The organism is Nocardia asiatica NBRC 100129, from assembly GCF_000308415.1.
GTDB lineage: Bacteria > Actinomycetota > Actinomycetes > Mycobacteriales > Mycobacteriaceae > Nocardia > Nocardia asiatica.
The window spans coordinates 1-55116 of the sequence record NZ_BAFS01000271.1; the positions used below are offsets into that span (position 1 = coordinate 1).

61 protein-coding genes, 4 tRNA genes and 1 pseudogene (1 of these 66 only partly in view) are annotated in these 55116 nt (G+C 68.7%); 22 read left to right on the top strand and 44 right to left on the bottom strand.

What is annotated here, in order from left to right:
• From ON27_RS25500 to ON27_RS25570, 15 genes are all read right to left on the bottom strand, one after another.
• The coding region (locus tag ON27_RS25500; RefSeq protein WP_174377880.1) for an ABC transporter ATP-binding protein at positions 1 to 712 on the bottom strand (712 nt) is incomplete at its 3' end.
• A 241-nt stretch (positions 713 to 953) separates the two neighbouring features.
• Complete coding sequence (gene rplL / locus ON27_RS25505; RefSeq protein ID WP_043733084.1) at positions 954 to 1334, bottom strand: 50S ribosomal protein L7/L12; 381 nt, start codon at positions 1332 to 1334, stop codon at positions 954 to 956.
• A 54-nt stretch (positions 1335 to 1388) separates the two neighbouring features.
• A complete protein-coding gene (gene rplJ / locus ON27_RS25510; RefSeq protein WP_043733088.1) occupies positions 1389 to 1928 on the bottom strand; it encodes a 50S ribosomal protein L10 in 540 nt (179 codons plus the stop codon).
• 462 nt (positions 1929 to 2390) lie between these two features.
• Positions 2391 to 2789, bottom strand: a complete 399-nt coding sequence (locus ON27_RS25515; RefSeq protein WP_043733092.1) for a type II toxin-antitoxin system VapC family toxin — start codon at positions 2787 to 2789, stop codon at positions 2391 to 2393.
• Positions 2786 to 3037: an AbrB/MazE/SpoVT family DNA-binding domain-containing protein gene (locus ON27_RS40070; protein WP_051046991.1), complete on the bottom strand. Its 252-nt coding sequence runs from the start codon at positions 3035 to 3037 to the stop codon at positions 2786 to 2788. The genes ON27_RS25515 and ON27_RS40070 overlap by 4 nt, the downstream gene beginning before the upstream one ends.
• A 122-nt stretch (positions 3038 to 3159) precedes the next feature.
• Positions 3160 to 3873, bottom strand: a complete 714-nt coding sequence (rplA, locus tag ON27_RS25525) for a 50S ribosomal protein L1 (protein WP_043733095.1) — start codon at positions 3871 to 3873, stop codon at positions 3160 to 3162.
• 75 nt (positions 3874 to 3948) lie between these two features.
• On the bottom strand, positions 3949 to 4383 hold the full coding sequence (rplK, locus tag ON27_RS25530) for a 50S ribosomal protein L11 (RefSeq protein ID WP_043733097.1): 435 nt from the start codon (positions 4381 to 4383) through the stop codon (positions 3949 to 3951).
• A 95-nt stretch (positions 4384 to 4478) separates the two neighbouring features.
• Entirely contained in the window at positions 4479 to 5267 is a 789-nt protein-coding gene (nusG, locus tag ON27_RS25535; protein ID WP_043733217.1) for a transcription termination/antitermination protein NusG, read from the bottom strand.
• 119 nt (positions 5268 to 5386) lie between these two features.
• Positions 5387 to 5782, bottom strand: coding sequence for a preprotein translocase subunit SecE (gene secE, locus ON27_RS25540; protein ID WP_043733099.1), 396 nt, complete (start codon positions 5780 to 5782; stop codon positions 5387 to 5389).
• Between the two features lie 108 nt (positions 5783 to 5890).
• Positions 5891 to 5963, bottom strand: a tRNA-Trp gene (locus ON27_RS25545).
• A 221-nt stretch (positions 5964 to 6184) separates the two neighbouring features.
• Positions 6185 to 7252, bottom strand: a complete 1068-nt coding sequence (locus tag ON27_RS25550) for a fused (3R)-hydroxyacyl-ACP dehydratase subunits HadA/HadB (RefSeq protein ID WP_043733219.1) — start codon at positions 7250 to 7252, stop codon at positions 6185 to 6187.
• A gap of 183 nt (positions 7253 to 7435) precedes the next feature.
• The gene (gene rpmG / locus ON27_RS25555; RefSeq protein ID WP_011211653.1) at positions 7436 to 7606 is read right to left on the bottom strand and encodes a 50S ribosomal protein L33; all 171 of its coding nucleotides are present in this window, start codon (positions 7604 to 7606) and stop codon (positions 7436 to 7438) included.
• Between the two features lie 42 nt (positions 7607 to 7648).
• Positions 7649 to 7724 (bottom strand) — tRNA-Met (locus ON27_RS25560).
• A gap of 76 nt (positions 7725 to 7800) precedes the next feature.
• Positions 7801 to 7873, bottom strand: a tRNA-Thr gene (locus ON27_RS25565).
• Between the two features lie 591 nt (positions 7874 to 8464).
• Positions 8465 to 8547 (bottom strand) — tRNA-Tyr (locus tag ON27_RS25570).
• 174 nt (positions 8548 to 8721) lie between these two features.
• Here ON27_RS25570 and ON27_RS25575 point away from each other — a divergent pair.
• Positions 8722 to 9213: a YajQ family cyclic di-GMP-binding protein gene (locus tag ON27_RS25575; RefSeq protein ID WP_039802015.1), complete on the top strand. Its 492-nt coding sequence runs from the start codon at positions 8722 to 8724 to the stop codon at positions 9211 to 9213.
• Positions 9214 to 9450: 237 nt separating this feature from the next.
• On the opposite strand, the gene htpX is transcribed toward ON27_RS25575, so the two are convergent.
• Positions 9451 to 10332, bottom strand: a complete 882-nt coding sequence (gene htpX / locus ON27_RS25585) for a zinc metalloprotease HtpX (RefSeq protein WP_043733101.1) — start codon at positions 10330 to 10332, stop codon at positions 9451 to 9453.
• A gap of 342 nt (positions 10333 to 10674) precedes the next feature.
• Positions 10675 to 11706: a polyprenyl synthetase family protein gene (locus tag ON27_RS25590; RefSeq protein ID WP_043733225.1), complete on the bottom strand. Its 1032-nt coding sequence runs from the start codon at positions 11704 to 11706 to the stop codon at positions 10675 to 10677.
• Positions 11707 to 11929: 223 nt separating this feature from the next.
• Here ON27_RS25590 and ON27_RS25595 point away from each other — a divergent pair, with 223 nt between their 5' ends.
• Genes ON27_RS25595 through ON27_RS25605 form a run of 3 tightly spaced genes read left to right on the top strand, consistent with a single transcriptional unit; the run spans position 11930 to position 14138 of the window.
• Complete coding sequence (locus ON27_RS25595) at positions 11930 to 13198, top strand: geranylgeranyl reductase family protein (RefSeq protein WP_043733228.1); 1269 nt, start codon at positions 11930 to 11932, stop codon at positions 13196 to 13198.
• 16 nt (positions 13199 to 13214) lie between these two features.
• Positions 13215 to 13643: a helix-turn-helix transcriptional regulator gene (locus ON27_RS25600; RefSeq protein ID WP_043733104.1), complete on the top strand. Its 429-nt coding sequence runs from the start codon at positions 13215 to 13217 to the stop codon at positions 13641 to 13643.
• 57 nt (positions 13644 to 13700) lie between these two features.
• Positions 13701 to 14138, top strand: coding sequence for a VOC family protein (locus tag ON27_RS25605; protein WP_043733107.1), 438 nt, complete (start codon positions 13701 to 13703; stop codon positions 14136 to 14138).
• A gap of 43 nt (positions 14139 to 14181) precedes the next feature.
• Here the strand turns inward: ON27_RS25605 and ON27_RS25610 are convergent, their stop codons facing one another.
• Complete coding sequence (locus tag ON27_RS25610) at positions 14182 to 14688, bottom strand: DUF2505 domain-containing protein (RefSeq protein ID WP_043733231.1); 507 nt, start codon at positions 14686 to 14688, stop codon at positions 14182 to 14184.
• Positions 14689 to 14727: 39 nt separating this feature from the next.
• On the opposite strand from ON27_RS25610, the gene ON27_RS25615 reads away from it, so the two are divergent.
• The 4 genes from ON27_RS25615 to ON27_RS25630 all read left to right on the top strand — a co-directional run bounded on the left by ON27_RS25615 (position 14728) and on the right by ON27_RS25630 (position 21558).
• Entirely contained in the window at positions 14728 to 15201 is a 474-nt protein-coding gene (locus ON27_RS25615; RefSeq protein ID WP_083887812.1) for a DUF3592 domain-containing protein, read from the top strand.
• Positions 15202 to 15330: 129 nt separating this feature from the next.
• Positions 15331 to 16473: a glycosyltransferase family 4 protein gene (locus tag ON27_RS25620; RefSeq protein ID WP_083887809.1), complete on the top strand. Its 1143-nt coding sequence runs from the start codon at positions 15331 to 15333 to the stop codon at positions 16471 to 16473.
• Positions 16474 to 16547: 74 nt separating this feature from the next.
• Positions 16548 to 17252: a demethylmenaquinone methyltransferase gene (locus ON27_RS25625; RefSeq protein ID WP_043733114.1), complete on the top strand. Its 705-nt coding sequence runs from the start codon at positions 16548 to 16550 to the stop codon at positions 17250 to 17252.
• A 100-nt stretch (positions 17253 to 17352) separates the two neighbouring features.
• Positions 17353 to 21558 (top strand): bifunctional nitrate reductase/sulfite reductase flavoprotein subunit alpha, encoded by a 4206-nt coding sequence (locus ON27_RS25630; protein WP_083887810.1) that lies wholly within the window; start codon positions 17353 to 17355, stop codon positions 21556 to 21558.
• A 79-nt stretch (positions 21559 to 21637) separates the two neighbouring features.
• Here the strand turns inward: ON27_RS25630 and ON27_RS25635 are convergent, their stop codons facing one another.
• The gene (locus ON27_RS25635) at positions 21638 to 22672 is read right to left on the bottom strand and encodes an aldo/keto reductase (RefSeq protein WP_043733116.1); all 1035 of its coding nucleotides are present in this window, start codon (positions 22670 to 22672) and stop codon (positions 21638 to 21640) included.
• Positions 22673 to 22767: 95 nt separating this feature from the next.
• Between ON27_RS25635 and ON27_RS25640 the strand changes: the two genes are divergently transcribed.
• Positions 22768 to 23388: a TetR/AcrR family transcriptional regulator gene (locus ON27_RS25640; protein ID WP_043733118.1), complete on the top strand. Its 621-nt coding sequence runs from the start codon at positions 22768 to 22770 to the stop codon at positions 23386 to 23388.
• An 11-nt stretch (positions 23389 to 23399) separates the two neighbouring features.
• Here the strand turns inward: ON27_RS25640 and ON27_RS25645 are convergent, their stop codons facing one another.
• Positions 23400 to 24002 carry a TIGR03086 family metal-binding protein gene (locus ON27_RS25645; protein WP_043733120.1) on the bottom strand — a complete coding sequence of 201 codons (603 nt, stop codon included), beginning with the start codon at positions 24000 to 24002 and terminating at the stop codon, positions 23400 to 23402.
• 271 nt (positions 24003 to 24273) lie between these two features.
• Between ON27_RS25645 and ON27_RS25650 the strand changes: the two genes are divergently transcribed.
• Both ON27_RS25650 and ON27_RS25655 read left to right on the top strand, forming a co-directional pair.
• Positions 24274 to 24522 carry a DUF8836 family protein gene (locus tag ON27_RS25650; RefSeq protein ID WP_043733123.1) on the top strand — a complete coding sequence of 83 codons (249 nt, stop codon included), beginning with the start codon at positions 24274 to 24276 and terminating at the stop codon, positions 24520 to 24522.
• A 121-nt stretch (positions 24523 to 24643) separates the two neighbouring features.
• Positions 24644 to 24871, top strand: coding sequence for an Rv3202a family protein (locus ON27_RS25655; RefSeq protein WP_043733126.1), 228 nt, complete (start codon positions 24644 to 24646; stop codon positions 24869 to 24871).
• Between the two features lie 14 nt (positions 24872 to 24885).
• On the opposite strand, the gene menD is transcribed toward ON27_RS25655, so the two are convergent.
• From menD to ON27_RS25670, 3 genes are all read right to left on the bottom strand, one after another.
• Positions 24886 to 26529: a 2-succinyl-5-enolpyruvyl-6-hydroxy-3-cyclohexene-1-carboxylic-acid synthase gene (menD, locus tag ON27_RS25660; protein ID WP_043733128.1), complete on the bottom strand. Its 1644-nt coding sequence runs from the start codon at positions 26527 to 26529 to the stop codon at positions 24886 to 24888.
• A gap of 253 nt (positions 26530 to 26782) precedes the next feature.
• On the bottom strand, positions 26783 to 27229 hold the full coding sequence (locus ON27_RS25665; protein ID WP_043733130.1) for a DUF6918 family protein: 447 nt from the start codon (positions 27227 to 27229) through the stop codon (positions 26783 to 26785).
• Between the two features lie 75 nt (positions 27230 to 27304).
• A complete protein-coding gene (locus tag ON27_RS25670) occupies positions 27305 to 27961 on the bottom strand; it encodes a PaaI family thioesterase (protein ID WP_051046993.1) in 657 nt (218 codons plus the stop codon).
• Between the two features lie 566 nt (positions 27962 to 28527).
• Here ON27_RS25670 and ON27_RS25675 point away from each other — a divergent pair.
• The 5 genes from ON27_RS25675 (at position 28528) to ON27_RS25695 (ending at position 33539) form a co-directional block, all read left to right on the top strand.
• Positions 28528 to 29421: a 1,4-dihydroxy-2-naphthoyl-CoA synthase gene (locus ON27_RS25675; RefSeq protein WP_043733134.1), complete on the top strand. Its 894-nt coding sequence runs from the start codon at positions 28528 to 28530 to the stop codon at positions 29419 to 29421.
• Between the two features lies 1 nt (position 29422).
• On the top strand, positions 29423 to 29818 hold the full coding sequence (locus ON27_RS25680; protein WP_043733136.1) for a VOC family protein: 396 nt from the start codon (positions 29423 to 29425) through the stop codon (positions 29816 to 29818).
• Positions 29819 to 30152: 334 nt separating this feature from the next.
• A complete protein-coding gene (menE, locus tag ON27_RS25685; protein ID WP_043733140.1) occupies positions 30153 to 31313 on the top strand; it encodes an o-succinylbenzoate--CoA ligase in 1161 nt (386 codons plus the stop codon).
• 334 nt (positions 31314 to 31647) lie between these two features.
• Complete coding sequence (locus tag ON27_RS25690; RefSeq protein WP_043733143.1) at positions 31648 to 32640, top strand: daunorubicin resistance protein DrrA family ABC transporter ATP-binding protein; 993 nt, start codon at positions 31648 to 31650, stop codon at positions 32638 to 32640.
• A gap of 65 nt (positions 32641 to 32705) precedes the next feature.
• On the top strand, positions 32706 to 33539 hold the full coding sequence (locus ON27_RS25695) for an ABC transporter permease (protein ID WP_043733146.1): 834 nt from the start codon (positions 32706 to 32708) through the stop codon (positions 33537 to 33539).
• Between the two features lie 65 nt (positions 33540 to 33604).
• On the opposite strand, the gene ON27_RS25700 is transcribed toward ON27_RS25695, so the two are convergent.
• Positions 33605 to 36901, bottom strand: a complete 3297-nt coding sequence (locus ON27_RS25700; protein ID WP_245560119.1) for an AfsR/SARP family transcriptional regulator — start codon at positions 36899 to 36901, stop codon at positions 33605 to 33607.
• 131 nt (positions 36902 to 37032) lie between these two features.
• Here ON27_RS25700 and ON27_RS25705 point away from each other — a divergent pair, with 131 nt between their 5' ends.
• On the top strand, positions 37033 to 37497 hold the full coding sequence (locus ON27_RS25705; RefSeq protein ID WP_043733149.1) for an SRPBCC family protein: 465 nt from the start codon (positions 37033 to 37035) through the stop codon (positions 37495 to 37497).
• Between the two features lie 96 nt (positions 37498 to 37593).
• Positions 37594 to 38463: a 1,4-dihydroxy-2-naphthoate polyprenyltransferase gene (locus tag ON27_RS25710; protein ID WP_043733152.1), complete on the top strand. Its 870-nt coding sequence runs from the start codon at positions 37594 to 37596 to the stop codon at positions 38461 to 38463.
• A 101-nt stretch (positions 38464 to 38564) separates the two neighbouring features.
• Here the strand turns inward: ON27_RS25710 and ON27_RS25715 are convergent, their stop codons facing one another.
• The 5 genes from ON27_RS25715 to ON27_RS25735 form a co-directional block, all read right to left on the bottom strand.
• Entirely contained in the window at positions 38565 to 38948 is a 384-nt protein-coding gene (locus ON27_RS25715; protein WP_043733154.1) for a phage holin family protein, read from the bottom strand.
• Positions 38949 to 39023: 75 nt separating this feature from the next.
• A complete protein-coding gene (locus ON27_RS25720; RefSeq protein WP_043733158.1) occupies positions 39024 to 39605 on the bottom strand; it encodes a Clp protease N-terminal domain-containing protein in 582 nt (193 codons plus the stop codon).
• Positions 39605 to 39826 carry a hypothetical protein gene (locus tag ON27_RS25725; RefSeq protein ID WP_043733161.1) on the bottom strand — a complete coding sequence of 74 codons (222 nt, stop codon included), beginning with the start codon at positions 39824 to 39826 and terminating at the stop codon, positions 39605 to 39607. The genes ON27_RS25720 and ON27_RS25725 overlap by 1 nt, the downstream gene beginning before the upstream one ends.
• Positions 39827 to 39939: 113 nt before the next feature.
• Entirely contained in the window at positions 39940 to 41025 is a 1086-nt protein-coding gene (gene cds1, locus ON27_RS25730) for an L-cysteine desulfhydrase Cds1 (RefSeq protein ID WP_043733165.1), read from the bottom strand.
• On the bottom strand, positions 41022 to 41390 hold the full coding sequence (locus ON27_RS25735; protein ID WP_051046994.1) for a DUF4229 domain-containing protein: 369 nt from the start codon (positions 41388 to 41390) through the stop codon (positions 41022 to 41024). The genes cds1 and ON27_RS25735 overlap by 4 nt, the downstream gene beginning before the upstream one ends.
• A gap of 178 nt (positions 41391 to 41568) precedes the next feature.
• On the opposite strand from ON27_RS25735, the gene ON27_RS25740 reads away from it, so the two are divergent.
• A complete protein-coding gene (locus tag ON27_RS25740) occupies positions 41569 to 41778 on the top strand; it encodes a BldC family transcriptional regulator (protein WP_040783886.1) in 210 nt (69 codons plus the stop codon).
• A gap of 123 nt (positions 41779 to 41901) precedes the next feature.
• Positions 41902 to 42108: a hypothetical protein gene (locus ON27_RS25745; protein WP_043733248.1), complete on the top strand. Its 207-nt coding sequence runs from the start codon at positions 41902 to 41904 to the stop codon at positions 42106 to 42108.
• 176 nt (positions 42109 to 42284) lie between these two features.
• Here ON27_RS25745 and ON27_RS25750 read toward each other — a convergent pair whose 3' ends face one another.
• Positions 42285 to 42893, bottom strand: a complete 609-nt coding sequence (locus ON27_RS25750) for a DUF8020 domain-containing protein (protein WP_043733168.1) — start codon at positions 42891 to 42893, stop codon at positions 42285 to 42287.
• Between the two features lie 313 nt (positions 42894 to 43206).
• Between ON27_RS25750 and lppU the strand changes: the two genes are divergently transcribed.
• On the top strand, positions 43207 to 43851 hold the full coding sequence (gene lppU, locus ON27_RS25755; RefSeq protein WP_051046995.1) for an LppU family putative lipoprotein: 645 nt from the start codon (positions 43207 to 43209) through the stop codon (positions 43849 to 43851).
• A gap of 674 nt (positions 43852 to 44525) precedes the next feature.
• On the opposite strand, the gene ON27_RS25760 is transcribed toward lppU, so the two are convergent.
• The 8 genes and pseudogenes from ON27_RS25760 to hemL form a co-directional block, all read right to left on the bottom strand.
• Positions 44526 to 45179 (bottom strand): Uma2 family endonuclease, encoded by a 654-nt coding sequence (locus ON27_RS25760; RefSeq protein WP_043733171.1) that lies wholly within the window; start codon positions 45177 to 45179, stop codon positions 44526 to 44528.
• 118 nt (positions 45180 to 45297) lie between these two features.
• Positions 45298 to 46264: pseudogene (gene ccsB / locus ON27_RS25765) on the bottom strand (c-type cytochrome biogenesis protein CcsB).
• Between the two features lie 2 nt (positions 46265 to 46266).
• Entirely contained in the window at positions 46267 to 47937 is a 1671-nt protein-coding gene (gene resB, locus ON27_RS25770) for a cytochrome c biogenesis protein ResB (protein ID WP_043733177.1), read from the bottom strand.
• The gene (locus tag ON27_RS25775) at positions 47934 to 48770 is read right to left on the bottom strand and encodes a cytochrome c biogenesis CcdA family protein (RefSeq protein ID WP_043733179.1); all 837 of its coding nucleotides are present in this window, start codon (positions 48768 to 48770) and stop codon (positions 47934 to 47936) included. Before ON27_RS25775 ends, resB begins: the two co-directional genes overlap by 4 nt.
• A gap of 40 nt (positions 48771 to 48810) precedes the next feature.
• The gene (locus ON27_RS25780; protein WP_043733182.1) at positions 48811 to 49065 is read right to left on the bottom strand and encodes a hypothetical protein; all 255 of its coding nucleotides are present in this window, start codon (positions 49063 to 49065) and stop codon (positions 48811 to 48813) included.
• Positions 49062 to 49694 carry a TlpA disulfide reductase family protein gene (locus ON27_RS25785; protein ID WP_051046996.1) on the bottom strand — a complete coding sequence of 211 codons (633 nt, stop codon included), beginning with the start codon at positions 49692 to 49694 and terminating at the stop codon, positions 49062 to 49064. The genes ON27_RS25780 and ON27_RS25785 overlap by 4 nt, the downstream gene beginning before the upstream one ends.
• The gene (locus ON27_RS25790; protein WP_043733253.1) at positions 49691 to 50341 is read right to left on the bottom strand and encodes a histidine phosphatase family protein; all 651 of its coding nucleotides are present in this window, start codon (positions 50339 to 50341) and stop codon (positions 49691 to 49693) included. The genes ON27_RS25785 and ON27_RS25790 overlap by 4 nt, the downstream gene beginning before the upstream one ends.
• Before the next feature lie 380 nt (positions 50342 to 50721).
• Entirely contained in the window at positions 50722 to 52041 is a 1320-nt protein-coding gene (gene hemL / locus ON27_RS25795) for a glutamate-1-semialdehyde 2,1-aminomutase (protein ID WP_043733255.1), read from the bottom strand.
• Between the two features lie 192 nt (positions 52042 to 52233).
• Here hemL and ON27_RS25800 point away from each other — a divergent pair, with 192 nt between their 5' ends.
• On the top strand, positions 52234 to 52620 hold the full coding sequence (locus tag ON27_RS25800) for a hypothetical protein (RefSeq protein ID WP_043733189.1): 387 nt from the start codon (positions 52234 to 52236) through the stop codon (positions 52618 to 52620).
• A gap of 21 nt (positions 52621 to 52641) precedes the next feature.
• On the opposite strand, the gene ON27_RS25805 is transcribed toward ON27_RS25800, so the two are convergent.
• From ON27_RS25805 to hemB, 6 genes are all read right to left on the bottom strand, one after another.
• Positions 52642 to 52863, bottom strand: a complete 222-nt coding sequence (locus tag ON27_RS25805) for a hypothetical protein (protein ID WP_043733192.1) — start codon at positions 52861 to 52863, stop codon at positions 52642 to 52644.
• Between the two features lie 169 nt (positions 52864 to 53032).
• Complete coding sequence (locus ON27_RS25810) at positions 53033 to 53263, bottom strand: hypothetical protein (protein ID WP_157227342.1); 231 nt, start codon at positions 53261 to 53263, stop codon at positions 53033 to 53035.
• Between the two features lie 57 nt (positions 53264 to 53320).
• Positions 53321 to 53581, bottom strand: coding sequence for a hypothetical protein (locus tag ON27_RS25815; protein WP_157227343.1), 261 nt, complete (start codon positions 53579 to 53581; stop codon positions 53321 to 53323).
• Positions 53578 to 54051, bottom strand: coding sequence for a transport-regulating membrane protein Mce1N (gene mce1N, locus ON27_RS25820; protein ID WP_043733198.1), 474 nt, complete (start codon positions 54049 to 54051; stop codon positions 53578 to 53580). The genes ON27_RS25815 and mce1N overlap by 4 nt, the downstream gene beginning before the upstream one ends.
• Positions 54052 to 54373: 322 nt before the next feature.
• On the bottom strand, positions 54374 to 54889 hold the full coding sequence (locus tag ON27_RS25825) for a hypothetical protein (RefSeq protein WP_043733258.1): 516 nt from the start codon (positions 54887 to 54889) through the stop codon (positions 54374 to 54376).
• Between the two features lie 5 nt (positions 54890 to 54894).
• A protein-coding gene (hemB, locus tag ON27_RS25830) for a porphobilinogen synthase (protein ID WP_063711378.1) crosses the window boundary here: on the bottom strand, positions 54895 to 55116 show its 3' portion. It continues 756 nt past the right edge of the window; only the last 222 of its 978 coding nucleotides appear in the window; the start codon falls outside the window, past its right edge — the gene reads right to left on this strand; it ends in the stop codon at positions 54895 to 54897.

The window sequence follows — 55116 nt, forward strand, 5'->3', positions numbered from 1 at the left end:
GCTTGACCACCGGCTCGTCGGAGGTGAGCAGCACCTCGCGAGGGCCGAACATGACCAGCTGACGACGGAACAGCATGCCGATGTTGTCCGGCACCGTACGCGCGAGGTTGATGTTGTGCGTGACGATGAGGATGGTGGCGTCGATCTGGGCGTTGATGTCGATCAGCAGCTGCGACAGGTACGAGGTGCGCACCGGGTCCAGACCCGAGTCGGGCTCGTCGACGAGGATGATCTGCGGATCCAGCACGAGGGCGCGGGCCAGCCCGGCGCGTTTGCGCATACCGCCGGAGATCTCGCCCGGCAGCTTGCCCTCGGCCCCGAGCAGACCGGTGAGCTCCAGCTTCTCCATGACGATCTTCTTGATCTCGGATTCGCTCTTCTTGGTGTGCTCGCGCAACGGGAACGCCACGTTGTCGAACAGGTTCATCGACCCGAACAGCGCGCCGTCCTGGAACAGCACGCCGAACAGCTTGCGGATCTCGTAGAGCTCCTTGTTGGAGCAGGTGGTGATATCGGTGCCGTCGATGTAGATGGAGCCGCGTTCGGGGCGCAGAAGTCCGATCAACGACTTCAGGAACACCGACTTACCGGTGCCCGACGGGCCCAGCAGCGCGCTGACCTCGCCCGAGGGCAACGTCAGAGATACGTCCTGCCAAATTCGCTGTGAACCGAAAGACTTGGTTACACTCTCGGTCCTGACCTCGACGCCCACGCCAACCTCCACAATTCTCAGCGAGCTGCCCACCGGCGAACCGCGCGCTCGGGCATCGCGGTGCGTCACGTCACAGTGGGTTCGGTCACTGTAACCCATGAGAGAGACGGGGCACACCCCGACCTGACCGCAGAGTAACTCCGCAATCCTCTTGGTATTGGCAATTGCGGTGAGATTGCCGGAGAACGCAAACGGGCGATCCCCAAAAGGGGACCGCCCGTTCGGCGTGTTCCGGTCGGAATTACTTGACCGAGACCTTCGCGCCGGCCTCTTCCAGCTTCGCCTTGGCGGCCTCGGCGGCCTCCTTGGCGACCTTCTCCAGGATCGGCTTCGGAGCGCTCTCGACGAGGTCCTTGGCTTCCTTCAGGCCCAGGCCGGAGACGATCTCGCGGACCACCTTGATGACCTGGATCTTCTTGTCGCCGGCGCCCTCGAGGACGACGTCGAACTCGTCCTGCTCCTCGGCGGCCTCGGCCGGAGCGGCGGCACCGCCGACGGCGGCGACGGCGACCGGAGCAGCCGCGGTGACCTCGAACTTCTCCTCGAACTTCTTCACGAAGTCCGACAGCTCGAGCAGGGTCATGTTGCCGAAGGTCTCGAGCAGTTCGTCAACGTTGGCCATTGTTGTTTCCTTTCGGTAGTTGCTGTCTGTGCGGGCGAGTCGTGCCGCCCGGTCTTACTCGGCGGCAGTTCCGCCTTCTTCGGCCTGCTTCTTCTCCTGCAGCGCGGCGGCCAGGCGGGCCACCTGCGAGGCGGGAGCGTTGAACAGACCGGCGGCCTTGGCCAGGTTGCCCTTCAGCGCGCCGGCCAGCTTGGCCAGCAGCACCTCGCGGGTCTCCAGGTCGGCGATCCGCTCGACCTCGGACACGGACAGCGGAGCGCCGTCCATGTAGCCGCCCTTGATGATGAGCGCCTTGTTGTCCTTCGCGAAGGTCTTCAGGGCCTTGGCCGCGTTGACCGGCTCACCGGTGATGAAGGTGATCGCGGTCGGTCCGACGAACAGGTCGTCGAGGCCTTCCACGCCCGCCTCGGCGGCGGCCCGCTTGACCAGGGTGTTCTTGGCGACGGAGTACGTGGCGTCGGCGCCGAGCGCGCGCCGCAGCTCGGTGAGCTTGCCGACCGACAGGCCACGGTATTCCGTGACGACGGTGGCCGTCGAGCTCTTGAACTGCTCCGCGATCTCCTCGACCGCAGTGACCTTCTCGGGTTTTGCCATACTTCGCCTCCTCTCTGATTGGTCGGTTCGTATACGCGAACTACCGATCAGGGGCCGGCGACAAAACAAACGCCCCGAACGCAGAGCGTTCCGGGGCGCAACAGAAAACCGATCAGGGACAGACCCGAATCAATTCCCAGCCTCGGCTCTCCCTGCGTGGGCCGCCGGCAATGTCGCCGGACCTTCGACCGAACCCATACGGGATCGGCGACCAACGGTCTTCGGTAGAACGGATTGGGTAGCGATCGAACTCGTCGATAACTGACGTCCAATGTACCTGCACAGGTTCCCATCTGCCAAAACGCCCCGAACAGGACGCCCGACCCCAGCTGTTCAGCGCCCGTTCCGTCGCACTGCGCAACCTCGCGCCCCAGCCACGCCGCCACCCTCGGCCAACACCGAAACCTCCTGAGCAGGCATTTTGCCCGCGCGCCGGTCAGCCGACGCCGCGCGTCTCCGACATCAGTCGGCCGGTTCGACTCTGCTGATGGTTTTCACCTTGTCGATGCCTTTGTCGAAGGAGGCGACGCTGGAGCCGGGGTCGGCCTCGGCCAACGCGACCAAATAGGCGTCGGCGAAGGACAGTCGATGATGCTCGTAGACATCGATCGTCCGAATAAGCAGTGCGGGATCGTCTGTCACCACGTTCCGAGATCCGATCAAGGCTCGGGACAATGCCGCGACCTGTGGACGAGCCACTCGGTAGACGCTCTGCAGGACGTAGACCATCTCGGCCAGAATCAGATCCGGCAGATGTAGCGTCTCCGATTCCGCGAGGAAGGCGGTAGCCCGCTTCCCCATCTCCGGCGGATCCTGCGTGAAGTGGCGGACCAGGATGTTCGTGTCCAGGAAGACCGTCACACTTCGCCTTCCTGCCATTGCGCGGCCCAGGCGGCTTCCCGAACTTCGTCCCACGACTTCTCGCGAACTTCGGGCGGCACCGGCACGCTACCCGCCAGCTCGAGCAGATCGGGCGTCCGTGCGAGCACGACGACTTGCCCTTCCACGCGGAACAGCACGTTGTCCCCCACCTGTAGGTCCAGCGCTTCTCGAACCGCCTTGGGCACAGTGAGCTGGCCTTTCGACGTCAACCGAGCCTGGGCGTCCATGACCCACTCCTTACGTTGGCTGCAAAGTAAGGATACGCGGAATCGTCCACGACTCGCGCCGAGTGAACGCGAAGGGCGGGAACGCTGTGCGTTCCCGCCCTTCAGCGGTGTTCGGTGTCGCGCTACGCGTCCTCTTCGAGGAGGTTGCGGGTGCGGTTCGGGTCCACCGGGATGCCCGGTCCGGTGTTCGTCGAGACCGTCACCTTCTTGACGTAGCGGCCCTTGGCGGTCGACGGCTTGGCCCGCAGGATCTCGTCCAGCGCGGCGCCGTAGTTCTCCACCAGCTTGGCGTCGTCGAAGGACGCCTTGCCGATGACGAAGTGCAGGTTGGCCTGCTTGTCGACCCGGAAGTTGATCTTGCCGCCCTTGATGTCGTTGACGGCCTTGGTCACGTCGGTGGTGACCGTGCCCGTCTTCGGGTTCGGCATCAGGCCACGCGGGCCGAGAACGCGCGCGATCCGGCCGACCTTGGCCATCTGGTCCGGGGTGGCGATCGCGGCGTCGAAGTCCAGCCAGCCGCCCTGGATCCGCTCGATCAGGTCCTCCGCGCCGACGGCGTCGGCGCCTGCGGCCTCGGCCTCGGCGGCCTTCTCGCCCGCCGCGAACACGATGACGCGGGCGGTCTTACCGGTGCCGTGCGGCAGGTTGACCGTGCCGCGGACCATCTGATCCGCCTTGCGGGGATCCACGCCCAGACGTACGGCGACCTCGACGGTCGCGTCGGTCTTGGTGCTGGAGGTCTCCTTGGCCAGGCGCGCGGCGGCCAGCGGGGAGTAGAGCTTGGTGCGATCGACCTTCTCGGCCGCGGCGAGGTACGCCTTGCTTCTTTTTGCCATGATTCTCTGTCCTTGTTCGTGGTTCAGACGTGGTTATCGGGCCTGGCCGGCCCTCCCACCAGGGAGCGGTCGCGCTCAGCCTTCGACGGTGATGCCCATCGAACGCGCGGTACCCGCGATGATCTTGGCCGCCTGCTCGAGGTCGTTGGCGTTCAGATCTTCCTGCTTGGTCTTGGCGATCTCGCGCACCTGGTCCATGGTCACCTTGGCGACCTTGTTGCGGTGCGGCTCGGCCGAGCCCTTCTGCACGCCCGCGGCCTTCAGCAGCAGCTTGGCGGCCGGTGGGGTCTTCAGCTTGAAGTCGAACGACCGGTCCTCGTACACCGAGATCTCGACCGGGATGACGTTGCCACGCTGCGACTCGGTCGCGGCGTTGTACGCCTTGCAGAACTCCATGATGTTGACGCCGTGCTGACCGAGCGCGGGGCCGACCGGAGGGGCCGGGTTCGCCTGGCCGGCCTGGATCTGAAGCTTGATGATCCCGGCGAGCTTCTTCTTCTTGGGGGGCATCTTTCTTTCCTAGGTGTTTGTTGTCCTTGCTCTTTGCAAGTCTGGTGGACCAACCCGCGGCGCGGGCCGATTCTCCCGTCGCTGACGGAACGGATCTAGATCTTCGCGACCTGGGTGAACGCCAGCTCGACCGGGGTCTCGCGGCCGAAGATGGACACGAGCACCTTGAGCTTCTGCTGTTCGGCGTTGACCTCGGAGATGCTGGCGGGCAGGGTCGCGAACGGGCCGTCCATGACGGTCACCGACTCGCCGACCTCGAAGTCGACCTCGATGACCGGCTTCGGCGCGACTTCGCCGCCCGCCGTCTCGGTGGTCGCGGAAGCGGCCGCCGCGGCGGGCTTCTTCTGCTGCTGCGCGGCCGGGACGAGGAACTTCACCACGTCATCGATGGACAGCGGCGAGGGCCGCGAGGTGGCGCCGACGAATCCGGTCACGCCGGGAGTGTTGCGCACCGCGCCCCACGACTCGTCGTTGAGTTCCATCCGGACCAGGATGTAACCGGGCAGCACCTTGCGGTTGACGTGCTTGCGCTGACCGTTCTTGATCTCGGTGACCTCTTCGGTGGGCACCTCGACCTGGAAGATGTAGTCCTCCAGGTCCAGGTTCTGCACGCGGGTCTCGAGGTTGGCCTTCACCTTGTTCTCGTAGCCGGCGTAGGAGTGGATGACGTACCACTCGCCGGGGGCGCGCCGCAGCGCGGCCTTCATCTCGGCGACGGGATCGGCGGGCTCGGCGTCGACGGCCGGGGCAGGGGCGGACTCAGCGGGCTCCGATTCCTCGACCGCGGGCTCGTCGGTCGCGAACTCCTCGACGGAGTCGGTGGGCTCGGCCACCGCGTCGTCGGCCGGGAACTTGTCGTGTGTGTCGTTCTCCGGGGTGCTCACTGGGGCACTCGCTTCCTGTGTCGTCACGTACATCCTCTGCGTGCCGGGCCGGGCGCGCGGCGAAACAACTTCCACCCGTGTCCGCCCCGGGATCGGCTACCGGCGTCGGCGTCGTTCAGCTAGCCGAACAGCCAGTTGACACCCTTGATGAACGCCAGATCCAACCCGCTGATGAACGCGACCATGAAAATCACGAACACCAGAACAACGCTCGTATAGGTGACCATCTGCTTCCGGTTGGGCCAGATCACCTTGCGCAGTTCCGCGATGACCTCACGCAGGAACTTGATCAAACGCTTGAACGGATTACCCGACTTCTTGCGTTCGGCCCGATCGGTCTTGGTTGCCTTCCGCGACGGACGGTCGAGCGTGGCGACCGTGCCCGTGTCGACCTGAGAGGACGCAGTACGAGTCCGCCGAGCAGACCGCTTTCCGCTCGGCCGTGCCGCCGCGGCGGTGTCATCGCCGTCGTCGGCGGCATGTGCGCCGCGGCGAATATCCCGCTCGTCGCTCACGCCTTCTCCTCGCTGCGCTCGGTGCCGTCGTGCGCGATGCGCGCTGTGCCAATGGCTCGCTCGCCACGCTCGCTCACGTCGATCCTCTCTCGTCGCTGGCAATCAGGGCAGGGGCGACAGGACTTGAACCTGCAACCTGCGGTTTTGGAGACCGCTGCTCTGCCAGTTGAGCTACGCCCCTTCGGTTGGACATCGCTGTCCGTCCAACCACTGTCCGATATTCAGTTGTGTCCTGGTGTCACACGACACGCGCGCCACTCCGGCAGTTGCCGGCCCCGTCGGCGATCCTCGCGGATCACCTGGAACCAGCCCCACAGAGCAGCGCGCAGCGGCTGGCGACCCCAGAAACCTGAGTGTACGTTACCGTCCGCGCCATTAGCCAATCCGGGTCGCTGTAGCTGGTCAGGCCAGCTGCACCGTCGCCGTGGCACGGCCGAAGATCTTCTTTCCAGCCGACTTCGCCACGATGGCCACGACCGCCGTCCTCGACTCCGGATCGACCGATTTCACCTTACCGGTGTACTCGATCTCGGCGGCTTCGTCGGTGCCCACGTAGACCGGGCTGGTGAAGCGGACGTTGTACTCCTTGATCGCGCCGGGATCGCCGAGCCAGGAGGTGACAAATCCGCCGCCGAGGCCCATGGTGAGCATGCCGTGCGCGACGACGTTGTCCAGGCCGACCAGCTTCACGACTTCGTCGCTCCAGTGGATCGGATTGGCGTCGCCGGAGACGCCCGCGTAGTTGACCAGATCGCCGCGGGTGAGCCGGACGATACGGGTCGGCAGCTCGTCGCCGACCGAGACGTCCTCGAAGCGGATGGCGTGCTTGGTGCGTACCGCCTCCGGCACCTGCGCGACCGGTGCGGGCGCCTGCGTCGCGGGAGGCGTGCTGCGCGGGCTGTGGCCCGGCGCTTCCTCGCCGATGCCGTGCATGAGCACGTTGCGGACGGCGGCGTTGAGGTTCGGGTCGATGTCGGCGCCGCTGCGGCCGACCAGCGTGGTGTAGGTGGTGAGTACCAGCTCGTCGTTCTGCGCGGTGACGATGTTCTTGGTGACCATGATGTCGCCGCCGAAGGCCTGGCGGAACGAATGCAGGTAGACGTCGCAGGTGAGCTGGTCGCCGACCTTGATCGGGCGATGGAACTCCAGGATCTGGTCGGTCTGCATGATCTGGCTGAGGTCGTAACCGGTGACGACCTGCTCGAACAGTTTGCGCTGGGCCAGGATGCCGACCAGGGAGATGAAGGTCACCGGCGCGAGCAGGTTGTCGTACCCGTACTCCTGCGCCACGTCCTCGTCCCAGTGCACCGGGTGGTAGTCCTGCACGGCGCGGGCGTACTCCCGCACCTTCTCGCGGCCGACCTCGTAGTAGTCGTCGACGCGGTAGTGGTGACCGACCATCGCCGCGGCATTCGCCGCGGGGTCGAGTTCCTCGCCCGTCTGGACCGCTTCGTCTGTACCGGTGTTGATTGTCACGGGAGGACTGTACCTATCTGACCCCGTCACCCGGAGTCTGCGGAGCGCTCACCACCGCACCCGCACCGTGAAAATGCGTCAGGGCCGGACAGCTGTCCGGCCCTCGCGGTGCCACGGCCCGAGATACCGGGATGCGACTCCCGGCGCTACACCACGCGGTAGTTCACGCGCGGAGGACTAGCGGGATTCGCGGTGCGCCCGGTGCGTGCCGCAGTTCGGGCAGAACTTCTTCAGCTCCAGCCGGTCCGGGTCGTTACGCCGGTTCTTCTTGGTGATGTAGTTGCGGTGCTTGCACTGCTCGCAGGCCAAGGTGATCTTTGGCCGGACATCGGTGGACTTCGCGGCCACGATATGCCTTCTTTCCGGTACCTGATGGGCTTGTATCGGTTGTGGTAGCGATGGCCGGACTTGAACCGGCGACACAACGATTATGAGTCGTTTGCTCTACCGACTGAGCTACACCGCCACGGCGTCGCATTGCCATGGTGCCGAGCCCGCACTACGGGAGCGATGCCGAGTCGGTCACCACCGGCAATCCGGCGAGCCCCCTAACGGAATCGAACCGTTGACCTTTTCCTTACCATGGAAACGCTCTGCCGACTGAGCTAAGGGGGCATGACTACTTCCGCACCGAGCTCCGAACGCTCGACCTCAGCGCGGTGAAGTCTTGAACGAGGTTACACACTCACCGGTCTCAGCGCCAAACCGCGTGGTCACAGAGGTATTTTCGGCACCCCCAACCCCGGCGTTTCACGACCATTCACCACTTGGCGCGGCAGCGTCCGCCGCTCAAACCGCGTCACACGCAACGGCCGGTCCGCACAAGCCGGGCCACGAACACGCTTGCAAGCCTCACAACCTACGCGAACACGACAGAACCATGCGCTCTCGCTCGAACCATTGTCCGATCAACCACCGACCGGAACATTGATCGGCGAGGGCACGCACACAAATGTGTGAACGTATGCGAGCGGTCCCCGTCAAAGGACGAGTAGGTGTGCACAGTCACGATCGCCCGGGCACCGAAAGGTCAGGCAACCGCGCACAGCGAACCAGCGAAACGCATGTGACCAACGCAACCACGGGAAGGGGGTCCGGGGGGCGAAGCCCCGCCGGGCGGGGCGTGGGGGGTTGCACCCACACAAGACATACAAAGTGAGCCCTGTACGCGCTTTTTGCGTACAGGGCTCACTCAGCGAACGACGGTGGCAGGTGTAGGATTCGAACCTACGTAGGCTTTCACCGACAGATTTACAGTCTGCTCCCATTGGCCGCTCGGGCAACCTGCCGTTCGCGCATTGTTTCGCGCGCTGAGCAGAATACATCGAACCCGCACCCTGAATGCAAACCGGCTGGCTATCGGCCATGCGACGCGACTACCCTCGGGTCTCCGGGTAGAACTGACGATGGCTGGAAGCATCCCGCTCAGCTCGCCCGTCGGACCGTCAGAACAGGAGCGCAGCGTGGCTGATTCGTCTTTCGATGTTGTGAGCAAGGTCGACCGGCAGGAGGTCGACAACGCCCTGCATCAGGCGGAGAAGGAGCTCAACACCCGCTACGACTTCCGCGGCACCGGCGCGTCGATCGAATGGTCCGGCGAGGACAAGATCGTGCTCACCGCGGAGGCGGAGGAGCGGGTCAAGGCCGCGCTGGAGGTGTTCAAGGAGAAGTTGATCCGCCGCGACATCTCGCTCAAGGCGTTCGACGCGGGCGAACCGGTGTCCTCCGGCAAGGTGTACAAGATCACGGGTTCGCTGGTGCAGGGCATCGACTCCGAGCACGCGAAGAAGATCTCCAAGAAGATCCGCGACGAGGGCCCCAAGGGCGTCAAGGCGCAGATCCAGGGCGACGAGCTGCGGGTGAGCAGCAAGAAGCGCGACGATCTGCAGGCCGTCATCGCCCTGCTGAAGGGCGAGGATTTCGGGATCGCGCTGCAGTTCGTCAACTACCGCTGAGCCCCGTTACGCAGCGCGGCCGGGTCGGTCGCGTCGAGTTTCCACGAGAGTGCTCTCCTCGTAGGTGAAGTGGGTTTCCAGCTCCCTCGCGAGGCGCTCGAATTCGTCGCGGCCGCGCCGCGTGGCCCGATTCCGGCGCGTCGAGCAGCGTTCGTAGCTCGGACAGCACGCAGTGGCGACCACCCCGTGTTCGCGGTCGAGCCGTTCGATCACCGGCGCGAGGCCGGGCCGCCGGGGTCAGTATCCGCGCGGACCGCCCGCCATCTCCTCGAGCCGGGCGATGCGTTCGTTCATCGACGGGTGGGTGGAGAACCAGCGGGCGACCTTCTCGCCCGGACGGAACGGATTGGCGATCATCAGATGCGATTGCGCCGCCAGGCGAGGCTCCGGCGGCAGCGGGGCGCCCTGCACGCCGCGCTCGATCTTGCGCAGCGCGGACGCGAGCGCCAGCGGGTCGCCGGTGAGCTCGGCGCCGGACTGGTCGGCCTGGAATTCGCGCGAGCGCGAGACGGCCAGTTTGATCAGCGTCGCCGCGATCGGGCCCAGCAGCGACACCAGCAGCACGGCCAGCACGTTCGGGCCTCCGCCGTTGCGGTTGCCGCCGAACATGGACAGGTACAGGGCCAGGTTGGCCACGCCGGAGATGACCGCCGCGAGCGCGCCCGCTATCGAGGAGATGAGGATGTCGCGGTTGTAGACGTGGGAGAGTTCGTGCCCGAGCACGGCCCGCAATTCCCGCTCGTCGAGGAGCTGCAGGATGCCGCTGGTGCAACAGACCGCGGCATGGCGGGGGCTGCGTCCGGTGGCGAAGGCGTTGGGCGCGTTCGTGGGGCTGATGTACAGGCGCGGCATCGGCTGGCGAGCGATCGTGGCCAGCTCACGCACGATCCGGTACATGACAGGGGCCTCCAGCTCGCTGACCGGCTGCGCGTGCATCGCCCGCAACGCGATCTTGTCGCTGTTGAAGTACGCGTACGCGTTCATGCCCACCGCGAGCACGATCGCGACCACCAGGATCGTCGGGTTGCGGAACAGCGCGCCGATGACCACGATCAGGGCGGATAGGCCCACCATCAGCCCGAAGGTCTTCAGCCCGTTCGCAAACCCGTGCCCGTGCATACGTCTCCCTTGCCGCTCCCCCGTTCACCGAGTCGCCTTACAGCAGCTCAACGATAGAAGCTTCAGGCAAAGTTCCGGTGAATCCCGCGCCGCGCCGAACACAGGGCCACGCACACCCCACTCCCACACGGCCGAGCACCGAACAAACCCCACTGAACAAGCCCTACCAGCCACCCACAGCGCGAGTCTTACGAGCGCGTTCGCGGCCCGGCTTGCCCCCGAGTGGCCGTCGCGTCCGCGACGCAGTCGCCAGCGACGGCCACTCGGGGGCAAGCCATCAAGGGGCCGTGAACCCGCCGCGCCCGCGCGGCCGACAACACGGCCGACAACACAGCCGAAAACTCAACCCACTCGTTCGATCGTGTATCGCACCAGCCGCTCCAGCGCGTCGTTGGCAGGACCGTCGGGCAGGGCGGCCAGTTCGGTGTAGGCGAGGTCGGCGTAGCCCTGCAGCTTCTCCTTGGCCAATGCCATGCCGCGCGAGTCGGCCAGCAGATCGATCGCCTCTTCGACTTCGTCGTCGGTTTCCAGCGGTCGGGCCAGCAGCTTGCGCAGGCGGTCGCCCTCGGCGCCCTCCTCGCGCAGCGCGTACAGCACCGGCAGGGTGTGCACGCCTTCGCGCAGGTCGGTGCCGGGGGTTTTACCGGACTGTTCGGAGGCGGAGGAGATGTCGATGATGTCGTCGGAGATCTGGAACGCGGTGCCCACCGCGTCGCCGAGGCGGGCCAGCCGCTCGACGTGCTCGGGGTCGGCGCCGGAGAAGGTGCCGCCGAAACGACCCGAGGCGGCGATGAGCGAACCGGTCTTCTCCCACACCACGCGCAGGTAGTGCTCGACCGGGTCCTGGGATTCACGGGCGCCCATGGTCTCGCGCATCTGGCCGGTGACGAGTTCGGCGAAGGTCTCGGCGATGATGCGCACCGCGTCGGGACCAAGGGTGGAGGTGAGCCGGGACGCGTGCGCGAACAGGTAGTCGCCAGCGAGGATGGCGATGTTGTTGCCCCATCGCGAGTTCACGCTCGGGGCGCCGCGCCGCATCGGGGCCTCGTCCATCACGTCGTCGTGGTACAGCGTGGCCAGGTGCACGAGTTCGACCACGGTGCCCGCGGTGACCAGGGCGGGATCGGTGGGGCGCGGGCCGAGCTGGCCGGTGAGGATGGTGAAGAGCGGACGGAATCGCTTGCCGCCGGCCTTGGCCAGGTGCAGCGCGGCTTCCTGGAGGAATTCCGCACCGTCGGACAGCTCCCGCACCAAGAGCTTCTCCACCTCGGCCAAGCCGGCGCGCACCGTGTCGGCGAGCCCAATGTCACCGAGGTCGACCCCGGCCACGACCGTGCTCACGTCGCCTCCGGCCGCGCCGTGCGCGGTGTCCATGATTCGCTCGCTGCGCTCGCTCATGGCCGATGTGCTCATTTCTTCTCCCAGCGATGCGTCCGACCCCACGGTAGAGAACCTAGCGTGTCCCCGTCGGATGGCCCATGAACACCGTCACTCTGTGGATATTCGGCCACTGTCGCGCCCTCTCGTTCGTGATCGTTCGGGACGCGAGTGTGACCGCCGTCGACATGGCCGAGACAGCCCTGCGAGTATGGAGCGCATGGGTTCACCGGAAGCGAGTCCCGCGAGCGACGAGGACGCGTTGCCCAGCCGGGCCGAGGTGCTGGTCGTCGGCGCGGGCCCGGCCGGTTCGGCGTCGGCGGCCTGGGCGGCGCGGGCGGGACGGGACGTGGTGCTCATCGATTCCGCCGTTTTCCCCAGGGACAAGACCTGCGGTGACGGGCTGACCCCGCGCGCGACGGCCGAACTCGAGCTGCTCGGCCTCGGGGAGTGGGTGCGCGCGCACGTCGTCAACCACGGCCTCCGGATGACCGGCTTCGGCCGCGAGGCGCTGCTGAGCTGGCCGGGCGGTTCCTTCCCTACCTACGGGAGCGCCGTGCCCCGCACCGAGCTCGATGACAAACTGCGCGAGACGGCGGTGAAGTCCGGCGCGCGCATGGTGGACGGGACGAAGGTGGTGGATGTCACCCGCGAGGGTGATCGGGTCACCGGTGTGACGGTGCGGACGGCCGAGGGCACGCGCACCATCGACTGCCGCACGCTGGTGGTCGCCGACGGCGTGCGTTCGCCGGTCGGGCGGCTGCTCGGCCGCACTTGGCATCGGCAGTACGCGTACGGCACCGCGGCGCGCGCCTATATCAATTCCGGCCGCAGCGACGACCAGTGGATCACCTCGCATCTGGAACTGCGGGATGCCTCCGGCGAGCTGGTCCCCGGTTACGGCTGGGTGTTCCCGCTCGGCAACGGTGAGGTCAACATCGGCGTCGGGTCGCTGGCCACGGAGCGGCGGCCCTCGCACATCGCGCTGAAGCCACTGCTGGCGCACTACACCGCCCTGCGCAGGGAGGAGTGGCAATTCGAAGGCTCGCTGCGCGCGGTGGCCTCGGCGCTGCTGCCCATGGGCGGGGCGGTGTCGAACATCGCGGGGCGCAATTGGGTGCTGATCGGCGATGCCGCGGGCTGTGTGAACCCGCTCAACGGCGAAGGCATCGATTACGGCTTGGAGGGCGGTCACCTGCTGGCCGATCTGCTGGACGAGCCCGACCTCACCGCGGTCTGGCCGCAGGTGCTGCGCGCTCGCTACGGGCGCACGTTCTCCGTCGCCCGGCGGATCGCGGGCCTGGCCACCCATCCGCGCATGGTGCCGCTGGGCGGCCCCCCGGTCATGCGTTCGAAGTATCTGCAGCGTACGGCCGTTCGGGTGATGGGCAACCTGGTGACCGACGAGGACGTCGATCTGACCGCGCGGGCCTGGCGGCTCGCGGGGCGGGCATCGATGCGGCTGGACGAACGTCCGCCGTTCGCCTAGGGACGGTGGCGGCGCGATGGGCGAACACCGAACGCGCGGCTTGCCCGCGTTGTATCTGCTCCCGCATCTGCGCCGAGCCAAAGACCTGGCCGACCGGGAGTACGCCGACCCGTTGAATCTCGATGAGCTGGCGGCGGCCGCAGGGGTGTCCAAATACCACTTCTTGCGCGCGTTCGCCGCGGTCTATGGCCTGACCCCCGCCGCGTATCTGGCCGAGCGGCGCATCGAACGCGCCCAGGATCTGCTGCGGGCGACCAACCTGACGGTCACCGAGGTGTGCATGCTGGTCGGCTACAGCAGCCTCGGCTCCTTCAGCAGCAAGTTCCGCCAGCTGGTCGGGGTCACGCCGTCGCAGTACCAGGCGAAGTTCGCCGACGGCGCTCCGCGCGTCCCCGGGTGTTTCGTCTTCATGCACGGGCTCTCCGATCGCAAGCCGCCCGGCTGAGCGAACAGCGCAATTTCGGAGAAGCCCGCGGCCCGGCGCCCGCCATAGCCTGGCCGCATGACGACGATTACGAACGTTTCCCTGGTCACGGTGTACGTCACGGACCAAGACGCGGCCAAGCAGTGGTACCTCGACAAACTCGGGTTCGTCGAGACCGCCGATGTCACGATGGGCGACAACGGTTTCCGCTGGGTCACCATCGCGCATCCCGCGCATCCGGAGCTGGAGATCACGCTGATGATCCCGGGGCCGCCGCTGGACGAGTACTACGCCGACGCGGTGCGGCGCGCGCTGGCCAACGGCACGCACGGCTCACTCGGTCTGCGGACCGAGAACTGCCAGAAGACCTTCGAGGAACTCACCGCCAAGGGGGTGGAGTTCGTGCAACCGCCCGCCGAACGGCCCTACGGGACCGAAGCGGTCATCCGGGACAACTCCGGGAACTGGCTGGTGCTGGTGGAGCGCAAGGAGTACTCGCCGCAGGACTTCGCCTAGGACGTGGTGGTTGCCCCGGCGCGAACCGGGGCAACGCTTCCGCTCAGGCGGTCGGCTTCGCCGACAGCCACTCTTCGATGAACTTGCGCTCGCTGTTGAGCACCCGATGGTGCAGCTGCTCCGCGAGCGGCTCGATCGCGCCGCCGACCACGGGCACCTTCACCTGCACGGTGCCGACCACCTCGAGTTCCGAACCCTCAGCGGTGGAACGGATCTCGTAGGTCCCCGACATCGCGGTATTGATGCCGCCGGTGGTGGCTTCGAAAACGCCCTTGGCGACCTCGCCGACCAGCGGCTGCCAGTTGTCGGTGCGAGAGAAGGTGAGTTCGCTCTTGAGCACCTTGCGGACCAGCGTGGGTACTTTGTCGGCCGCGGCTTTCTCGGTCATGTGGATGCGGATGGTGCCCGCGCCGTCGGGATGCGACACCTCCAGCGTCGCGGTCGGGGCGTCGGCGAAACGGGCCCGCCAGAGTTCGTCGGTGGTGAGTGCCCGGTGGAGATCTTCGACCGGGACGGTGTAAGGCACGGTGAAGCTGAATTTTCGGGACATGGCCGCCACCGTATCCGAGCCGCTGGGTAGCCTGTGGCGGTGTCGGAAACCAGTCGGTCCAGCGGGCGGCCGATCCGCCTGCCGCGAGCGGGGATCGGGGTGCTGATCGCCGCGACGGCGGTGAGCGTGCTCGTCGGTCTGCTGGTGCTGGCCGCGTGGCGCAACGACTATCTGATCAGTTCCGACAAGGGCAGCACCACGGCCGAGGTGCTCTCGGCGGGGCGGCTGCGCTCGGCGGTCATGTACGTCACACCGGACGGCGAGACGCACAACCCGAAGGTCGGCGTCCTGTATCCGACCAACCTGACCGCTGGTGAGCGGATTCGCGTGGAATACAGCCGCAGCGACCCGGATCTGGTGCGCGTGGAAGGCCGGGACGTGCGCGTGGCCATTCCGCCCGCGTTGTCGGTCATCGTGGTGGTGTGGTTGTTCGCGCTGCCCACGGTGTGGCTGCTTTCCCGGCGGGGCGGACGCGATTCCGCGCCGGTGGGCCGGCCTGCGCCGCAGGGCTGAATCTCCAGTCGCCGTCCGGCGCCGTGCGGACCGGCCGGCCGCGACGAGGCCCCGACAGTTCGCCGGAACTTTCCATGTCCTTCACTTCGGCGTGAGGACGCGGCGCGCTGCACAGGTCAGGCTGGGAGCGTGCGTGTAGCGATCGTCGCGGAGTCGTTTCTGCCGAACATGAACGGCGTCGTCAACTCCGTGCTGCGGGTGCTGGAGCATCTGGACCGGCACGGGCACGACGCGCTGATCGTCGCGCCGGACACCCCGCGTGGGCAGCCCGCCGCCGCGCGCGAGTACGGGCGCTTTCCCGTCCACCGGGTACCCGCTGTCATGGTGCCGAAGGTGAGTTCGCTGCCGGTCGGATTGCCGCAGCCGGGCATCGTCTCGGCGATCGAGGACTTCGACGCCGACGTGGTGCACTTGGCCTCGCCGTTCCTGCTCGGGGCGGGCGGTCTCGGCGCCGCGCTGCGGCTGGACCTGCCGACTGTCGCGGTGTACCAGACCGACGTCGCGGGTTTCGCCAAGAGCTACGGGCTCGGCCTGGCGAGCCGGGCGGCTTGGGGCTGGACCCGGCGCATCCACGAAGGCGCCACCCGCACGCTCGCGCCCTCCCGGGCCGCGGCGGAGGATTTGGCACGGCACGGCATCCCGCGCGTGCACCGGTGGGGGCGCGGGGTCGACATCGCACGGTTCACGCCGAGCGCCCGCTCCGACGAACTGCGTGCCACCTGGCTCGCCGGCCGGGACCGCTTGCTGGTCGGCTTCGTGGGGCGGCTGGCGCCGGAGAAGCATGTCGAGCGGCTCGCGGTGCTGGGCGCCGACCCCGACATCCAGCTGGTGATCGTCGGCGACGGGCCGGAACGCCAGCGGCTGGCCCGCCTGATGCCCACCGCCGTGTTCACCGGCGAACTCGGTGGCGACGAGCTGGCGCGGGCGTACGCCAGCCTGGACGTGATGGTGCACGCGGGCGAGCACGAGACGTTCTGCCAGGGCGTGCAGGAGGCGCTGGCCTCGGGCATCCCGGTGATCGGCCCGGACGCGGGCGGTCCGCGCGACCTGATCGCGCACTGCCGCAACGGCTATCTGCTTCCGGTGGACCGATTCGGCGAATTGCTGCCCAGCGCCGTCGGAGCATTGCACGATCCGCGGCTGCGAGCCCGGTTCGCCGGGGCGGCCAGGAAGTCGGTGCTGTCGCGGACCTGGCCCGCCGTCTGCACCCAGCTGATGGGCCACTACGGCGAGGTGACCGGGACGCGGATTCGGTTGCCGCATACGGCCTGACCACCGCCCGGGCGTGACGCAGATATCCACGTGCCACGCTCGGTTCGTAACAGACCGCGAGTTAGGGTCTTGGCGTGGCGAAAACGCAATCGAACCGGGCCTCGTTGGACAAGCAGCCGCGCGAAGTCGCGTCCATGTTCGACGGCGTGGCCCGGCGATACGACCTGACCAACACGGTGATCTCCGCCGGGCAGGATCGCTACTGGCGCTGGGCGACCCGTAAGGCCCTGGCGCCGCGGCCGGGCGAACGATTGCTCGATCTCGCCGCGGGCACCGGAGTGTCCACCCTGGAATTGCGGAAGTCCGGGGCCTGGTGCCTGGCGGCCGACTTCTCCAAGGGCATGCTCAGCGCGGGCCGGTTCCGCGACGTGCCGATGGTGGCGGCCGACGCGATGGCGCTGCCGTTCGCCGACGACTCGTTCGACGCGGTGACCATTTCGTTCGGGCTGCGCAACGTGGCCGACACCGATCTCGCGCTGCGCGAGATGCTGCGGGTCACCAAGCCCGGCGGCAGGCTGGTGGTGTGCGAGTTCTCCGCGCCGGTGCTTCCGGTGTTCCGCACGGTGTACCTGGAGTACCTGATGAAGGCGCTGCCCAAGGTGGCGCGCGTGGTGAGCAGCAATCCCGACGCCTACGTCTACCTCGCCGAGTCGATCTCCGAATGGCCGAATCAGCGCAGGCTGGCGATGCGGATCGCGGCGAACGGGTGGTCGTCGGTGAAATGGCGCAACCTCAGCGGGGGCGTGGTGGCTCTGCATCGCGCTTACAAGCTCGGCTGAGCGAGACCTCGATCACACCTCACCGCGGATTTCGGGAGCGGTGAGGAGGAATGTCACGTGGCGCTAACGCGAGGTAAATCCGGCGCAATCGGCGGTCCGCATGATCGGAGGCATGACCGATCCAGTCACCGGCCGCGGCGACGGCACTGCCCGAACGGCGTGCTCGTACTGCGGCGTGGGGTGCGGGATGACGGTGTCGACCGCCGCCGACGGCGCGGGCAAGCCGGTGATCGCCAAGGTCAGCGGCGACAAACTGCACCCGTCGAACGCGGGCAGGCTGTGCACCAAGGGTGCTACCCACGCGGAATTGATGCGCACTCCGGGACGGATGGAGACCGCCTATCGGCGTTCCGAGCGCGGCCAGGTCCCGGTGCCTTTCCCGGTGGACGAGGCGGTGCACGAGGCGGCTACGAGGTTGCGCGCGATCCTCGACCAGCACGGTCCGGACGCGATCGCGCTGTACGTCTCCGGGCAGATGTCGCTGGAGGCGCAGTACCTCGCGACCAAGCTCGCCAAGGGCTATCTGCGCACCGTGCACATCGAGGCGAACTCACGACTGTGCATGGCCAGCGCGGGAACCGGATACAAGCAGTCGCTCGGCGCGGACGGGCCGCCCGGCTCCTATGACGACTTCGAGCACGCTGACCTGTTCTTCGTGATCGGCGCGAACATGGCCGATTGTCATCCGATCCTGTTCCTGCGAATGGCCGATCGGCTCAAGGCCGGGGGCAAACTCATCGTCGTCGACCCGCGTCGCACCGAGACCGCCGCGCGCGCCGACCTGTTCCTGCAGATCGCCCCCGGTACGGATCTCGCGCTGCTGAACGGGCTGCTGCACCTGCTGGTGGCCAACGGTGACATCGACGCGGAGTTCATCGCCGAGCACACCGAGGGCTGGGACGCGATGCCGGAGTTCCTGGCCGACTATCCGCCGCAGCGGGTGGCGGAGATCACCGGATTGGCCGAGGCCGACATCCGGACCGCCGCAGAGTGGATCGGCGCGGCGGGCGAGTGGATGTCGTTGTGGACGATGGGACTCAACCAGTCCACCCACGGCACCTGGAACACCAACGCGCTGTGCAACCTGCACCTGGCCACCGGCGCCATCTGCCGTCCCGGCAGCGGGCCCTTCTCGCTCACCGGACAGCCCAACGCGATGGGCGGGCGTGAGATGGGATACATGGGTCCCGGCCTGCCCGGCCAGCGCAGCGTGCTCTCCGCCGACGACCGCGCGTTCGTGGAGACCGTGTGGGAACTGGAGCCCGGGACGCTTCGCGCCGAAGCCGGGCCCGGCACCGTGGAAATGTTCCGTGAACTGGCCGAAGGGTCGATCAAAGCGGCCTGGATCGTGTGCACCAACCCCGTGGCCACCGTGTCGAACCGGAAGACGGTGATCGCGGGGTTGGAAGCGGCCGAACTGGTGATCGCCCAGGACGCCTACACCGAGACCGCGACCAACGCCTACGCCGACCTGCTGCTGCCCGCGACGCTGTGGGCGGAGGCCGACGCGGTGATGGTGAATTCGGAGCGCAATCTCACGCTGCTGCAGCAGTCGGTGCCGCCCACCGGCGACGCGCGGCCCGACTGGCGGATCATCGCCGACATCGCCACCGCGATGGGTTTCCCCGGTTTCGACTTCGCGACCAGCGCGGAGGTGTTCGCCGAGATCAAACGGTTCGCGAATCCCGCGACCGGCTACGACCTGCGCGGCGTGAGCTACGAGGCGCTGCGCGAGGGTCCGATGCAGTGGCCGTGCGCGGAGCCGGAGCGCAGGCGCAATCCGATCCGGTACGTCAACGACGGGGTCAGCCAGACGCTGTTCACCGACGAGCACGGCCACCGGCCCCGCCTGGCCTTCGCCACGCCGAGCCGCCGCGCGGTGTTCTGGCCGCGGCCGCATCTGCTGCCGGAGGAGATGCCGGACGACGACTACCCGTTCCTGCTGAACACCGGGCGCCTGCAGCACCAGTGGCACACGATGACCAAGACCGGCAAGATCGACAAGCTGACCAAGCTGAACGGTACGCCGTTCGTCGAGGTGCACCCCGCCGACGCCGAGCGGCTCGGACTGCGCCCAGGCGACCAGCTCGAGATCGCCTCGCGCCGGGGCCGGGCCGTGCTGCCTGTGCGGGTCAGCGACCGAGTGCGGCCGAGCGATTGCTTCGTGCCGTTCCATTGGAACGACGAGCAGGGCGAATACCTCACCATCAACGCGGTCACCAACGACGCGGTGGATCCGGCCTCGCTGCAACCGGAGTTCAAGGCGTGCGCGGTGGCGCTGCGCCGGGTGGCCGCCGTGCCGCGACCCGAGACTCCCGCCGCGCGGCCCGCCGCGCAGGAGGCACACCCGCTGGCGGCCGTGCTCGGCCTCGACAGCGGCACCGCGCCCACACTCAGCGAGACCGAGCGGATCTACCTCAGCGGCTATCTGGCCGCGCTGCAGGCGCTTCCGGTGACCGGTCAACCGGTGCTGCCGGAGTCGGCGCCGATGGCCGCGCACAGCAGACTGTGGGTCGACGGGCTGCTGGCGGGGATGTACTCGCGTGGTGCGGCGGGCGCAGTGGAGACGGCGAACGGGGCGGCCGCCCCTCGGACGGTCACCGTGCTGTGGGCTTCGCAGACCGGCACCGCCGAAGAGTTCGCCGCCACTGTCGCGGCACACCTGGCCGAGCACGATTTCACGCCGCGGCTGCTGGACCTGGGCTCCTGCGACCTGAGCGCGATCACCGGCGACGTGCTGGTGATCAGCAGTACCTTCGGCGACGGAGGTCCGCCGGACAACGGAGCCGATTTCTGGGAGCGCTTGTCCGACACCGTCGTGCGGCTGACCGGCGTGCGCTACGCGGTGTTCGCCCTCGGCGACTCCTCCTATGACGACTTCTGCGGATACGGCCGCAAACTCGACCGGAAATTCGCCGATCTGGGCGCGACCCGGCTGCTCCCGCGCGTCGACAGCGAACCGGATTACCAGGACGCGGCGCAGCGCTGGCTCGACGACGTGGTCGCCGTATTGGGCGACGGCCCGATCGAACGGCCGGACTCCCCCATCGATCTGCCGGCGCACGGTGTAACCGGCTCGAGGCGGCCCCCGTCCCACGGCGGTGGCGTGGCCACGATGGAGTTGCCCACCGCCGCACCGGCGCTCACCCGCGTCCGCACCGCCGCCGCGCCGTTCACCCGCTCCGCTCCGGCGCGGGCCGCGCTGGTGCGCAACGAGTTGCTGTCCGCTGCCGGATCACCGAAGGAGGTACGCCGCTTCGGATTCGATCTGCGCGACCTGGACGCCGCCTACGAGGTGGGCGATTCGCTGGGCGTGTGGCCGGTGAACTGCACTTCGCTGGTGACCGAATGGCTGGCCGCCACCGGGCTGGACGGCCGCCGCGTCGTCGAGGTCGACGAGCGTGAGATACCGCTGGCCGAGGCACTGCGCAGGCACTACGACATCACCAAGATCAGTCAGGATCTGCTCGGCTTCCTCGCCGAGCGCAACCACAGCGGCAAGCTCGCCAAGCTGCTGCGCCGCGACAACCGCAACGAGCTGGCGAATTACCTGTGGGATCGGCAGGCGGTGGACGTCCTGCGCGACTTCCCGGTCCGGGCCGATCTCGTGGAGTGGCTCGGCACCTTGAAGAAGCTGCAGCCGCGCCAGTATTCGATCTCGTCGAGTCCGCTGGTCAGCCCGGATGAGGTGGAGCTGACCGTCGGCATCGTCCGCTACGGCGACCCGGCGGCCACCGGGTCGGCGGCGCGGCGCGGCGGGGTGTGCTCGACCTTCCTCGCCGACCGGGCGGGCGTCTCCGAGCTGGCTGTGCCGATCTTCCTGCAGCGCGCACCGCATTTCCGCCCTCCGGCCGACCCCAGCGCCCCGATGATCATGGTGGGGCCCGGTACCGGGATCGCGCCCTTCCGAGGGTTCCTGCACGAGCGCAGGGCCCTCGGTTGCACCGGGCGCAACTGGCTGTTCTTCGGCGATCAGCATGCGGCACAGAATTTCTACTACCGCGCCGAGCTGGAGGACATGTTCCGTTCCGGCTTCCTGACCCGGCTCGACCTGGCCTTCTCCCGCGACCAACGGGAGCGCGTCTACGTCCAGCACCGCATGATCGAGCACGGCGCCGAGCTGTGGTCCTGGCTGCGCGACGGCGCCCACTTCTACGTCTGCGGCGACGCCAGCCGCATGGCCAAGGACGTCGACGAGGCGCTGCTGCGAATCGCCCGCATCCACGGCAAACTCGACGAGGACGGCGCGCTGGCGTTCAAGAAGCAGCTGATCGCCGAAAAGCGTTACGTCCGAGACGTCTACTGACAGCGACCGATGGCCTCGACGCCATCCGGCCGAACTGCGTGGGAGTTCGGCTTCACCGCCACGCCTGCGGATCGACGGTTCACACCGCGGGCGGGTTCAGGCGGGTGAAGTCCGGGAGGCGGTAGTACGGGTAGTAGGGGTAGGGCGGGGTGGTAGCGCTTGCTTTGTCCAGGCGGGCGATCTGGTCGGCGTCGAGTTCCCAGCCGATCGCGCCGAGGTTCTGGCGCAGCTGCTCCTCGTTGCGCGCGCCGATGATGACCGTCGACACGGTGGGGCGGCGCAGCAGCCAGTTGAGAGCGATCTGCGGGACGGTCTTCCCGGTCTCGGCGGCGAGCTCGTCGAGCACATCGACCACGTCGTAGAGCTGATCCTCGTCCACCGGCGGACCGGCCTCGGCGGTCCGGTGCAGGCGGCTGCTCGCCGGAAGCGGTTGTCCGCGCCGAATCTTGCCGGTGAGCCTGCCCCAGCCCAGCGGACTCCAGACCACCGCGCCGACGCCCTGGTCACGGCCCAGCGGCATGAGTTCCCACTCGTAGTCGCGCCCGACCAGCGAGTAATAGACCTGGTGCGCGACGTACCTGGCCAGACCATTGCGGTCCGCCGCGGCAAGGGATTTCATCAGCTGCCAGCCCGCGAAGTTGGACGCTCCCAGGTAACGGATCTTGCCCGCGCGCACCAGATCGTCCAGCGCGCCGACGACTTCCTCCACCGGGGTGCCCGCGTCGAAGGCGTGCAGCTGGAACAGATCGATGTAGTCGGTGCCCAGCCTGCGCAGCGACGCCTCCACCGCACCGATCAGCCGGACGCGCCCGGAACCGGCGTCCCACGGACCGGGGCCGGTGGGCAACGTCGCCTTGGTGGACAACAGCACTCGGTCGCGCCTGCCCTTGACGGCGGCGCCCAGCACCTCTTCGGAGGCGCCGTCGGAGTAGACGTCGGCGGTGTCGAACATGCTCACGCCCGCGTCCAGGCTGATGTCGACCAGCCGTCGCGCCTGCTCTACGTCGGTGTCGCCCCACGCGCCGAACAGTTCGCCCCGACCGCCGAAGGTGCCCGCGCCGAAGCTCAAGGCCGGGACGAGCAGACCGGACGCTCCGAGCCGCCGGTACTCCATCTGCGTGTCCATCGAACACTCCTAAAGGGTCTATAGTTCCATTAACAACTCGAACAGTACACACGTTCGCGCGCAAATGAAACTGGAGTCCCGTTATGGAGCTGGATGCGGCTACACCCGGATCAGTCCGACCCGGTGGACGAACCGCGCGGGTCCGCACCGCGGTCCTACAAGCCGCCGGCGACCTGCTGGCCGAACGCGGCTTCGCCCACTTGGACCTCGCCGAGGTCGCGGCGCGCGCCGACGTCGGCAAGACCACCATCTACCGCCGCTGGCGCACGCCCACCGGTTTGATCGCCGACCTGCTGGTCGACATGGCCGAGCAGTCGCTGCCGCACACCGACACGGGCACGCTGCTCGGCGACCTCACCGCCAACGCCCGCCTGGTCGCGCGGACACTCTCGGATCCCCGCCAGGGAAGACTCTTCCGCGCCGTGATCGCGGCCGCCACCTGCGACGAGTCCGCCGCGGCCGCCCTGCGCCGCTTCTACGACGTCCGGCTCACCGAATGGTCGGCCTGTGTGGCGGCCGCCATCGCGCGCGGCGAAGCACCGGAGGGCACCGACGCTCGCGCGGTGCTGTCGGCGGTGTCGGCCCCGCTCTACTACCGATTGCTGGCCAGCGGCGACCCCATCGACGAGGACGCGGCGGAGCTGGCCGCTCGCGCCGCCGTCGCAGCCGTGACCGCGGGCGCCTTCGTCAACGCCGGGCTCTGACCGAACTGCGGCTAGCCCAGCACCGCTCCCTGGTCCGGCGCGGTCCAGTCGGCCCGGCGGCCGGTGTAAGCGAGCACCTTCTCCAAGTCGGACGCTTCGGCCGTGACCGGTTGCACCGGCCCGAACGCACCGGGCACCCCTTCGGCGGGGGTCTCGCGCAGCAGATCCAGCAGGGTCGCCAGATCCCCGGCATCGCAGGTGAAGGGCTGACCAGTGGCCTTCGCGAGGTCCCAGCCGTGCACGACCACCTCGTCCAAGGCGATCCTGGCCATCACCGGGGCGGGCTCGCTCACTCCGCCCGCCTCCGTCACGCCGTCCCAGGCCGCAGGCTCACGCCAGGCCGTCACCAGCGCGTCCAGCTGGGCGGGGATGCGCTCGCGCCAATCCTCGGGCAGAACCCGCGCGGTGGGCGGCGGCGGCGAGACCGAACCGCCCACGGCCTCTTTGGTGGCCGACTGACGGAATGCCTCGGTCAGATCGAGCACGTGCGCGAGCAGATCACGGACCGTGGCGTCGGTGCACGGCGTCGGCGCGCCGAGCTGGTCGTCGGTGATGCGGCCGACCACGGACGACAACGCGAGGGCGGCGGGTGCGAAATCGAATTCCGGATTCATCGAATCTCCTGTGGCGGGGTTATGTCCGACTATGTAGACACCTCTGCCGTGCCGGATTCATCGGTATCGAGCGAACATGCCGCCGAACCTCGCGCGGGCGAAGCGCTCCGAGCACCTTCGACGCGATGCGATCGGTCCTTCCGCGATGCGCCGGCGTGTTCCGTCCTCGCGGACGGGACCGGGCCGTTTCGACCGCCGCGAGACGGCCCGCCCGCGCCGCCGTTACGCACTCGTAGCGGCGAAAAACAATGGAAAAGCGGACAATTGGTAGATGAAAGGTGATCGAGTGGAGATCGTCGTCGACGTGGGCGACGGGTCTCGCAGTTACGAGATCGCGGCTACCCGGGCGGGGCGGCGGGTCGAAGTGCGGATCGCGCGGGGCGTGGTCGAAGTCAGCGAAGTGACGCGATCGGGGACAGCGGTGCGCACCGCGCGGTTCATGGCCGGGCGAACGCTCGCGCTGGTCGAGCACCCCGCGAACGCCACCGCGCCGCAGGACGACGAGGTGCGGCAACACTGACCCGCCGATGCTTGCCGCGCGGCCATGCCCCGGGCATCCTCGATGCTGTCGAGTCCACCCCGATTGCGGCGTGCCACGAGGGGTATGCCGATCGAGAGGCCTACGTGGAGAGGAGCGCACGATGTCAGATCCCCTTGCCGACGCGGTCCCGGAGGCCGATCTCGCCGAGCAGTCCGTTCCGGCCTACCCGGAGCAGCCGATACCTGCCGACGACCTCGCGGAAGAGGAAGACACCGTCGGACGGGCGATCCTGGAGCGCGACATCCTGGAGGCCAACCCGGCGGACGTGATCGAACAGTCCATCGCGGTCCCGATCGACGACGACCCCGAGGACGAACTCGACTACTGAGCGCCCGCCCCCGGTCAGGGCTTGATCTTCGCCCGCACCGTCGCGTGCAGTTCGCGCAGGCTGGACCGCTCGGTGGCCACCTCGAGCACCCGCATGCCATGGGCGTGCCCGGTCAGCTCCACAGCCAGCTGCTGCGGGTCCACCTGCCGGTGCGGGATGCGGTAGGCGGCGCACAGCGCGGCGAGATCCATGCCGTGCGGTGTGCCGAAGACCCGCTCGAAGACGCCCGCGTACTGCGGATCGCCCTGTTCGAGCAGCTCGAAGATGCCGCCGCCGTCGTCGTTGGCGACCACGATGGTCAAATCTGCGGGCCGCGGTTCACCGGGTCCGATCAGCAGACCGGACGCGTCGTGCAGGAAGGTCAGGTCGCCGATCAGCGCGATGGTGCGTCCCTCGTGGTGCAGCGCGGCGCCGACCGCCGTGGACACCGTGCCGTCGATACCGGCCACACCGCGATTGGACAGCACTTTGACGCCCGGACGCGGATGCGACACCAGGGCGGCGTCGCGCACCGGGTTGGAGGCGCCGAGCAGAAGCTGGTCGCCGTCGTGCAGCGCGTCCATCACCACCGCGGCGACGTGCAGCCCGGTGGGTTTGGGGTGCCTGGCGAGTTCGGACCGCACCACCTGGTCGGCTTTCGCATTTAGTTCGTGACAGTGCTCCAGCCATCGGGCACTGGGGGTGCCGGTGGTGACCGCGCGCGTGCCGGTGCCGACCACGTTGCCGGACACATCGGGCCAGCGCGGGCCGGTGGTCAGCGCGTACACCCGGATGTCCGGATCGGCGAGAACCTTCGAGACCTGACGGTGCAGGGTGGGACGGCCGGTGATGATCGCCTGCTTCGGCCGCAGCAGGGGCAGGACGAGCGGGTGCAGGGCGGGCCCGTGCATCGGGGCGGTGGGTTCGGCGACGGTCGGCAGATCCGCCAGTTCCGGCCGCAGCCCGGCGCCGTGGCCGGAGATGACGACCGTGTCCGGAGTGAGATCGAGATCGAGCGGCACGTCCAGGGTCGCGTACTGGGTCTCGGTCCAGGCGCATTCGCCCGCGCGACCGGCGGGAGCCGACTCGCCCGGCCCCAGGTCTGGGACCAGCGGCTCCCGCAGCGGGACGTCGAAGTGCACCGGGCCCGCGTTGCCGGAACGCGTGCCGCGCGCGGCGGCGAGCACCCGGCAGACCGCCGAACGCCACTGACTGTTCTGCTGGCCGTACGGCGGATGATCGGCGTCGCCGGCTTCCTCCTCGGCGAGCCCGAGCGAGATGGTGGCGCGGACCTGGCTACCGAACAGCCCGAACTGCTCGACAGTCTGGTTGGCGCCGGAGCCCAGCAACTCGTAGGGCCGGTTGGCGCTGAGCACCACCAGCGGAACCCGGGCGTAGTTCGCCTCCAGCACGGCGGGCCCGAGGTTGGCCACCGCGGTGCCGGAGGTCATCACGACCGGGACCGGGAGCCGGCTCGCGATCGCGAGCCCGACGGCGAGGAAGCCCGCCGTTCGCTCGTCGATGCGCATATGCAGGCGCACCCGCCCGGCCGCGTCGGCAGCCTGCAGGGCGAAGGCCAGCGGAGCGTTCCGGGAGCCGGGGCACAGGACGACATCGCGCACGCCCCCGCGCACGAGCTCGTCGACGACGACCTGCGCTTGTGCTGTAGACGGGTTCACGCCTCCAGACTGGCAGACAGGCGAGGGGAAGTCCCCGCCGGGAGGCTCGCAATCACACTGTGTGATCGCACACTGCTCCGGACGCGAACCCCGCTGACGTCCGGAAGGTCCACGACGAAGCCGACGGCCGGCTCACGTTTGGGTGACACCCGCGTCCACGACGAAGTCGCAGCGGTGGTCACGCAAACGCGAGCCAGGACGGGCCTCGAGCACGCGGCGCCGCGGGCGCCGCGGATCTAGCACAGCGCGGAGATCACCCAGCGTGCTTCTGGATCAGGTCGCCGACCCGCGGCAGCGCCTCGATGACGTTCTTCTTCGCCGAGGAGCGCATCGAGGAGTAGACCTTCTGCAGGGCAGGGCGAGTGGAGGACTCGGCCCGGGCGTCGGTGACGGCGAGCAACGCCTCGGCGACCTCGTCGGACTTGGCGACGAGCAGATCGGCGAACTTGCCGGAGCCCGACGCGGCGTACTCCTGCCAGAACGGCTCCAGCTGTGCGACCAACTTGGGCGCCAACGACTCCAGCGCATCGGGCACGATGGACGGGCTGATCTTCTTGACCGCCGCGTAGCCACCCTTCACAGCCAGGCCGGACGCACCACCCTTGTCCGAGACCTCGGCGTCGAGAACCTCGACGGCGTCGGCAAGGAAAGCCGGGCGCTTCGCGTCGTCGAGCAGGGATTCAGACAGTGCTGCAACCACTTTCAGGTTCCTCCGGGATCGAATTCGATGAACGAGCGAGGGCAACTATACGCACCCGCGCCAGCATTCACCCGGCTATGGCTGCCACGGCAGCAACTCCACCATCAGACCTTCGCAGTCGGCGAGCAGATCGCCCTGCTCATCGACCAATTCGGCGGTGATGAAAGTTTTGCGCCCTTCGATCCGGTCCACCCGCCCGCGAACGGTCAGCTGCGTTTCCAGCGGAGTGATCTTGCGGTAGTTCACGTGCAGGTACGCGGTGCGGCTGATCGGCCGTCCGGCGTAGTGCACGATCATGCCGAGCAGGTCGTCGAACAACAGCGGCAGCACGCCGCCGTGCGCGGCTCCGTTGCCGCCGAGATGGAAACGGCGGAACACCCCCGTCATCTCGATGCCGTCCGGCCCCGCCGCGACCGCCTGCCACGGCAACAGCAGAAGGCTCCCCCGCCCCGGCAATTCGACAGCGCGGCCCGCCGGGCCCTGCAACTCCGGTGCGCGGTAAGGCTCGAGCAGCTCGATCAGCTCGCGGGCCTTGGCCTGCGCGGCACCGAAGACATCGTCCGGCGCGTCCACGGACACCGCGAGGTCCTGCAACGTCCGCATGGCCTCCACGAACCCGCCGAAGCTCGGCCCGACCCGCGCGGACGTGACCTTCGGAAACCCACCGTGCTTCTCGTACCGCGATCCGTCCACCGCACTCCGGTCGATAACCGGTTTCACTCGCTCGCTCATACCTGCACGGTAACTCGTAGTTTTACACCGTCAAATCGAGACCCGCCGACCGGCCGCCCACCCCGCCACACACTCGCCACACGGTCGACTCCACGTTTACGGCTCAGACCGCGTCGGAGCGCTCAGCGTCGGACAGCAGGTACTCGGGCGGCCCACGACCACTCTCGTGGCTCACGCACCGAACCAAGGCGAGACCGAGCATCGACCGTCCACGACCCGGCTCACGTTCGAGCGGTCACCACTTCCGCAACAAAGCAGGCACCCCGCCACCGACAACGGCGCAACCCCGAATCGTGCGATCACCTCTAACGCACCCAGCGCACGCAAAAGAAGCAAACGCATCCACGATGCCGGTACTCCACCACCCACGCCCCCAGCGCACCCCAACCACGACTTCCGAGCGAAGCGAGACCGAGCATTGCCCGTTCGCGGCCCGGCTCGCGTTTGCGCGGCCGCCGCGCAAGCGACGAAGGAGCAAGCGGCGGCCACGCAAACGCGAGCCCCAAAGGGGCCGCGAACACGCAGCGCCGCAGGCGCTGCAAATCAAACCCAGCATAATCGCAAGGGTGACGTTCAATCCGAAGCTGTGGCGGCCCGTTCCGGGGTTCGAGAATCTGACCGACATCACCTATCACCGGCATGTCGAGCAGGGCACCGTACGTGTCGCTTTCGATCGGCCGGAGGTACGCAACGCGTTCCGCCCGCATACGGTCGACGAACTCTTCCGAGCTCTCGATCACGCCCGGATGACTCCGGATGTCGGCGCGGTTCTGCTCACCGGCAACGGCCCCAGTCCCAAGGACGGCGGCTGGGCCTTCTGCTCCGGTGGGGACCAGCGCATCCGTGGGCGCAGCGGATACCAGTACGCCAGCGGTGACACCGCGGACACGGTCGATCAGGCCCGCGCGGGCCGGCTGCACATTCTCGAGGTGCAGCGGCTGATCCGCTTCATGCCGAAGGTGGTGATCGCACTGGTGAACGGCTGGGCCGCGGGCGGGGGTCACAGCTTGCACGTGGTCTGCGATCTCACTTTGGCCAGCCGCGAGCACGCTCGCTTCAAGCAGACCGACGCCGATGTGGGCAGTTTCGACGGTGGTTACGGCAGCGCGTACCTGGCCAAGATGGTCGGGCAGAAGTTCGCCCGCGAGATCTTCTTCCTCGGCCGCCCGTACACCGCCGAGGAGATGCACCAGATGGGCGCGGTGAACAAGGTCGTGGACCACGCCGAGTTGGAGGACGTCGCGCTGGAGTGGACCGCCGACATCAACGGCAAGTCCCCGCAGGCGCAGCGGATGCTGAAGTACGCGTTCAATTTGCTGGACGACGGTCTGGTCGGCCAGCAACTGTTCGCGGGCGAGGCGACGCGGATGGCCTACATGACCGACGAGGCCGTCGAGGGTCGCGACGCGTTCCTGGAGAAGCGCGAGCCGGACTGGACCCCCTACCCCTGGTACTTCTGACATGGACATTCTCAGCAGCCGGATCATCCTGCGGCCCGCCGACTACCCGGCCACGCTGGCGTTCTATCGGGACGGGCTGGAGCTGGCCGTCGCGCGGGAGTACCCCGGCGGCACGGTTTTCTTCGCCGGGCAAGCGTTGATCGAGGTGGCGGCGCACGGCGGGTCGGGGAAATCGTCGTCGTTCGAGGGCGCCATCTGGCTCCAGGTGCGCGATGTGTCCGACGCCGCCGCCGAGCTGGCGCTGAAGGGCATCGCGATCGATCGCGCCCCGGTCGAGGAGCCGTGGGGTTTGCGCGAGATGTGGGTGCGTGATCCCGACGGTGTGCCGATCGTGTTCGTCGAGGTTCCGCCGTCACATCCGATCAGGCGGGATTCGCGCTGGTCACCATCGGAGTGACCGTTCCGTTCGGTTGTTCGGCGAGCCATGCCGAGTTGCCAACGCGTCACCCGGCGAGGACGATAACGCTCGGACGGCCACCCGACCGCCGACGTCCGGGCCGGCTGTGTCCGTGTCCCGTCCGACGAGTGAATCGCAGTCTCGATGCCTGTCGTACTTGAGCCCCGATCCGTCCGGGTGGCCGCTGCGCGGTTGCGCCACTCCGGCACACCGACCCGTTCCGCGTGCGGCTACGCGGGCATGACACGATCCCTACCGTGAGGGAGCGCACCGAGCGAGCCATGGGCACAGCGGCTCTGGGCACGACCGAGCCGGGCGAACGGCGAGGCAGGGCATGAGTAAGACACTGCGAACCTTGCCGATGCCGACGGGGTCCGGACTCGGCGACGTCATGCCGCACCTGCGAGCGGCGCTGGAAGGTAGCGGGGCCGCCTGGCTGCCCATTCCGACCAGTGACCGGCGGGAGGCGAGACGGTTGAGCGACGCCCTGTCGCCGGGCGAGCCGATCGACGAGGAGATCGCTCTGGTGGTGACCACCTCCGGCACCACGGGGGTGCCGAAGGGCGCCATGCTCAGCACGGCGGCCCTGCGGGCGAGCGGCACGGCGACCCACGAGCGGCTCGGCGGTCCCGGCAACTGGTTGCTGGCCCTGCCGACCCACCACATCGCCGGGATTCAGGTGCTGTTGCGCAGCATTTTGGCGGGGACCGAACCCACCGTGCTGGACGTCTCCGGCGGATTCCTGCCCGAGGCGCTGGCGGGCGCCATCGCGGGGATGCGCGGTGAACGCCGCTACACGGCCCTGGTGCCGACCCAGTTGATCAAAGCGCTCGAAGCGCCGGTCGCCGCCGCCGCGCTGGCCGAGCTGGACGCCGTGCTGGTGGGTGGCGCGGCCACGCCGCTGCCGGTCTACGAGCGCGCGCGTGCCGCGGGCATCACCGTGGTGCGCACCTATGGCATGAGCGAGACCTGCGGCGGCTGCGTCTACGACGGCGTGCCGCTGACGGGCGCGAAGGTCCGGATCGAGGATGGCCGGGTCGTGCTGGGCGGCGCGATGATCGCCTCGGGTTACCGCAATCAGCCCGACCATCCCGCCTTCGCCGAACCGGGCTGGTTCCGCACCGAGGACGCGGGCGCCTTCGACAACGGCGTGCTGAGTATCACCGGTCGGCTCGACGAGGCGATCACCACCGGCGGTCTGCTGGTGATCCCGCAGGTTGTCGAGGCGGTGTTGATCAACCACCCGGCGATCAGCGAGGTGGTCGTCCTCGGCCTGCCGGACGAACGACTCGGCCAGCGCGTCGCCGTCGCCGTGATCCCCGCCCCCGGCGCGACCCCCAGCCTGGCCGAACTGCGCGACTACGTGGCGGCGGAACTGGACTCCATCGCCGCCCCCCGCGAACTCGCCGTCCTCGACGAATTTCCCCTCCGCGGCCCCGGCAAGCCCGACCGCGCCGCACTCCGCGAGTACCTCCTGGCCGACTCGGCTCACTAACGCTCGCCCACCAAGCGCAACTCCTACGCCACATAGGAGCGGCGAAGAAGCGGCGGCCACGAGCAGCCCTCCGCCAGCGTGCGCCATGCCGTGAGTTCACCTGCCACCGCGCCCGGCTCACCGCAACCACGTCTTTCGAGCGAAGCGAGACCGAGCATCCGCCGTTCGCGGCCCGGCTCGCGTCCGAGCGGCCGCCGCACAAGCGACGAAGGAGCAAGCGGCGGCCGCTCGGACGCGAGCCACAAAGGGGCCGCGAACACGCCGCGACGAAGTCGCGGCCAATCCAACCCAGCACGCAAGAGCCGTGCAAGTTCGGGCGGCCACAGTTGTCGGCATGAATTCTTTCGCACCCACTGCAGCACTCGCCGTCGAGGCGGACGGCCTGGTCAAAGTGTTCGGGGAGCAGCGCGCCGTCGACGGGGTGAGCCTGGCGGTGCCGCAGGGCTCGGTGTACGGCGTGCTCGGTCCGAACGGCGCGGGCAAGACCACGACCATCCGCATGCTGGCGACGCTCTTGCGACCGGACGGCGGCAGCGGCCGCATCTTCGGCCACGACGTGGTCGCGGAGCCGACGGCGGTCCGCTCGCTGATCGGCGTCACGGGCCAGTACGCCTCGGTCGACGAGGATCTGACCGCTACCGAGAACCTGATCGTCTTCTCCCGCCTGCTCGGTCTGAGCCGCGCCGACGCCCGGCGCAAGGCGGTGGAACTGCTGGCGGAGTTCGATCTCTCGGAGGCGGCGAACAAGCCGCTGCGCAACTTCTCCGGCGGTATGCGCCGCCGCCTCGATCTGGCGGCCAGCCTGATCGCGGCGCCGCCGCTGCTGTTCTTGGACGAACCGACCACCGGCCTGGACCCGCGCACCCGCGCCCAGATGTGGGAGACCATCCGTCGCTTGGTCCGCGAGGGCGCGACGGTGCTGCTGACCACGCAGTACCTGGACGAGGCCGACCAGCTGGCCGACCGGATCGCGGTGATCGACCGCGGCAAGGTGATCGCCGACGGCACCGCCGACGAGCTGAAAGCCTCCGTGGGCGGTTCCGCACTGCATTTGACCCTGGTCGATCGTGATCAGCTCGCCGAGGCGCGCCGCATCATCGGGGATTTCCTCGGTGTCGAAGCGCAGATCACCGCCGAGGCCGGGCGGCTCACCGCCCCGCTGACCGACGCCGGCGTCACCGCCGACCTGTTGATCCGCCTGCGGGAGTGGGAGATCGGCGTCGAGGAGATCACCGTGACCAAGCCGAGCCTGGACGAGGTCTTCCTCACCATTACCGGTCACCCGGCCGAAGACGCCACCGACTCGTCCGACCGGAGTGCGGCATGAACGCCCGGCCGGCGGGCGGCAGCCCGCGTGTCCACGAATCCGCGCAAGCCGAAAGGAACTAGAGCATGACCACCATCACCGCGACCGAGGCGCGCCGTGCGACGTCGGCGGCGATTCCCGAGGCGAGCAACCGCATACCGCTCGGCCAGGCTGTGTCGAATTCGTTCACCATGGCCTATCGCGGTCTGTTGAAGATCAAGCACAAGCCCGAGCAGCTGTTCGACGTGACGATCCAGCCGATTCTGTTCACCGCCTTGTTCGCTTACATCTTCGGCGGCGCCATCGGCGGCAGCGTGCAGGACTACCTGCCGGTCCTGGTCCCCGGCATCCTGGTGCAGACCGTGGTGCTCACCTCGGTCGTCACCGGCACGCAATTGCGCGAGGACATGGACAAGGGCGTCTTCGACCGGTTCAAATCGCTGCCGATCGCGCGTATCTCGGCGCTGGCGGGCGCGCTGCTGGCCGACATGGTGCGCTACGTGATCGCGACCGTGCTGACCATCGTCGTCGGCGTCGGCATCGGTTACCGCCCGGAGGGCGGCGTGCTCGGGGTCGTCGCGGCCGGTCTGGTCATCGTGGTCTGCTCGTTCGCGATCAGCTGGATCTGGGCGCTGGTCGGGGTCACCGGCAAGAGCGCCGCGGGCGTGCAGGGCATCTCCATGATGATCATGTTCCCGCTGACGTTCATGTCCGGCGCCTTCGCACTGGTCAGCACGATGCCGGGCTGGATGCAGGGGCTCAACCACGCGAATCCCGTGTATTACATGGTGAACGCGTGCCGCGGTCTGATGAACGGCACGTCCTTCGGCGCCGACCTGGCCTGGTCGCTGCTGGGCTCGCTGGTCGTCATCGCGATCTTCGCTCCGCTCACGGTCAAGGCGTATATGCGTCGGGCGTGAGGCGCGCGGGCGAAGCGGCGGCGTGCCGGCTGCGGATCGGACGCCCGGCACGCCGCCGCCGAGCCTCAGTGCGCGTCGTTCAATTCCTGGAGCATGCTCATGATGCGGTCCGCGGAGTCGTTGCGCCGCAGGTGACCGAGGCGGCGGCGGGCTTCGGTGACCGGTCGGGGGCCGAGCTTCGCGATCGCCGCGTCCAGGTGCCGCTGCCAGCACAGGGAGGGGAAATCCTGGCGGCAGCGCACATTCGGAGCGAGCACCAGCAAGTCCAGGCCCGTGGGGGCCGCGCGGTCGACGGCGATGAGGTACGAGCCGATCGCGCAGGCGACCGCGCCGATCTGCGGCAGGTCCCGATACTGGGACATCATCGGCACGGTGAGTTCGGCCAGTTGCGCGGCCAGGGTCACGCTTCGGTCGGCGGCCCCGTGCAGTACCCGCGCGGAAACCGCCGCCGCGGCGAGCATCAGCGCGCCGGGGCCGGGGCCGAGCGCGTTGTCCGGCCAGCCGAACAGTTCCAGCGCTCGCTCGTAGCGAGCGAACCCGCCCGCGGCGTCACCCGCCGCGAAGGCCACCTCGGCTGTGCTCTGCATCACGGTGGACAGCAGTCGATTCCGCCCGAGGGACGGGCTGTCCAGGTCCGGCGTGCCCAACGCGAGGTCGAGTTCCCGCCGGGCCTGCTCCAGCTCGCCGATGCCGGCCAGCGAGGCCACCAGCAGGCTGCGGATCTCCACGGTGTCCTCATGGGCGCCGAGCCGCTGGAGCAGGTCGAGCGAGCGGCGGTAATGAGTCACCGACTCGGCGTACCGGGCGGTCTGTCCACAGACCTGTCCGAGGTGCCTGGACACCATGGCCACGCTCCAGACGTTCTCGCTCCCGAGTACCTCCAGCGCCTCGAGCGCGTCGACGGTGGAGCCGCGCACGTCACCGAGGTTCTCCCGGATGTTGGCCCGCAGCGTCAGCGCCGTGGCCCTGGTCTCCGGGTCGCCCGAATGCGCCGCCGCGGCGAGCAGCCTGCTGAGACCGCGGCCGTCGGCTCTGGTGAGCAGAACCCGGCCGACGAAACGACTGTTCTCGCTGAGATCGACACCGCTGCGGAACAATCGGCGCACGCGCAGGCGCAGCTCGGCAAGCTCCCTGACGCCGCCGTTGGAGTAGACCAGATGCAGGAACATCATCTGGTAGGTGACGAGCGCGAGGTCCGGGCTCGGGCCTTCCGGGCCGAAGTCCACCGCCTCCAGGTCGAAGACCCGCTTGGTCCACGCGACCACTTCCGAGTGCGAGCCGCGAATCACCCATAGCGTGCCGACGACGGGGAAGACCGTGTATGCCGTCGCCGCGTCCCGCTGTTCGATGGCGCAGCGCAACGCGGCGAGCAGATTGTCCAGCTCCGCCGCCACGGAGAGCGCGAGGTGCAGCTGATCGCCGGTCACATACCGGCTCGCCGCGTCGTCGGCGTAGTCCTTGGCCCACCGCCGCATCCGGGTGTCGACCGACTCCGCCTCGCCTGCCGTGGCGGTGAGCTGTTCGGCGCCGAATTCCCGGACGGTCTCCAACATGCGATAGCGAGTGCCGAGCGTTTCGTCGTCCAGCACGGTGAGCAGCGATTGGTTGATCAGGCCGTCGACGGCGGCGGCGACGTCGGTCACGTCGGCTCCGCCCGCGACCGCCTCGGCGGCCGACAACGTGAAACCGGCCGGGAAGCGGCACAACCGGCGCAGCGTCGCTCGCTGTTCGGTGTCGAGCAGGTTCCAGCTCCAGTCGATCACCGCGTGCAGCGTGCGATGCCGTTCGGGCGAACTGCGATCGCCGTGGCGCAGCAGCGCGAACCGATCGGTCAATCGCTCGTTGATCTCCTCGACGCTCATCACCCGGACTCGGGCGGCGGCCAGCTCGATGGCCAGCGGCAGCCCATCGAGGGTGCGGCAGAGCTGAGCGACGATCTCCGGGTCCAGCCGGACCGTCGGGCGGACCGCCCTCGCGCGCGCGGCGAACAGCTCGGTGGCGGGTGAGCCTGCCGGATCGATGGTCAACGGCGGTAAGGGATACACGGCTTCGGCGGTGAGCGTCAGCGGCGAGCGGCTCGTGGTGAGCACGGTCAGGCGGGGCGCCGCGCCGATGAGGTCGGCGACCACCGAGGCGACGGCGTCGATCAGGTGCTCGCAGTTGTCCAGGATCAGCAGCATCGAGCGTGCCGACACCGCGTCGAGCAACCGTCCGCGCGGATCGACGGTCTGCCCGGAGCGCAACGCCGCCGTGTCGAAGGTGACCTCGCTGAGCCCGAGCACCGCGGCGATCGCCGCCTCGACATCGACCCTGCCGGCACCGCCTTCCGCGCGCACCGAGGCCAACTCGACCAGCGCCACCGGCCGGGTGCGCGCGACCAGCGCGCCGAGTTCGTTGACGACCCTGGTCTTACCCGCGCCGCCCGGTCCGAGCACGGTCACCACGCGAGCGTCGCGCAGCAGACCGGCCAGCGCGGCGATATCCTCCGCCCGGCCCAACAGCGCGTTGGGCGCGGCGCGCAGGCCGATCGCGGCGGCGCCGAGTCGCTGGAAATCGCCGTTCGCTGCCGCGACGCCGCCCGTGCCGGGTCGCGGCGCGGTGCGCGCGATCGGCTCTCCGCGCAGGATCGCCGTGTGCGCCGCGGAAAGCGCCGGTCCTGGGTCCGAGCCGAGCTGGTCGGCCAATCGGGAACGGAAGGCCGCGAAGGATTCCAGCGCCTCGTTGGGCCGTCCCGCCGCGGCGAGCAGACGCATCAGAGTCAGCTGCGCGGGCTCGTCCAACGGTTCGGCGGCTGCGCGCGACCGAGCCAGAGCCAACGCGCCGTCGATGTCGCCGTCGGCTTCGCGTGCGGCGAGTTCGAGTTCGTCGAGTTCGGCGCGACGCCGCCCGGCCGCGGCGCACAGTTCGTCGGCGAGCTCGCCCGGCGGCAGATCGGCGCCCGGCTCGCCGCGCCACAGCGCCCGCGCCCGCGCGATCTCCGCGAGGCAGCCGGGCGGGTCGGCCGCGGCGAGCAGTCCGCGCGCCCGCGTCACCCTTTCACCTACCCAGGACAAGTCGACCTGTTCGACGCCGAGAGTCAACCGATAGCCCGCCGGGCCGATCTCCAGCGCGCCCTCCGGCAGCGCCGCCCGTAACCGGGAGACCTGGGTGTGCAGCGCGTTCATCGGCGACCGCGGCGGCTGGTCGCCCCAGATCGACTCGATCAGGGCGCCCGCCCCGCGACTGCGGCCGGGGCGCAGCGCGAGGGCGGTGAGCAGGAGCCGCGAACGCGCCCCGGGCAGCGCCCTCAGCGCGCCCTCGCGACGCAGCGCCACCTCGCCCAGCAAGGCCACCACGACCGATTCGCCTGCGGGCGTCGTCACTGCTCGACTGTGGCCGTGCGGGCCGCTGTGCTCCGGAAACATCCCGCGGTCATCGTAGGCGAGCGGCCCCGGCGGGGCCGACACGATTTCTTTGCCGCGGTTACGAGCGGTCGGTCGCATAGTCTGACCTCATGGCTGAGTTCGAGGTGGTCCGGTCGGCTGTGATCACGGCCGATCCCGCGCGCGTACACGGGCTGATCAACGATTTCCGCGAGTGGGTCAAGTGGTCGCCGTGGGAGGATCTGGACCCGCATTTGCAGCGCAGCTATTCCGGCGCGGATTCCGGAGTAGGGGCGCGCTATGCCTGGAGCGGCAACCGTAAGGCCGGGGCGGGCAGCATGGAGATCATCGGCAGCGCCGACCGCGAGGTCGGCGTGCGCCTGGAGTTCCTGAAGCCCATGAAGACGACCAACATGGTGACCTTCATCCTGGACCCGGTCGAGACCGGCACCGAAGTGACCTGGCGGATGACCGGACAGCAGACCGGCCTGATGGGACTCATCGGCAAGGTCATCCCGATGGACAAATTGGTCGGCAAGGACTTCGAGAAGGGGCTCGCGCGGCTGCAGGAGGCGGCGACCGGCGAAACGGCCTGATCGTCGAGCGCGCACCGGGCGATGCCTTCGCCTGCGCCGCGGGCGTGCGCGGGCTGAGGACCGACTGCGTTCGAATGCGCCGATTATGCTGCGGACATGGCTACTGCAGCGCAATGGATCGAAGGCGCGCGACCTCGGACCCTGCCGAACGCGATCGCCCCGGTGCTGGCCGGGACCGGCGCCGCCGCGTCGGTCGACGGTGCGGTGTGGTGGAAAGCGGTTATCGCGCTGCTCGTTTCGCTGGCGCTGATCATCGGCGTGAACTACGCCAACGACTATTCCGACGGTATTCGCGGCACCGATGACGTCCGCGTCGGCCCGTTGCGCTTGGTCGGGCAGAAACTGGCCTCGCCCGCCGCGGTGAAGACCGCCGCGATCGTCAGTCTGGTCATCGCCGCCGTCTTCGGTCTGGTGCTGGTGTTCACCAGCGCGTGGTGGCTGCTGCTCGTCGGCGCGGCCTGCCTGGCCGGGGCGTGGTTCTACACCGGCGGGCGCAACCCTTACGGCTACAGCGGGTTCGGTGAAGTGGCGGTGTTCGTCTTCTTCGGCCTGGTCGCCGTGCTCGGCACCCAGTTCGTGCAGGCGGGCCGGATCGACTGGGTGGGCGCGCTGCTCGCGGTCGCCGTCGGCGCGTTCTCCAGCGCGGTGCTCGTCGCGAACAACCTGCGCGACATCCCCACCGACACCGGCTCCGGGAAGGTCACGCTCGCGGTGAAACTCGGGGACCCGCGCACTCGCACGCTGCACCTCGCGCTGCTCACGGTGCCGTTCCTCGCGACGCTGCTGCTCGTCGCCCGCACGCCGTGGGCGCTGGCCGGGCTGCTGGCGATCCCGCTCGCCGTGCGCGCCAACGCGCCGGTGCGCGGCGGCAAGGGCGGTCTGGACCTGATTCCCGCGCTGCGGGACTCCGGCCTGGCCCTGCTGGTCTGGTCGGCGGTCACCGCGCTGGCGGTCGGACTGGGTTAGCGCGCCGCGGAGCCGGCTGTCGGCGGCCGATCGGCGCGACCACCCGGCCTCGTCTTCCGCGCGGAGCGCGACCGGACGTCGCCGGTGCGCGGCGGCGCGGTCTAGTCCTTGTCCGGCACCAGGATGCCGAGCACCCAGTTCACGAGCGAGACGATGACACCGCCGATGACCGCGGCCCAGAAGCCCTCGACGCGCAGGCCGTAATCGGTGAACGCTTCGGTGATCTCGGCGGTCAGCCACAGCATGAGCGCGTTGATCAGCAGCAGGAACAGGCCGAGCGTCACGATCACCAGCGGTAGTGACAGCAACTGAACAATCGGCTTGACCAGCGCGTTCACCACCGTGAATACCGCGGCCACCGCGAGGACGACGGCGATCTTGGCGCCGGTGCCGCCCTCGGGGGCGAGGATGTCGATCTTGTCGACCCAGAAGGCGGCCAGCCAGATGGCAACCGCGTTGATGACCAACCGAATCACAAGCTGCATGGGCCAATGCTAGGCCCAGGGTGCGGACACGCGCCGCCGGAAAATCCGAAACGCCGACAGCGCATGCCCGCTCGCTCAGGCCGCGCGGTCGAGCAGGGTGTGCACCTTGGGGCGCAGCTGATCGATCGCCGCGGTTCCGCCGAGCAGGCGCTCGGTGGCCTCGTTGGGCGCGCGCAGGATGCCGAGCAGAACGTGCCCGGACGCGATGGTCTTGTCCTTGCGGGCGAGCGCCTCGCGCAGCGACAGCTCCAGCACCTTCTTCGCGTCCCGGGTGAACGGGATGTGCCGGTAGTCGCCGGCGCGACCCCAGCCGAACAGCCCGCGCCGCGGCTCGGGTGCGGCGCGCTCGAGCGCGTCCTCGCCGAAGTGCGGCTCCAGCGATTCCCGCACCGCGTCGAGATCGATGCCGATGGAGCGCAGCGCCGCCGCGTCCTCGGCGCCGAGCGCCGCGTCTTTGCCCTGCTCCGAGAGCGTGCGCAACACGCCGGCACGGGTGAGCCCCGCCTCGGCGAGCAGTGCCGTGAGCTCCGGCTCGCCCTGCGCGAGCAGCCCGAGCAGCACGTGTTCCACGTCGATGGTCGACGAGCGCAGTTCGCGCGCGTCCTCCTGGGCGACCACGATCGCCGTGCGCGCCGACTTGGTGAACCGTTCGAACATCAGCGGCTCCTGTCCTTCCGGTGGTATTTCTGGTGGACCGCCTGCTTGCTGACCTCGAGCGCTTCCGCGATCGCCTGCCAGGACCAGCCCTGGGCGCGGGCGTTGGCGACCTGGATCGCTTCGAGACGTTCGAGCAGCCTGCGCAGCGCGAGCACCGCGCGCAGCCCGACCTTGGGATCGGGGCTGCCCGCGGCGGCCGCCAGAGTGGTTGCTTCCGTCATGACGTCAATTTTGATTGACGCCCGCCCGGTATGTCAACAAAAATTGACGAGCGAGGGCGCGACAGACCTCGATTCCTCTCGCGGCGAACAACGACCCGCGCCTGCGGGCCAGGTCAGGCGTCCCAGATGCCGGTCGCCAGAAACTTCTCCAGAATCGCGGTGGGCTCGGCGAGGTTCAGTCCTTGCGCGGCGACCCACTCGTCATCGAAATACGTTCCGGCGTACCGATCGCCGCCATCGCACAGCAGGGTGACCACACTGCCGCTGCGGCCCTCGGCAAGCATCTCGGCGACCAGGGCGAACACACCCCAAAGGTTCGTTCCGGTCGATCCGCCGACCCGCCGCCCGAGCCGCCCGCTGGCGAACCTCGCGGCGGCGATGGACGCCGCGTCGGGCACCTCGAACATGCGGTCCACCACCTGGCCGACGAACGACGGCTCCACCCGCGGACGGCCGATGCCCTCGATCCGGGAAGGCATTCCGGTCTGGTAGGCCGCGTCCCCCGTTTCGTATCCGCCGAAGAAGGCGGAGTTCTCCGGGTCGACCACGGCCAGCTTCGTCGCATGCCTGCGGTACCGGATGTAACGGCCGATGGTGGCGCTGGTGCCGCCGGTGCCGGCCCCGACCACGATCCATTCCGGCACCGGGTAGGGCTCCAGCTCCATCTGCTGGAAGATCGACTCGGCGATGTTGTTGTTGCCGCGCCAGTCGGTGGCGCGCTCGGCGTGGGTGAACTGGTCCATGTAGTGGCCGCCGCATTCGGCCGCCAGCCGGGCCGCCTCGGTGTACATGTCCGGCGGACGCCGGACGAAATGGCAGCGACCGCCCTGCGCCTCGATCAGCGCGATCTTCTGCGGGGAGGTGCTCGCGGGCATCACCGCGACGAAGTCGAGGCCGAGCAGCTTCGCGAAATAGGCTTCGCTGACCGCGGTGGAACCGGACGACGCCTCCACCACGGTCGTCCCCTCGGTGACCCAGCCGTTGCAGATGGCGTAGAGGAACAGCGAGCGGGCCAGCCGGTGCTTGAGGCTGCCGGTGATGTGGGTGGACTCGTCCTTGAGATACAGCTGGACGTTCCACTCGACGGGCAGCGGGTAGCGCAGCAGGTGCGTATCGGCGCTGCGCTGGGCGTCGGCATCGATCAGCCGCACCGCGTTGTCCACCCAGTGGCGCGGGGCGGTGTGATCGCAGAACTTCACGAAGGCGTTCCCGAGCCGGGCGGGGTGGGCGGCTGGTCACCGCGCAGCCGCGCGCGCAACTCGGCCTTGTCGCGCCGCCTGCGTTCGTCGACCAGGGCGATGTCCTCGTTGACCTTGACCCGCAGTCGCTTGAACAGCACCAGCGACAGCGGCATCGCGATGATCAGAGCGAACAGGGCGGCGACCACCAACGGGATGTCCACCGCCACCAACTTGGCGGCCAGCACGATCACCGCGGCGAGCACTACCACGAGACCCAACCTGGCGATTGTGTAGAGGGCTAGATTGCGGGCCAGCCTGCGACCTGCGCCAGGGGTTTGCTGTCCGGAAGCACCTTTTGGTGGAGTTGCGTCACGCACAACCATCAGCCTATGCGAAGCTGTTGCCCGCCCCCGGTGCACGCCCAATGCCGAGGGTGGGGCGCACATCCGTTTTGTCTATTACCTCCCCTTTACCAACTGTAGGTGGTTCGAGTACCTAGGGGTTTCAGTGCGACGATGGCGCCATCTGATGAGGGAACTGTCGAGAACGGAGAGGTTTGCTATGACTGCGATCACCGTCGGCGGCCAGGACACCCTGCTGACTCCGGGCCAGGTTGCTGCCCTGTTCCACGTCGACCCCAAGACCGTGACGCGCTGGGCTCATGCCGGGCGCCTCGGGTCGTTGCGCACACCGGGCGGACATCGCCGGTTCCGCGAATCGGAAGTACTCCAGCTGCTCAAGTCGCTGACCACCGAGGCGACCGCACGCTGAGCTGATCGCAGGGCGCGCGGGCTCGTCGTGCTCGGGTCCGCGCTCGCCCGCAGACCATTTTTCGCGTCTGCGGTGTGCTGGAGTCACGTCCGCGACTACCCTCGTTACCAGGAGGTGAGCGACGTGACGTACCTATTGGCACTCATCGCTGTGGTGGCAATAGCGGTGTTGTGCTGGAAGGCGTTCGGCCCCGAACGGACTGGACCCACTGCCCCGCAGACGCGTTCACCACAGCGCAAGCGCGTCATCGGACCCGACGACGACCCGGAGTTCCTCTGGCGACTATCTCGCCAGCACCGCGACGGCGAGTCCGGTTCCGCCGAGCGCTGATCGTTCGGCACCACCCGCGCGATAGCACGCGTCCGGCGTCATCCGGCGATCGCGCGTTCTCCGCCCAGCGGATCAGCCGTGGCGCCCTTCCGGCGGCACGGCTCATTCGACAACCCGGTACGTGTGGGGCAGGCGCGCTGCGGTGCGCCTGCCCCACACGTACGGCGGGCTACCGATCAGGGTTCCCCGTTGACGACCGCCATCAGCGCGTCCATGAACGGCTGCCCGCCCTGGATGGCTCCACCCGCGATCGCGCCGACGACCAGGCCGATCGGGCCGGTGATGATGCTGAAGAAGCCCAGGCCGATCAGGGCTCCGAGCAGGCCGCCGAGCAGCGCGCCGCCGACCACGCCGACGACGTTCTTGTTCAGTTCGGCGATCAGCCGGTTCATCGAGCTGATCGGCTGCATCTCGCCGATCTCCTTCGCGTCGGCCACCGGAGTGAGCGCGAGACGCCGTCCGCTGTCGCTGATCTCGTGTGCGACCGACAGCTTGCTGCCGGAAACCTCGTAGGTCAGCGGCACTTCCGCGACCACGGCTCCGGTGTCGGAGGTCAGCTTGATCTTGGTGCCGTCGTCGACCACCGCGAAGGTGCCGTGCTCGACAGCGGTGCTGATCGCACCGGTCTCACGGGAGACCGTGGTGCGGTAGTCGACGCCCTGCTCGACACCGGCTGTGGTGATCTCTCGATCCGGTTCTACGGGTTGCGCGTTCGCGGCGCCCGCGGTGATGCCCACTGCGGCAACCGCACCGAGGGCAATGGCGGCAATAGTGCCGAACTTCATTCTGGAATTCCTTCTCACCGAGATACCCGGCTCCGGAGGCCGGATGGCGTGTGACTGTACAGCGCCCGTGACTTGTTTCCAGACCTGGCAGCCGGCACACCTGATCGAGAAGGTTCGTTATCCGATTGTGATCACTCCGGCCGATCGCGCCGCCACGCAGGTGAATTCTCTGGGCGGATGCCCGGTTCCGGGAAGGAGAACTCGACGCGGACGCGCCCCGTAGTGTATGCATGGCGTGGTCTTCAATCCGCAAGATTCACAACTTCGGGTCGCTAGGTGGGTTCGAAGGGTTCACAGCTCTGGAGGACGTGACGTGTCGCGCCAACGTGTCCGTGCCGGTATCACCCTGGCCGCCTTCATGGTCGGGACTGGACTGGCGGCCGCCCTCGTGGTCTTCGCCGCGGTCTCGATGACCGGCCCCGCCGACGAGCCGGCCAAGGCCGCCCAGACCGCCGACGCTCCGACCACCACGCCCCCGCCGACCACCGAGGAACCGCTGCCGACCACCACGGAGGCACTGCCGACCACGTCGGCGATGCGCGGCGCGTCGAACAAGAGCGCCACCAGCCTGCAGGTGAACATCGGCGACTGCGTATCGTTCAGCGGTGCGGGCGGAATCGACAAAACCGCTTGTGGCAGCGCGAACTCGGTCTACAAGGTCATCGAGAAGGCGCCGGCGAACGCCGCGTGCCCCACCGACGCCGACCGCACCTACAACGAGACTTTGCATGGCGCGGCGCAGGCAGCGTTGTGCCTGGACATCGATTGGGTTGTCGGCGGCTGCATGGAACTGACCCCCGACAACCCCAAGCGCCTGGACTGCGCGGCCCCCGCGCCCGGCGCGGTCCGGGTGATCGATGTCAAGCAGAACACTGTCGACGTCAACGCCTGCGGCTCGGCCGACAGCGGGATCGTCTACCAGCAGCGCCATTTCGTCGTCTGTGTGGCACGGCTCTGACCCTTCTCGTGACCGTTCGCACCCGCCTCGCGGCGAGAGACCGCACAAGATCATTAACAGGCTTGTGAAGCTCACCTCCACCGCACGGGCTGCACTCGACAGCGCAGCAGCTGACGAGCTTTTCGGGTAATCGGCGTGATCATTGCGTGTTCGTTCAGGACGCGGATCGGCGGTACTGCGCGGGCGAATTTCGAATCGTAGCTCGATATCGTTCGCGCTCATCGCTTTTGGACGCCGTTGTACGAATAAAAATCATATAGTTCCGAAAAATAACGTCCCGGAGCCGCCGATGGGGCGGCGCCTGCCCCGAGGCAGCCTGTTTCTATCAGCGGGGACCGGCAAACATGTGTTTCGGCAACAGATCCCGAGGCGACAACCTCGCAGTCTCGGTCAGCCAGTTGCCTGGACACCTCGAGGCTGAACCAGATCGTGTCGTCCACGCGCAGACGGCAAAGGTAGGGAACGTAGACACGGCGATTCGAGAGTCTCCGTACCTACACCGATAGCGGTCAGGGCGACCCACCGGGGCCAGTCCGCTGCCGAAATCGAACCAGCGAACGGGTCATGCCGCCGCCGGTCTCGATGAGGATGTCGGCGCCCCTGTACGGCAGCGGGCACCGGCCCGCTGATCAGTCTTCGCGGATGCCAGGACAAGGGAGACGAGTCGCTCTCCGTCAGTATTCGAGTTCCGTCCACGGGATGGTGATCGGGAACGGGTGGTCGAACTCGATTCCGTCCTGGTTCTGGTGGGTCCATTCGGCGGCGAGGATGTAGTTGGCGGCGCGGAGGGGGTGGACTCCGTCCGGGAGCTGAGCGTGGCCGACGTCGAGGCCGTAAGCGCGGACGGTGGCGATCGCGCTCGCCTCACGGGCCAGCGTCACCTCCCAGTACCACGGGATGGCGGCGCTGGCGTACCGCCCTTTCTTCGCCTCCATGTCCGTCTGTGTGTTGGACGGGGACAACACTTCACCGACCAGCAGGACATCACTCCCCCGCACGTCTCGATAGGGGGAATCGAGGCAGCGGTGGACAAGGAAGTCCGGTGTCAGAAAGTTGGACTTTCCGGTTCGACCAAGGAACACGTTGGTCTCGAGATTGACCCGCCAGCAATGTTCCGGGTCCTGCGACATCGACTTTCGCGCGCAGCTCTCGATCGAGTTCGTCAGGCGGCGTGTGAAGACCTGATGTTCGCCTGGCCCACGCCGTACCCAGACCACGCGGCCGTCCCACAGCTCGATCTGCTCGGCGATCTCATCGGGAAGTTGTTCCAATTCCTCCCACGTCATCGACTCGGGAAGGTCCGGTCGTTCGATGTGTGGAACCGACATGCCGCAATCGTAATGGCCGACTCTCCCACGGTGGATGCTCGTTTCCCCGGCCGAGAGCCGTGGGACTACCCGTTACGGTCCCACCAGTCGAATCACCTGGTTGAGGCGAACGATCAGCTCAGTTCAGCCCCGCGTACGAGTGCAGCCCGCTGATCACCATGTTGATGATGAACAAGTTGAACAGCATGGCGACGAAGGCGGCGATGTTGATCCAGGCCGCCTTGGTGTCGCGCCAACCGGAGGTGGCGCGGGCGTGCAGGTAGGCGGCGTAGAGGACCCAGGCGATGAAGGAGCAGGTTTCCTTCGGGTCCCAGCCCCAGAAGCGGCCCCAGGCGGCTTCGGCCCAGATGGCGCCCAGGATGACACCGGCGCCGAACAGCGGGAAGCCGATGATGGTGGTCTTGTAGGCCAGCCGGTCCAGAGTGCGGGCGTCGGGCAGGCGGCGGGCGAGAACGCCGAAGACATTGTTCGACTCCTGACCGTCCGGCTGACGCAGGCGGTACAGGAACAGCATGCTGGCCACGCCCGAGAACAGGAACACACCGCTGCCGACAGCGACGATGGTGACGTGCAGCGGCAGCCAGAACGATCGCAGCGCGGGCGACCACGGGCGCCGCGTCCGCGTAGAGCACGGTGCCCGCGAGGAACAGCAGGAGCAGCACCGGCACCAGCACGAATCCCCAGATGCCGCGATAGCGCTGCTCGCGCAGGAACACCACCCCGACCAGCACCGCGGCGGCCGTGGCCATGGTGACGAACTCGTACATGTTGCCCAGCGGGAAGCGGTGGGTCGCGAATCCGCGCAACACGATCGCGCCGACGTGCAGCGCGACGGCGACCATCAGCACCGAGAACGCCATGTTGCCCAGTCGCTCCGACAGCGGCCGCCGCGCGGGCTCGGGGATACGCCCCGGCCCCTGCGGCATCGAACCGCCGCCCACCGTCACCAGCTCACGCTCGGCGACCTGGCGGCTGCGCGCCGTCGCGTACTGCCAGATCAGCAGCACCAGCACCAGCGCGTACACCACGATCGCCGTTTTGAACGCCAGATCGCTGTACCTGGCGATGGTCTCGTCGATCGGCATGGTCACTCTCCCGTGGTCTCGGCGCCCCGCGCCGCGGTGGTCTCGGCGTCGGTGTCGAGCAGGCGGGCGCGCAGCCGGTCGAACTCGCCGCCCCAGCCCGCCTGGTCGGTCCTGGCGAGCCCGCCCATCTCTACTACAGTGCGTCGTTGATCAACGGTACCGGCCGCGTCCTCGGCCGGGTACACCCGCACCCAGATCCGGCGGCGCTTGATCAGCAGCGAGACCAGCAGGCCCGCCATCATCAGCAACGCGCTCACCAGCACCCACTGCTGGGCCGGATCGTGCGACACCTGAAGATTCACGAACTCTTGCGCGCCGTCGAAGGTGACCTTGGTGCCGTTCGGCAGGGTGGTCGACTCGCCGGGACGCAAATTGACCCTGGCCTCCTTGGTCAAGCGTCCCTGTTTGACCTGCTCCGGGTCGAGGGCGAACAACGACTGCGGCTTGCCGGTGTCCAAGCCGGTGTCGCCGCGATAGACGTCGACCGCGACGGCCGGATCGTTCATCGCCGGAAACGCCGAGGACAGCAACGAGCCGTGGAACATCGCGGTGGGCGCGAACAGACCCTCGATCGCGATCTGGTTCTTCCGGCGCTCCTCGTCGGTGGCGTACATGCCACCGGGCGGGTCGATCCGCAGCACGCCGCTGGACAGGAACGTCGTCGCGTCGTCGGGACGCCACTGGATGGACTCGGTGCGGGTCTGGCCGTTCGGGAAGGTGACCGTGAAGGTCGGCGCGTAGCCGTGGCCTTGCAGATAGAGCCGGTCGCCCGCGACCCGCAACGGGTGGTTGACCTGCACCTGGGTGTCGCGCCAAGTGTCGGTCCGCAGGTCGTCGCCCGCCTGGTAGGCGAGGTTCGCGGTGAACATCTCGGCTTGCCCGTTGGTCAGGTAATCGGCCCGGAAATCCTTGACCCGCACGCAGATCGGGGTCATCCCGGTGCCGTCGTTGACGTTGCCCGCCTTGAACGAGTCGAACACCGCGGGCGAGGTGGTGCAAAAGCCGGGGCCGTTGTTCGCCAGCACGATGACGCTGCCCTCGTACCCGAACAGCTTGCCCGCCGCGATGGCGACCAGCAGTCCGACCAGCGCGAGATGGAACACCAGGTTGCCGAGCTCGCGCGTGTAGCCCTTCTCCGCCGACAGCGCCAGCTCACCCTCGCGCGGACCGGGACGGACCTCGGTGCGCCAGCCGCGCAGCTGGGCGCGGGCGTGGTCGAGCACTGCCCCGGGCGACTGTTCGACCCGGTCCGAGTAGTGGTGCGGCAGCCTGGTCAGATTGCGCGGGGCCGGCACCGGCCGGGTGCGCAGGGCGCGGTAGTGGTCGACCGTGCGCGGCAGGATGCAACCGACCAGGGAGATGAACAGCAGCACGTAGACGGCCGTGAACCAGAAACTGGAGAACACGTCGAACAGTTCGAAGCGGTCCATCCACGGGCCGAGCGTGGGCCGGTCGGCGATGTACTGCTCGACCTTCTGCTCGTTGAGGTTTCGCTGCGGCAGCAGCGCCCCGGGGATCGCGGCCAAGGCGAGCAGGAACAGCAGCACCAGGGCGGTACGCATGCTGGTGAGCCCGCGCCATGTGTTGCGCAGGAACGCCCAGGCCCGCCCGGCCGGGGATTGCCGCGGGGGCCGTGCGGAGGTGTCCGTCTTCGGCTGGTCGGTCACGGTCATATCGGCAAGGTCACCTCGGAGACGAACGCATCGCGCACCCATGCGACGAACTGGTCCCATGCCCCGGTGACCAGCGCGGCGCCGACCGCGACGAGCAGCATGCCCCCGATGATCTGGATGGTGCGGGAATTGCGGCGCAGCCAGCCGACGCCCCGCAGCGCGCTCGCCGACCCGAACGCGAGCACGACGAACGGCAGACCGAGCCCCAGGCAGTAGGCGACGATCAGGGCGACGCCGCGCACGGCCGTCGTCCCGTCGGTGCCCGCGGCCACCGCCATGACCCCCGACAGGGTGGGGCCGAGGCAGGGTGTCCATCCCAGCGCGAACACGCCGCCGAGCAGCGGCGCGCCCACGATGCCGGTGAGCCTGCGCGGCTCCATCCGGGTGTCCCGCTGCAAGGCGGGCACCAGGCCGATGAACACCAACCCCATCAGGATCGTCACCACGCCGCCGATGCGTTGCAGAAGTTCCCGGTTGACGTTGAGGGTCTGGATGACGCCGAACACCGTCGCGGTGGCGAGCACGAACACCACGGTGAAACCGGCGACGAACAGCCCGGCCGCGCCCGCGACGCGCATCCGCCCGGTGCGCATGGGGCGGGTGGCGGTCGTCGCGCCCCCTCGGGCGGAGCCCGCGGCCTGCGCGACAGTGGCGGGCGGCGCCTCCGCACCGACCAGCCCGGCCAGGTAGGACAGGTATCCGGGCACGAGCGGCACCACACACGGCGACGCGAACGACACCAGGCCCGCGAGCAGGCACGCACCGAGCGCCAGCAGCAGCGGCCCGGAGGCCGCCGTCTGCTGGAACGAATCACCGACCCCGGCGAGCACCATCACAGGTCCTCCCCGGCACACGGCGCGGTGTGCGCGCAGGTCACACCGATTCCTCCCGCGTGTCCTCCGCCGATCGTCCGGCGCCGCGGCGCAACGACACCTTCCGCTCGGTGGCGGCGGGTTCCTCGGCTACGTCGAATACGGCGAAGTCCAGCAGGGACTCGGCGGCGACGCTGCGCGGCACGGTGGCGATACCCGCCCACCGGTCGTCGACGGCCCATCCGCCGCCGATGCGTCGGGCGCCCTGCCGTGGCCGACAGGCACGCAGGTGGCGGGTACGGCGGTCGCGATTCACTGTTCTTCCTCCGCGGCGATTCGTTCTACTACTGGTTGGAGATCCTCGGCGAGCAAGGACCGCAGGAAGACCGCGGCGACCCGGTGTTGCCGGTCGAGGACGAGCGTGGTGGGGATGACACTGGTAGGGAAGTTCCCGCCGAGCGCCAAGAGCGTGCGCATCGACGGGTCGTAGACGGACGGGTAGCCGACCTTGTTGTCGACCACGAAGTCCTGGGCCTTGTCCTGCTGCGGATCGCGCACGTTGATCCCGAGGAAGGCGACGCCCTTGTCCTTGGTCGCTTCGTAGACATTCTCCAGGGCGGGCGCTTCCGCGCGGCACGGACCGCACCACTGACCCCACAGGTTGAGCACCACGACCTTGCCCGGGTAGTCCTCGACCGAGACAGTCTTACCGGCGGTCATCAGGTCCGGACCGGCCAGTTCCCCGATGGTGCCGCGGGCGGCGGGCGGGTCGTAGACGATGTCGGTCTTGCCGCCGGGCGAGACGAATTCGAAGGTGCCGCCCGAGGCCACCGCGTCCGATCCGGTCGAGCAACCCGCGAGCGCGGCCACGAGCGCCACGCACGCGAGCAGCACCCGCCCTGGGCGTTTCGAGGGCGAGTCGGGGAACGCGGTGCAGCGGTTCATGCGCCGTGTACCGAGGGGTCCGAGCCGCCCGCGGGCTCGGAGTAGACGATGTCGACGAGGGTGTCGCCGTGGTAGACCAGCGAGGTCAGCGACGCGAGCGAGCACTGCCGCCGGCGCGGATCGTGCCACAGGCGCTGCCCTTGCAGGAAGCGCCGCAGCGTCCACACCGGCAACTGATGCGATACCAGCACCGCCTCACGCCCGGCCGCTTCGACCCTGGCCTTGTTCACCGCCGCCAGCATGCGATGCGCGATCTGCAGATACGGCTCGCCCCAGGACGGGGTGAAGGGGTCGCGCAGCTTCCACCAGTGCCGCGGCTTGCGCAGCGCGCCGTCGCCCACCGAGACGCGCAGGCCCTCGAAGGTGTTGCCCGCCTCGATGAGGTTCTCGTCGGTGCGCACTATCACGTCGTGCTGCGCGGCGATCGGCTCGGCGGTCTCCTGCGCACGCTGCAGCGGCGAGGCGATGACCAGCGCGATGTCGTGATCGGCCAGGGTCCGCGCGACCGCGGAGGCCTGCGCCCGCCCCGCCACCGAGAGGCTGAAGCCGGGCAGGCGGCCGTAGAGGATGCCGTTCGGGTTGTGCACCTCGCCGTGCCGCAGCACGTGCACGATCGTCTCGACCGGGGCGGCGGCGCCGTCGTGCACCCGCTCGGCGGCGCGGGTTCGGCCATCGGGGCGTTCGGCCGGTTCGGTTCCGGCGGCGTCGTTCTCGGCCGGAGCGGTGCGGTCGGCGGCAGCGGTCCTGTCGCCCTTGCGGGCCGCCACGACCTGCGCGTCCGACGCCGCCGCGGCGGCGAACTGCGCTCCGGCGTCGACCAGGCTCGATTCCGCCGACTCGGGTTCGACGGTCGCGGACCGGACCCCGGCGCTCGCGGCGGCGAACTGTTCACCCGCGTCGATCACCGTCGCTTCCGCGACGGCATCGATGGCCACGGCGGTCGCGCCGTTCGTCACGGGCACATCCGGCTCGGCGGACGGTGTGGTTAGCTCGCGCCGGTCGGCATCGGGCTGATCGAGGTCGGAGGTCACGCGCGGGATCCTTCGGGGGTGGCGGCCGCCGCCGCGTGCGCGGCGGCGGGCAAGGCGGCAGCGATACGGTCGAACGCGTCCTCGTCGAGCGCCGCGGAGACGAACCAGGCTTCGAACGCGCTCGGGGGCGCGTACACGCCACCGTCGAGCAAGGCGTGGAAGAACGCTGGGTAGCGCCACGTCTCACTCGCCTTGGCGGCGGCGTAGTCGGTGACCGGGCGTTCGGCGAAGAACACGCTCACCATATTGCCCGCGAACTGGACTTGGTGCCCGACCCCTGCGGCATCCAGGGCCGAGGAGAACAGATCCCCGAGCCGCTGCGCGTTGCGGTCCAGGGCCGCATAGACCGCGTCGTCGGCCGCGCGCAGCGTGGCCAGGCCCGCGGCCACCGCCACCGGGTTACCGGACAGCGTGCCCGCCTGGTAGACCGGCCCGAGCGGCGCGAGATGGTTCATGATCTCGGCGCGTCCGCCGAACGCGGCGGCGGGCAGGCCGCCGCTCATCACTTTGCCGAAGGTGTAGAGATCGCCCGCGACACCTTCCCGGCCGAACCAGCCCGCGCTGCTGACCCGGAAGCCGGTCATCACCTCGTCCATGACGAGCAGCGCACCGTGCTCGGCGGTGAGCGCGCGCAGGCCCGCGTTGAAGCCGGGCAGCGGCGCGACCGCGCCCATGTTGCCCGCCGCCGCCTCGGTGATCACGCAGGCGATCGCGCCGGGATTCGCGGCGAACGCGGCGGCGACGGCGTCGAGGTCGTTGTAGGGCAGCACGATGGTGTCGGCCGCCTGCGCGCCCGTCACGCCGGGCGAGGTGGGCAGTCCGAGCGTGGCGACGCCGGAGCCCGCGTCGGCCAGCAGCGCGTCGACGTGACCGTGATAGCACCCGGCGAACTTGATGATCTTGGTACGGCCGGTGTAGCCGCGGGCCAGCCGGACCGCGCTCATCGTGGCCTCGGTGCCGGAGTTCACCAGCCGTACCCGCTCCACCGGCGCGACCCGCCGCACGATCGCCTCGGCGAGTTCGATCTCGGCCTCGGTCGGCGCGCCGAAGGACAGGCCGCCGCCCGCCGCGCGGCGCACCGCCTCCACTACCGCCGGATGCGCGTGGCCGAGGATCATCGGGCCCCACGAGCAGACCAGGTCGACGTACTCGTTGCCGTCGGCGTCCACGAGCGTGCAGCCGTCGGCCGAGGCGATGAATCGCGGTGTGCCGCCGACGGATCGGAAAGCCCGCACCGGGGAGTTGACGCCACCCGGAATCACCGAGCTCGCCCGGTCGAAGAGTCGAGCGGAAACCGGCACTGCGGCACTGGTCACGCGCGGAGAAGAACTCACGCGTTCCAGTCTCTCAGCACCGGAAAATCGGTTCGACGACAGGGTGTAGTGCAGTGATGCACGCCGCAGCCGCCCGGCAACACGCCGAGGTGAGGTTCGCGCGCATTTCGATCGCTGAATGGTTGCCGGTGCGTAGTCTCAGCTCACATTCGTCCATCGTTCGGGAGGGTCTGCATGCGGATTGCCATCGTCAGCGTGGGTGTGCTCACCGTCGTCGCGGGGGCCACCGTGGCCCTCGGCGCCGGGTCCGCCGCCGCGCAGCCGTTCGAACAACTCGATCAGGCTCGGCTGGCCATCCCACTGGACCACACCGCGACCGCCGCGCTGGCGGGCGGACCCATTCCGGCCCTGGTCACCATGGTCGTCCCGCCCAACCGGATCGGCGCCGGGCTGAAGAGCGACTCCGCGATCCACCGCGACGAGCGCGGGCAGGTGCACGCCACGTTGCGCCAAGTGGTACTGGAGGCGGCCAACCGTCCGGACGGGACGGTCACCGTCTATCTGAACGCGCCCGGCGCCCGCAACGGTCGCGTGCTGGACGTCTACCAGCACTGGAACTGAGCGGGCGCCGCACCGCCGCCGTCAGGCGTACATGCAGGGGACCTGCGCCGACATGGTGTGCAGGAAGCACATGAACCCGTTGTAGGGGCCCGCGGACCCGGAATCCGGCACGAGGATCGGCGCGTCGACAGGGCTCGCGTCCTCCAGCGGCAGGCCCGGGTTCGCGCCGGCGGGCGCGGCCCCGATCCCGAGGGCGGCGGCCACGGCAAACGCGGCACAGATCTTCACGGCGAACCGGTTCATCAAACACTTTCCTTCATCGACACGCTTACGAACTATGGCCGAAATACTAACGGCCACAGGGCCATTCCAGCCAACGCACACAGTCGGCGGACATCGGCCGCCGGACGGAGCGCGGTTGCACGGTAACTCGTCGGCGCGCCGGACGCAGGGGTTCGCAGGCAATCCGTGGCTACGTGATGCCCAGGCAGAATTTGGCGAACCCGGTGGTGAACAGGCACGCCAGCGGCGTGGGCAGCGCGTGCAGCAACGGCGCGGGCGGCGTGGCGGCGAAAACCGGTGTCGCCGCGAAAGGCTCTGCCGCAACGGCTTCGGCGGACGCGGTGGCCGGCGCGACCGCGACCGCGGCGGCCACAGCGGCCGCTACCGCGCCGAAAAGTGTTCGCTGAGCAGTCGGTTTCATGTGATCGGCGTTCCCGGGACGCGCCGGATCAAACGGCTCGGAGCGGACGCGCGCCGTTCAGCCTTCGGCCCCGACACCACGCAGACCACGCACCAGCCGGGCAGCGGCGTCGATGGCCAGCACCCCGGCCACCGCGACGAGCACTGCGGCCAGCAGCCACCAAGGCGCGACGTAGCGAGTGGCGGTGAAACCCGGGGCGTCGCCCATCGGCGGGAAATCGGTGGTGTGCACACCCGCGCTCGCGCTGAACACCGCCCCCACGAGCGCGACAACGAACAGGTCCAGTTCCACGAGCACCGCGACTATCCAGCGTCTCAACGGTCCACTCCGTCCGCACTGCGCTCGACGGCCTCGGTCAACGCCGTGCGCAGCGCCCGGTGGTCGCGCGCCCACGCCTGCACCAGGCTGCCGTCGGCCAGCCGCAGCCCGATGCCGGTGCGGCGGCGCGGCACGCCGGTCAGCTCACCGAGCGCCCGCGCCGATTCCCACTCCTCGTCGTCCCAGGAGTCCTCGTCGCGTTCGGGAAGCACCTCCGCGATCGAGCTCAGCGGCAGCGACTCGGCGCCCGAGCGCAGCGTCTCCGGCGTCAACTCGACGCTGACGTGCCGCTTACCCGCGACCACCTGCAACGCGACGAATCCCGCGATCAGCGCGGCGCAGAACAGCAGAGCGAACCAGTGCACGGCGCCACCCGTGACGAGTTCGAGAACGAGAACGGCCAGGCACAGGATCGGCCCGTAGGCCACCGCACGCCAGCGGGCCCCCGGTTCCGTGAACAGGACGGTCACGCCGGCCCCTGCACGACAGCGGGCGGCAGCACGACGGCTAGCGGGATCAGCGAGTCAAGCCGGGCAGCAACAGCACGGCGACGGTCAGCACGGCGAACAGAATCAGCAGGCTCAAGACGGCCAGGTCGCGCCGAATGCTGTGCGGCTGCTGGATCACCACTCGCATCGTTGCCTCCGATCCTCCGGGGCCATGTGCCGGGTTCCCGCACGTAGAGCACGACAACGCACGACAGACGACTACCGGTTCCCACGTCCACTGTGACAACCCTCACCATACATGCCGGACTGTCTCGGACAAACTGGGAACGTGTTCCATACGGGCTCAGCGCCTGCCCGCCTGGAAGTACGTGGTGGCCTCCGGTCGATGGGACAGGTAGATCGCGCCGACCGCGAGCACGGCCTGCACGATCGAGGCGCCGCCTGCCACCAGCGAAGCCGTTCCGGTCACCGCGTCGATGGCGAACAGCGCGCCGACGCCGAGCACCAGCGACCACGCGCCCAGCACCGTGAGCACGGTGCGCGCCCACGGTTTGCCGCGGCCGAATTGGTACACGACGACCAGCGCGAGCGCCGCCACGCCCAGCCCGATCAGCACGACGACCACGTACACCAGCGAGACCATCAGCTCCGCACTGGCCATGGTGACCTGCGGATCCTGCACTCTGGCCTGCTCGAAGACCTCTTCGGCGAAAGTGCGCCGCCGATCCAGCGCGGCGACGATCGAGGCGATCAACTGCACGACGCCGAATCCGATGACACCCCACCACAGCTGCCGCGCGGTACCGACGTCCTCCGGTATCGGAGGACGAACCGGGCCCGCGGCGAACGGTCCCGCCATCTTCGTCACGACAGCCAGTGCGCGGCCTCGGTGGCCCAGTAGGTGAGCACGATGTCCGCGCCGGCCCGGCGGATACCCAGCAACGACTCGAGGACGGCGCCACGGCGATCGATCCAGCCGCGCTCGGCGGCGGCGGTGATCATCGCGTACTCGCCGGAGATCTGGTAGGCGGCGACCGGGACCGTCGAACGATCTGCGACCTCGCGCAGGATGTCCAGGTACGACAT

Coding starts and splice junctions, on each gene's coding strand:
- rplL (WP_043733084.1), bottom strand. CDS start 1,334: ATGGCCAACGTTGACGAACTGCTCGAGACCTTCGGCAACATGACCCTG.
- rplJ (WP_043733088.1), bottom strand. CDS start 1,928: ATGGCAAAACCCGAGAAGGTCACTGCGGTCGAGGAGATCGCGGAGCAG.
- ON27_RS40070 (WP_051046991.1), bottom strand. CDS start 3,037: ATGGACGCCCAGGCTCGGTTGACGTCGAAAGGCCAGCTCACTGTGCCC.
- rplA (WP_043733095.1), bottom strand. CDS start 3,873: ATGGCAAAAAGAAGCAAGGCGTACCTCGCCGCGGCCGAGAAGGTCGAT.
- rplK (WP_043733097.1), bottom strand. CDS start 4,383: ATGCCCCCCAAGAAGAAGAAGCTCGCCGGGATCATCAAGCTTCAGATC.
- htpX (WP_043733101.1), bottom strand. CDS start 10,332: ATGCACGGGCACGGGTTTGCGAACGGGCTGAAGACCTTCGGGCTGATG.
- ON27_RS25590 (WP_043733225.1), bottom strand. CDS start 11,706: ATGGACACCGCGCACGGCGCGGCCGGAGGCGACGTGAGCACGGTCGTG.
- ON27_RS25595 (WP_043733228.1), top strand. CDS start 11,930: ATGGGTTCACCGGAAGCGAGTCCCGCGAGCGACGAGGACGCGTTGCCC.
- ON27_RS25600 (WP_043733104.1), top strand. CDS start 13,215: ATGGGCGAACACCGAACGCGCGGCTTGCCCGCGTTGTATCTGCTCCCG.
- ON27_RS25605 (WP_043733107.1), top strand. CDS start 13,701: ATGACGACGATTACGAACGTTTCCCTGGTCACGGTGTACGTCACGGAC.
- ON27_RS25610 (WP_043733231.1), bottom strand. CDS start 14,688: ATGTCCCGAAAATTCAGCTTCACCGTGCCTTACACCGTCCCGGTCGAA.
- ON27_RS25630 (WP_083887810.1), top strand. CDS start 17,353: ATGATCGGAGGCATGACCGATCCAGTCACCGGCCGCGGCGACGGCACT.
- ON27_RS25635 (WP_043733116.1), bottom strand. CDS start 22,672: ATGGAGTACCGGCGGCTCGGAGCGTCCGGTCTGCTCGTCCCGGCCTTG.
- ON27_RS25640 (WP_043733118.1), top strand. CDS start 22,768: ATGGAGCTGGATGCGGCTACACCCGGATCAGTCCGACCCGGTGGACGA.
- ON27_RS25645 (WP_043733120.1), bottom strand. CDS start 24,002: ATGAATCCGGAATTCGATTTCGCACCCGCCGCCCTCGCGTTGTCGTCC.
- ON27_RS25650 (WP_043733123.1), top strand. CDS start 24,274: ATGAAAGGTGATCGAGTGGAGATCGTCGTCGACGTGGGCGACGGGTCT.
- ON27_RS25655 (WP_043733126.1), top strand. CDS start 24,644: ATGTCAGATCCCCTTGCCGACGCGGTCCCGGAGGCCGATCTCGCCGAG.
- ON27_RS25670 (WP_051046993.1), bottom strand. CDS start 27,961: ATGAGCGAGCGAGTGAAACCGGTTATCGACCGGAGTGCGGTGGACGGA.
- ON27_RS25680 (WP_043733136.1), top strand. CDS start 29,423: ATGGACATTCTCAGCAGCCGGATCATCCTGCGGCCCGCCGACTACCCG.
- menE (WP_043733140.1), top strand. CDS start 30,153: ATGAGTAAGACACTGCGAACCTTGCCGATGCCGACGGGGTCCGGACTC.
- ON27_RS25690 (WP_043733143.1), top strand. CDS start 31,648: ATGAATTCTTTCGCACCCACTGCAGCACTCGCCGTCGAGGCGGACGGC.
- ON27_RS25695 (WP_043733146.1), top strand. CDS start 32,706: ATGACCACCATCACCGCGACCGAGGCGCGCCGTGCGACGTCGGCGGCG.
- ON27_RS25705 (WP_043733149.1), top strand. CDS start 37,033: ATGGCTGAGTTCGAGGTGGTCCGGTCGGCTGTGATCACGGCCGATCCC.
- ON27_RS25710 (WP_043733152.1), top strand. CDS start 37,594: ATGGCTACTGCAGCGCAATGGATCGAAGGCGCGCGACCTCGGACCCTG.
- ON27_RS25715 (WP_043733154.1), bottom strand. CDS start 38,948: ATGCAGCTTGTGATTCGGTTGGTCATCAACGCGGTTGCCATCTGGCTG.
- ON27_RS25720 (WP_043733158.1), bottom strand. CDS start 39,605: ATGTTCGAACGGTTCACCAAGTCGGCGCGCACGGCGATCGTGGTCGCC.
- ON27_RS25725 (WP_043733161.1), bottom strand. CDS start 39,826: ATGACGGAAGCAACCACTCTGGCGGCCGCCGCGGGCAGCCCCGATCCC.
- ON27_RS25735 (WP_051046994.1), bottom strand. CDS start 41,390: ATGGTTGTGCGTGACGCAACTCCACCAAAAGGTGCTTCCGGACAGCAA.
- ON27_RS25740 (WP_040783886.1), top strand. CDS start 41,569: ATGACTGCGATCACCGTCGGCGGCCAGGACACCCTGCTGACTCCGGGC.
- ON27_RS25750 (WP_043733168.1), bottom strand. CDS start 42,893: ATGAAGTTCGGCACTATTGCCGCCATTGCCCTCGGTGCGGTTGCCGCA.
- ON27_RS25760 (WP_043733171.1), bottom strand. CDS start 45,179: ATGTCGGTTCCACACATCGAACGACCGGACCTTCCCGAGTCGATGACG.
- resB (WP_043733177.1), bottom strand. CDS start 47,937: ATGACCGTGACCGACCAGCCGAAGACGGACACCTCCGCACGGCCCCCG.
- ON27_RS25775 (WP_043733179.1), bottom strand. CDS start 48,770: ATGGTGCTCGCCGGGGTCGGTGATTCGTTCCAGCAGACGGCGGCCTCC.
- ON27_RS25785 (WP_051046996.1), bottom strand. CDS start 49,694: ATGAACCGCTGCACCGCGTTCCCCGACTCGCCCTCGAAACGCCCAGGG.
- ON27_RS25800 (WP_043733189.1), top strand. CDS start 52,234: ATGCGGATTGCCATCGTCAGCGTGGGTGTGCTCACCGTCGTCGCGGGG.
- ON27_RS25805 (WP_043733192.1), bottom strand. CDS start 52,863: ATGAACCGGTTCGCCGTGAAGATCTGTGCCGCGTTTGCCGTGGCCGCC.
- ON27_RS25810 (WP_157227342.1), bottom strand. CDS start 53,263: ATGAAACCGACTGCTCAGCGAACACTTTTCGGCGCGGTAGCGGCCGCT.
- ON27_RS25825 (WP_043733258.1), bottom strand. CDS start 54,889: ATGGCGGGACCGTTCGCCGCGGGCCCGGTTCGTCCTCCGATACCGGAG.